Origin of the sequence: Delftia sp. WSY_12, assembly GCF_043104645.1 — a bacterium.
GTDB lineage: Bacteria > Pseudomonadota > Gammaproteobacteria > Burkholderiales > Burkholderiaceae_C > Comamonas > Comamonas tsuruhatensis.
This window is the reverse complement of record NZ_JBICKW010000005.1, coordinates 1-55825: the sequence shown is the minus strand read 5'-3', so window position 1 is coordinate 55825 and position 55825 is coordinate 1. Positions and strand designations below refer to the sequence as shown.

Annotated in this window: 51 protein-coding genes and 1 pseudogene (1 of these 52 cut by a window edge); 12 read left to right on the top strand and 40 right to left on the bottom strand. The window is 67.8% G+C overall.

Annotated elements, in window-relative coordinates; genetic code table 11:
* The 4 genes from ACF8LI_RS02850 to ACF8LI_RS02835 all read right to left on the bottom strand — a co-directional run.
* On the bottom strand, positions 1 to 1134 hold the 5' portion of the coding sequence (locus ACF8LI_RS02850; RefSeq protein WP_392414092.1) for an SPOR domain-containing protein. It extends 444 nt beyond the left edge of the window; 1134 of the gene's 1578 nt are visible here — the first part of the coding sequence; the start codon lies at positions 1132 to 1134; its stop codon lies beyond the left edge, outside the window.
* 98 nt (positions 1135 to 1232) lie between these two features.
* Positions 1233 to 2549, bottom strand: a complete 1317-nt coding sequence (fahA, locus tag ACF8LI_RS02845; RefSeq protein ID WP_392414091.1) for a fumarylacetoacetase — start codon at positions 2547 to 2549, stop codon at positions 1233 to 1235.
* A 75-nt stretch (positions 2550 to 2624) separates the two neighbouring features.
* On the bottom strand, positions 2625 to 3443 hold the full coding sequence (locus ACF8LI_RS02840) for a 3-hydroxybutyrate dehydrogenase (protein ID WP_392414090.1): 819 nt from the start codon (positions 3441 to 3443) through the stop codon (positions 2625 to 2627).
* A complete protein-coding gene (locus ACF8LI_RS02835; RefSeq protein ID WP_016450321.1) occupies positions 3440 to 4183 on the bottom strand; it encodes a GntR family transcriptional regulator in 744 nt (247 codons plus the stop codon). The genes ACF8LI_RS02840 and ACF8LI_RS02835 overlap by 4 nt, the downstream gene beginning before the upstream one ends.
* 176 nt (positions 4184 to 4359) lie before the next feature.
* Here ACF8LI_RS02835 and ACF8LI_RS02830 point away from each other — a divergent pair, with 176 nt between their 5' ends.
* From ACF8LI_RS02830 to ACF8LI_RS02820, 3 genes are all read left to right on the top strand, one after another.
* Positions 4360 to 6627: a hypothetical protein gene (locus ACF8LI_RS02830; RefSeq protein ID WP_392414089.1), complete on the top strand. Its 2268-nt coding sequence runs from the start codon at positions 4360 to 4362 to the stop codon at positions 6625 to 6627.
* 72 nt (positions 6628 to 6699) lie between these two features.
* A complete protein-coding gene (locus tag ACF8LI_RS02825) occupies positions 6700 to 7815 on the top strand; it encodes a 3-deoxy-7-phosphoheptulonate synthase (protein ID WP_016450323.1) in 1116 nt (371 codons plus the stop codon).
* A gap of 435 nt (positions 7816 to 8250) precedes the next feature.
* Complete coding sequence (locus tag ACF8LI_RS02820; protein WP_392414088.1) at positions 8251 to 9552, top strand: multidrug transporter MatE; 1302 nt, start codon at positions 8251 to 8253, stop codon at positions 9550 to 9552.
* Between the two features lie 99 nt (positions 9553 to 9651).
* On the opposite strand, the gene ACF8LI_RS02815 is transcribed toward ACF8LI_RS02820, so the two are convergent.
* The 3 genes from ACF8LI_RS02815 to ACF8LI_RS02805 form a co-directional block, all read right to left on the bottom strand.
* A complete protein-coding gene (locus tag ACF8LI_RS02815; protein WP_392414087.1) occupies positions 9652 to 10107 on the bottom strand; it encodes a PaaI family thioesterase in 456 nt (151 codons plus the stop codon).
* Complete coding sequence (locus tag ACF8LI_RS02810) at positions 10100 to 10567, bottom strand: MerR family DNA-binding transcriptional regulator (protein WP_016454514.1); 468 nt, start codon at positions 10565 to 10567, stop codon at positions 10100 to 10102. The genes ACF8LI_RS02815 and ACF8LI_RS02810 overlap by 8 nt, the downstream gene beginning before the upstream one ends.
* 84 nt (positions 10568 to 10651) lie before the next feature.
* Complete coding sequence (locus tag ACF8LI_RS02805; RefSeq protein ID WP_392414086.1) at positions 10652 to 11434, bottom strand: SDR family NAD(P)-dependent oxidoreductase; 783 nt, start codon at positions 11432 to 11434, stop codon at positions 10652 to 10654.
* 66 nt (positions 11435 to 11500) lie between these two features.
* Here ACF8LI_RS02805 and ACF8LI_RS02800 point away from each other — a divergent pair, with 66 nt between their 5' ends.
* The gene (locus tag ACF8LI_RS02800; RefSeq protein ID WP_392414085.1) at positions 11501 to 12448 is read left to right on the top strand and encodes a LysR family transcriptional regulator; all 948 of its coding nucleotides are present in this window, start codon (positions 11501 to 11503) and stop codon (positions 12446 to 12448) included.
* Positions 12449 to 12610: 162 nt separating this feature from the next.
* Here ACF8LI_RS02800 and dbpA read toward each other — a convergent pair whose 3' ends face one another.
* The 3 genes from dbpA to ACF8LI_RS02785 all read right to left on the bottom strand — a co-directional run bounded on the left by dbpA (position 12611) and on the right by ACF8LI_RS02785 (position 15299).
* Complete coding sequence (dbpA, locus tag ACF8LI_RS02795; protein WP_016454517.1) at positions 12611 to 14011, bottom strand: ATP-dependent RNA helicase DbpA; 1401 nt, start codon at positions 14009 to 14011, stop codon at positions 12611 to 12613.
* A complete protein-coding gene (locus tag ACF8LI_RS02790) occupies positions 14008 to 14394 on the bottom strand; it encodes a hypothetical protein (protein ID WP_392414084.1) in 387 nt (128 codons plus the stop codon). Before ACF8LI_RS02790 ends, dbpA begins: the two co-directional genes overlap by 4 nt.
* Before the next feature lie 263 nt (positions 14395 to 14657).
* Entirely contained in the window at positions 14658 to 15299 is a 642-nt protein-coding gene (locus ACF8LI_RS02785; RefSeq protein WP_392414083.1) for a TetR/AcrR family transcriptional regulator, read from the bottom strand.
* Between the two features lie 207 nt (positions 15300 to 15506).
* On the opposite strand from ACF8LI_RS02785, the gene ACF8LI_RS02780 reads away from it, so the two are divergent.
* From ACF8LI_RS02780 to ACF8LI_RS02770, 3 genes are all read left to right on the top strand, one after another.
* Positions 15507 to 16397, top strand: coding sequence for a class I SAM-dependent methyltransferase (locus ACF8LI_RS02780; RefSeq protein ID WP_392414082.1), 891 nt, complete (start codon positions 15507 to 15509; stop codon positions 16395 to 16397).
* On the top strand, positions 16390 to 17283 hold the full coding sequence (locus tag ACF8LI_RS02775; RefSeq protein WP_392414081.1) for an NAD(P)/FAD-dependent oxidoreductase: 894 nt from the start codon (positions 16390 to 16392) through the stop codon (positions 17281 to 17283). The genes ACF8LI_RS02780 and ACF8LI_RS02775 overlap by 8 nt, the downstream gene beginning before the upstream one ends.
* A gap of 483 nt (positions 17284 to 17766) precedes the next feature.
* The gene (locus tag ACF8LI_RS02770) at positions 17767 to 18153 is read left to right on the top strand and encodes a hypothetical protein (RefSeq protein ID WP_392414080.1); all 387 of its coding nucleotides are present in this window, start codon (positions 17767 to 17769) and stop codon (positions 18151 to 18153) included.
* A 205-nt stretch (positions 18154 to 18358) separates the two neighbouring features.
* Here ACF8LI_RS02770 and ACF8LI_RS02765 read toward each other — a convergent pair whose 3' ends face one another.
* Together ACF8LI_RS02765 and ACF8LI_RS02760 are read right to left on the bottom strand one after the other, a co-directional pair.
* Entirely contained in the window at positions 18359 to 18622 is a 264-nt protein-coding gene (locus ACF8LI_RS02765; protein ID WP_017407892.1) for a hypothetical protein, read from the bottom strand.
* 36 nt (positions 18623 to 18658) lie between these two features.
* Complete coding sequence (locus ACF8LI_RS02760; RefSeq protein WP_046240533.1) at positions 18659 to 19243, bottom strand: DUF4124 domain-containing protein; 585 nt, start codon at positions 19241 to 19243, stop codon at positions 18659 to 18661.
* A gap of 238 nt (positions 19244 to 19481) precedes the next feature.
* Between ACF8LI_RS02760 and ACF8LI_RS02755 the strand changes: the two genes are divergently transcribed.
* The 3 genes from ACF8LI_RS02755 to ACF8LI_RS02745 all read left to right on the top strand — a co-directional run bounded on the left by ACF8LI_RS02755 (position 19482) and on the right by ACF8LI_RS02745 (position 20844).
* Positions 19482 to 19796 carry a helix-turn-helix transcriptional regulator gene (locus ACF8LI_RS02755; RefSeq protein ID WP_012203973.1) on the top strand — a complete coding sequence of 105 codons (315 nt, stop codon included), beginning with the start codon at positions 19482 to 19484 and terminating at the stop codon, positions 19794 to 19796.
* Positions 19793 to 20149, top strand: a complete 357-nt coding sequence (locus ACF8LI_RS02750) for an SRPBCC domain-containing protein (protein ID WP_017407890.1) — start codon at positions 19793 to 19795, stop codon at positions 20147 to 20149. Before ACF8LI_RS02755 ends, ACF8LI_RS02750 begins: the two co-directional genes overlap by 4 nt.
* An 89-nt stretch (positions 20150 to 20238) precedes the next feature.
* On the top strand, positions 20239 to 20844 hold the full coding sequence (locus tag ACF8LI_RS02745; RefSeq protein WP_046240535.1) for an ATP-dependent Clp protease proteolytic subunit: 606 nt from the start codon (positions 20239 to 20241) through the stop codon (positions 20842 to 20844).
* Between the two features lie 370 nt (positions 20845 to 21214).
* Here the strand turns inward: ACF8LI_RS02745 and ACF8LI_RS02740 are convergent, their stop codons facing one another.
* The 6 genes from ACF8LI_RS02740 to ACF8LI_RS02715 form a co-directional block, all read right to left on the bottom strand.
* Positions 21215 to 22180, bottom strand: a complete 966-nt coding sequence (locus ACF8LI_RS02740; protein WP_013803770.1) for a DNA/RNA non-specific endonuclease — start codon at positions 22178 to 22180, stop codon at positions 21215 to 21217.
* A gap of 140 nt (positions 22181 to 22320) precedes the next feature.
* Entirely contained in the window at positions 22321 to 23532 is a 1212-nt protein-coding gene (locus tag ACF8LI_RS02735) for an MFS transporter (RefSeq protein ID WP_392414079.1), read from the bottom strand.
* 11 nt (positions 23533 to 23543) lie between these two features.
* Positions 23544 to 23891: a DMT family protein gene (locus ACF8LI_RS02730; RefSeq protein ID WP_012203978.1), complete on the bottom strand. Its 348-nt coding sequence runs from the start codon at positions 23889 to 23891 to the stop codon at positions 23544 to 23546.
* A 96-nt stretch (positions 23892 to 23987) separates the two neighbouring features.
* Positions 23988 to 24656: a hypothetical protein gene (locus ACF8LI_RS02725; protein WP_016450337.1), complete on the bottom strand. Its 669-nt coding sequence runs from the start codon at positions 24654 to 24656 to the stop codon at positions 23988 to 23990.
* A 173-nt stretch (positions 24657 to 24829) separates the two neighbouring features.
* Complete coding sequence (locus tag ACF8LI_RS02720) at positions 24830 to 26164, bottom strand: sigma-54-dependent transcriptional regulator (protein ID WP_392414078.1); 1335 nt, start codon at positions 26162 to 26164, stop codon at positions 24830 to 24832.
* Positions 26149 to 27501 (bottom strand): PAS domain-containing sensor histidine kinase, encoded by a 1353-nt coding sequence (locus ACF8LI_RS02715; protein ID WP_070080607.1) that lies wholly within the window; start codon positions 27499 to 27501, stop codon positions 26149 to 26151. The genes ACF8LI_RS02720 and ACF8LI_RS02715 overlap by 16 nt, the downstream gene beginning before the upstream one ends.
* Positions 27502 to 27869: 368 nt before the next feature.
* On the opposite strand from ACF8LI_RS02715, the gene ACF8LI_RS02710 reads away from it, so the two are divergent.
* Both ACF8LI_RS02710 and ACF8LI_RS02705 read left to right on the top strand, forming a co-directional pair.
* Entirely contained in the window at positions 27870 to 28433 is a 564-nt protein-coding gene (locus ACF8LI_RS02710; protein ID WP_392414077.1) for a hypothetical protein, read from the top strand.
* A gap of 15 nt (positions 28434 to 28448) precedes the next feature.
* Positions 28449 to 29900, top strand: a complete 1452-nt coding sequence (locus tag ACF8LI_RS02705; RefSeq protein WP_392414076.1) for an EAL domain-containing protein — start codon at positions 28449 to 28451, stop codon at positions 29898 to 29900.
* Positions 29901 to 29952: 52 nt separating this feature from the next.
* Here the strand turns inward: ACF8LI_RS02705 and ACF8LI_RS02700 are convergent, their stop codons facing one another.
* From ACF8LI_RS02700 to ACF8LI_RS02595, 22 genes and pseudogenes are all read right to left on the bottom strand, one after another.
* Positions 29953 to 31227: a glycosyltransferase gene (locus tag ACF8LI_RS02700; RefSeq protein ID WP_392414075.1), complete on the bottom strand. Its 1275-nt coding sequence runs from the start codon at positions 31225 to 31227 to the stop codon at positions 29953 to 29955.
* A 34-nt stretch (positions 31228 to 31261) separates the two neighbouring features.
* Complete coding sequence (locus tag ACF8LI_RS02695) at positions 31262 to 32656, bottom strand: sigma 54-interacting transcriptional regulator (protein ID WP_016450343.1); 1395 nt, start codon at positions 32654 to 32656, stop codon at positions 31262 to 31264.
* Positions 32657 to 32706: 50 nt separating this feature from the next.
* A complete protein-coding gene (locus ACF8LI_RS02690) occupies positions 32707 to 34971 on the bottom strand; it encodes a TadG family pilus assembly protein (protein WP_392414074.1) in 2265 nt (754 codons plus the stop codon).
* Positions 34972 to 34988: 17 nt separating this feature from the next.
* On the bottom strand, positions 34989 to 35507 hold the full coding sequence (locus ACF8LI_RS02685) for a TadE/TadG family type IV pilus assembly protein (protein WP_227472670.1): 519 nt from the start codon (positions 35505 to 35507) through the stop codon (positions 34989 to 34991).
* Between the two features lie 140 nt (positions 35508 to 35647).
* Positions 35648 to 36163, bottom strand: coding sequence for a TadE/TadG family type IV pilus assembly protein (locus ACF8LI_RS02680; RefSeq protein WP_016450346.1), 516 nt, complete (start codon positions 36161 to 36163; stop codon positions 35648 to 35650).
* A 32-nt stretch (positions 36164 to 36195) separates the two neighbouring features.
* The gene (locus ACF8LI_RS02675) at positions 36196 to 36645 is read right to left on the bottom strand and encodes a DUF3613 domain-containing protein (RefSeq protein ID WP_026062698.1); all 450 of its coding nucleotides are present in this window, start codon (positions 36643 to 36645) and stop codon (positions 36196 to 36198) included.
* A gap of 10 nt (positions 36646 to 36655) precedes the next feature.
* Positions 36656 to 37630 (bottom strand): tetratricopeptide repeat protein, encoded by a 975-nt coding sequence (locus tag ACF8LI_RS02670; RefSeq protein WP_312841431.1) that lies wholly within the window; start codon positions 37628 to 37630, stop codon positions 36656 to 36658.
* Positions 37631 to 37632: 2 nt separating this feature from the next.
* Entirely contained in the window at positions 37633 to 38637 is a 1005-nt protein-coding gene (locus tag ACF8LI_RS02665; RefSeq protein WP_016450672.1) for a type II secretion system F family protein, read from the bottom strand.
* A 60-nt stretch (positions 38638 to 38697) separates the two neighbouring features.
* Positions 38698 to 39660: a type II secretion system F family protein gene (locus tag ACF8LI_RS02660; RefSeq protein ID WP_016450673.1), complete on the bottom strand. Its 963-nt coding sequence runs from the start codon at positions 39658 to 39660 to the stop codon at positions 38698 to 38700.
* Positions 39657 to 40979, bottom strand: a complete 1323-nt coding sequence (locus tag ACF8LI_RS02655) for a CpaF family protein (protein WP_016450674.1) — start codon at positions 40977 to 40979, stop codon at positions 39657 to 39659. Before ACF8LI_RS02655 ends, ACF8LI_RS02660 begins: the two co-directional genes overlap by 4 nt.
* 7 nt (positions 40980 to 40986) lie before the next feature.
* Entirely contained in the window at positions 40987 to 42528 is a 1542-nt protein-coding gene (locus tag ACF8LI_RS02650; protein WP_046987651.1) for a pilus assembly protein CpaE, read from the bottom strand.
* Between the two features lie 4 nt (positions 42529 to 42532).
* Positions 42533 to 44032, bottom strand: coding sequence for a type II and III secretion system protein family protein (locus tag ACF8LI_RS02645; protein WP_126313054.1), 1500 nt, complete (start codon positions 44030 to 44032; stop codon positions 42533 to 42535).
* 25 nt (positions 44033 to 44057) lie between these two features.
* On the bottom strand, positions 44058 to 45104 hold the full coding sequence (cpaB, locus tag ACF8LI_RS02640; protein WP_016450677.1) for a Flp pilus assembly protein CpaB: 1047 nt from the start codon (positions 45102 to 45104) through the stop codon (positions 44058 to 44060).
* A 192-nt stretch (positions 45105 to 45296) separates the two neighbouring features.
* A complete protein-coding gene (locus ACF8LI_RS02635; RefSeq protein WP_080649882.1) occupies positions 45297 to 45881 on the bottom strand; it encodes a prepilin peptidase in 585 nt (194 codons plus the stop codon).
* 2 nt (positions 45882 to 45883) lie between these two features.
* Positions 45884 to 46060, bottom strand: a complete 177-nt coding sequence (locus ACF8LI_RS02630; protein WP_016454539.1) for a Flp family type IVb pilin — start codon at positions 46058 to 46060, stop codon at positions 45884 to 45886.
* A 109-nt stretch (positions 46061 to 46169) separates the two neighbouring features.
* Positions 46170 to 46346: a Flp family type IVb pilin gene (locus tag ACF8LI_RS02625; protein ID WP_016450680.1), complete on the bottom strand. Its 177-nt coding sequence runs from the start codon at positions 46344 to 46346 to the stop codon at positions 46170 to 46172.
* 98 nt (positions 46347 to 46444) lie between these two features.
* Positions 46445 to 48169, bottom strand: a complete 1725-nt coding sequence (locus ACF8LI_RS02620) for a TolC family protein (protein WP_392414073.1) — start codon at positions 48167 to 48169, stop codon at positions 46445 to 46447.
* A complete protein-coding gene (locus ACF8LI_RS02615; RefSeq protein WP_392414072.1) occupies positions 48169 to 49566 on the bottom strand; it encodes an HlyD family type I secretion periplasmic adaptor subunit in 1398 nt (465 codons plus the stop codon). The genes ACF8LI_RS02620 and ACF8LI_RS02615 overlap by 1 nt, the downstream gene beginning before the upstream one ends.
* Positions 49563 to 51407 (bottom strand): peptidase domain-containing ABC transporter, encoded by a 1845-nt coding sequence (locus ACF8LI_RS02610; RefSeq protein ID WP_016450683.1) that lies wholly within the window; start codon positions 51405 to 51407, stop codon positions 49563 to 49565. Before ACF8LI_RS02610 ends, ACF8LI_RS02615 begins: the two co-directional genes overlap by 4 nt.
* 99 nt (positions 51408 to 51506) lie before the next feature.
* The gene (locus ACF8LI_RS02605) at positions 51507 to 54686 is read right to left on the bottom strand and encodes a Mur ligase (RefSeq protein ID WP_392453848.1); all 3180 of its coding nucleotides are present in this window, start codon (positions 54684 to 54686) and stop codon (positions 51507 to 51509) included.
* 118 nt (positions 54687 to 54804) lie between these two features.
* Positions 54805 to 55329, bottom strand: a complete 525-nt coding sequence (locus ACF8LI_RS02600) for an OmpA family protein (RefSeq protein ID WP_016450685.1) — start codon at positions 55327 to 55329, stop codon at positions 54805 to 54807.
* An 82-nt stretch (positions 55330 to 55411) separates the two neighbouring features.
* Positions 55412 to 55825: pseudogene (locus ACF8LI_RS02595) on the bottom strand (hypothetical protein); the annotation flags it as partial.

Here is a 55825-nt window from a genome sequence, read left to right as displayed (position 1 = left end):
GGCCTTGACGGGAATGGCTGCCGCTGCAGTGGCAGCGACGGCACCCGCAGCACCGGCAGCTGCTACTACGGGCATGGGTTCGACCGTGCCGGAGACGGTGCTGCCGGCGGCGGGCAAGGGCGCTTGCGGATCAGGGCGCGCCTCGGCCTGGGCGACTGGCTCTTGCGGCCGGGGCGTGGGTGCGGGAGTGGGAGTGGGGGCGGGTGTGGGCGCCGGTTCCGTCCTTGGCGTTTCAACGGCAGCTAAGGCTGCGGCGGGCGTTGGCGCCACGGCTGGTGCAGCTGGCGAAACTGGTGCAGCGGCCGGCATGGCTTCGGACGAAATCACCTCGGTCTGTGCCGCCATGAAATGTGGCGTGCCCGACAGCGCCCAGATGCCTGCACCGGCAGCGGCGGCAAGCACCGCACCGGCCGCCACGGCCAGGCGCTTGCGCAAGGGCGTGGCCGCGCGGCGGGCCAGGCGTTCGTGCGCTGCGGCCATGTTGGGAGCCTCGCCAATGGCTTGCAGTGTGAGGCGGCGCACATGGTGCCAGTACAGGGCATTGGCGCCCAGGCCGGGAATGGCAATCGCCATCAGCACCAGCGTGGCATCGATGCCGTGGGCAATCGCCGGGGGCAGGCCCAGCGCGGGGCGCAGCAGCAGGCCCCAGACCAGGCCCGTGCCGCCGGCGGCCAGCGCGTAGAGGCCGCCCTCTTGCCACAGCCCGCGCAGCCCGCACCAGGGCAGGGTGAACAGGCCTGCGGCCAGGTTCCAGGTGGGCAGGGGCTTGCCCAGCGCATCGAAGCGCTCGAACAGCCGCAGGTAGTAGTCGCGCGAGGGCTCGCCAATCAGGCTGGCGTACAGGCCGGGCATCAGGCCTGCACCCTGGCCACCGGTGAAGCTGGTCGTGCCGGAATTCGTGCCGGAACTTGCGCCGGGGGCCGCCCGTTCGTCGGCGGCCGGGCCGTCATCGCCGTGCTGCAGCGCATAGGCTGCGGCGGCGAAGGCGCTGGCGATCGAGGGCGGCAGCTTGCTGGGGCTCTTGGCGGTGCCGGGCTCGGCAAAGGCGGGCTCCTGCCGTGCAGGGGCCGCCTGCCTTCCGAAGTCGATGGTGGCGGGAGGTGCTGAGAGGGCTTCTTCCGATGGGGCGGGCATGTCAGCAATTGTGTCATGCACTCGTGGCTGTCGGAATCACGACATTCGTGGCTATCGATCGGGCGAATCCATCGCGCCCGATCGATCGGCGGCTGCTGTCAGCCCTGGCGCGCGGGCAGCACCGTGGCGCGGCACTCGCCGAAGCCGATGCGCGCGGCGCCTGGCTTCTCGCACCAGCCGCGCAGGATCACGGCATCGCCATCCTGCAGGAAGGTGCGGCTCTCGCCATTGGCCAGGGCCACGGGCTTCTTGCCGCCTTCGGTCAGCTCCAGCAGCGCACCGGCCTCGCTGGAGGTGGGGCCGGACAGCGTGCCCGTGCCCAGCAGGTCGCCGGGCTGCAGGTCGCAGCCGTTGACGCTGTGGTGGGCCACCAGCTGGGCCATGGTCCAGTAGGCGTGGCGGTAGCTGGTGTGGGTGATTTGCTGGGCGGCCTGGCCTTCGGCGCGCATGCGGCCGGTCTCCAGCGCCACGCTCAACTGCACGTCGAACGCGCCGCGCTCGGAATTGGCGGGCGAGCTGAGGTAGGGCAGGGGCTGGGGATCTGTGGCGGGCCGCGTGAAGGCCGTGCGGTAGGGCTCCAGCGCCTCCAGCGTCACGATCCAGGGCGAGACCGTGGTGGCGAAGTTCTTCGACAGGAAGGGGCCCAGCGGCTGGTATTCCCAGGCCTGGATGTCGCGCGCCGACCAGTCGTTGAGCAGGCACAGGCCGAAGATGTGGTTCTCTGCCTCGTCCATGGAAATCGCCTCGCCCCAGGCGTTGCCGGCGCCGGTGTAGATGCCCATCTCCAGCTCATAGTCCAGGCGTGCGCAGGGCTTGAGTGCGGGCGCGGCGGCGTCGGGCGCCTTCAGCTGGCCCATGGGGCGGCGGAAGTCCACGCCCGACACGCGCAGGCTGGACGCACGGCCGTGGTAGCCGATCGGCACCCACTTGTAGTTTTCCATCAGCGGGTTGTCCGGGCGGAACAGCTTGCCGACGTTGGTGGCGTGGTGCACCGAGGTATAGAAGTCCGTGTAGTCGCCGACCTGGGCCGGCACGGCGTACTCCACCTCGGCCTGGGGTACCAGGCAATCCTTGAGGGCGTCCTGCGCGGCAGCGCCTTCGCGCAGCGCGCGCGACAGCGCCAGGCGCAGGGCCGACCAGGCGGCCGGTCCCATGGCCATGAAGCCGTTCAGGTGCTGTTGCGAAGCGGCTTCCAGCTGCGGCTGCACGGCATCGCCCAGCGCCTTGATCGCGCTTGCGCGCGCCAGGTCCAGCACCTGGTCGCCAATGGCCACGCCGCCGCGCCAGGCCTCCTGGCTGCCTGCGCGGCGGAACACCGCAAACGGCAGGTTCTGGATAGGGAAGTCGCTGGCGCCGGTATTGGCCGAGGCCACCCAGCTGCGCAAGCCTGCGTCATGGGTTTCGTTCAAGGACATCTGTCTCTCCTGGTTGGGTTTGTCTGTCGTTGGTATGAAAAGGGGTTTGGCGGGGCAGGGCGAGGCGTGGCCGGCTCAGGCAGCGGCAAAGCCGCCGTCCATGTTCCAGTGTGCGCCGCGCACCTGGGCGGCCTGCTCGCTGGCCAGGAAACCGGCCAGCGCCGCCACCTGCTCCACGGTCACGAAGGCCTGGGAGGGCTGCTTGGCGCCCAGCAGCTGGCGCGCCGCCGCGTCGGCATCCAGCCCCTCGCGCGCGGCCAGCGCATCGATCTGTCGTTGCACCAGTGGCGTCAGCACCCAGCCGGGGCAGATGGCGTTGCAGGTCACGGGCGTGGTGGCGAACTCCAGCGCCACCGACTTGGTCAGGCCGATCAGCCCGTGCTTGCTGGCCACATAGGCCGGCTTGCGCGCCACGCCCACCAGCCCGCTGACCGAGGCGATATTAATGATGCGGCCCCAGCCGCGCTCCAGCATCTGCGGTGCGCAGGCCTGGATGGCGTGGAAGGGCGCCGACAGGTTGACGGCCAGCAGCTCGTCCCACTTGCCGGCCGGGAATTCGAGCAGCGGGCTCACATGCTGCATGCCTGCGTTGTTGACCAGGATGTCGATGGCGCCCATCTCGGCCGCAATGCGCTGCGCCAGCGGTGCGATGGCGCAGCCGTCGCGCAGGTCCAGCCCGTAGTGGCGCACCGGCACGCCATGCGTTTGGGCGATTTCGCGCACCAGCGCATCGGTCTCGGCCGATGCGGCGGCCTGGCCATGCAGCGCGATGGCTGCGCCCTCGCTGGCCAGATGGCGCGCCACGGCCAGGCCGATGCCGCTGGTCGAGCCGGTGATCCAGGCCACGCGGCCCGCATGCGGGCGGCTAGCCGGGGAGGAGGGGGTGGGGTTCATTTCAGGAGATCCATTTCCATATGCACGTACTCGCTGAGAAAGCGGACCCGTGCCCAGTAGATCAGCAGCCCATCGGCGTTGCAGGCCCAGCGCAGCGCCTGCATCAGCGGCGTGCCCAGGGCCACGCCCAGGTGCTCGGCGGCCAGTTCGTCGGCCGGCGCCACGCTCAGGTGCTGGCGCGCCACGGCAATGCGCGAGGGGTCGCTGCTCAGGGCCACGGCCAGGGAGCTGCGCTGCAGCTGGGCCTCGATCTCGGGGAACAGTTCCTGCTCCAGGTACAGCTGCGACAGGCAAAACCGCGCCGCGTCATGGTCGTACACGCGCAGCAGGTGCACGTAGGCGGGGGCCATGCGGCCCACGTCGGGGAAGCCTTCGGGAATCGGCGGCAGGCAGTCCCGCCCGGTGTGCAGGGTGATCTGGCCGATGTGGGCGCCAAAGGCCACCAGCTCCTTCCAGCTGGTGGGCAACAGAAAGGACGGCGGCTTGTAGGGCGCCGCAATCACCCGCGTGCCGCCGCGCTTGCGCGTGAGCAGCAGGCCCTCTGCCACCAGGGCGCCCAGCGCCATGCGCACCGTGGTGCGCGACACGCCATGCAGCGCCTGCAGCTCCTGCACCGTGGGAATGGCGCTGCCTACGGGCCAGGCGCCCGTGGACACCTTGCTGCGGAACAGCCGCGCCAGCTGCAGGTGCAGCTTGTCCCGGCCTTGTTGAGGGGCCGACGCGGTGGAGTTGGAGGGCATGAAGGCAATAAAGTATCTATTCAGTGCTTTTATTTTTGCACAAAGCAATAGCCCTGACAGCCTGCACTGACGCCCGTCGTTGACAAATGTCTTCAATTGGACAGGCCGAATGACTTTTAAACTGCGGCCCTTTTTCCGTTTTTCGAACGTTGGCCAGAGCGGCCGTTGGGTATTTCATGCAGCAGCAACATGCTTGGGAGTTTTTTCGCGCCGGTGGAGTGGACCAGGTGGTCATCCGCACCGGGCAGGACATTGCGCACATCGGCGAGCTGGACCAGAAGCTGTGGGTGGCCCTGGCCTGCCCCACGCGCGGGATCGAGTTCGACAGCGACACGCTGGACCTGATCGACGAAGACAAGGACGGCCGCATCCGCCCGCCCGAGCTGATCGCCGCCTGCCAATGGGCCGTGGCGCGCGTGCGTGACCCCCAGGTGCTGGCCGATGGCGGCGACGTGCTGCAACTGTCCAGCCTGGAGCGCAACAGCGAGCAGGGCGCCCTGCTGCATGCCGAGGCCGAGCGCATGCTGGCCCTGTCCGGTCAGGCCGGCGGCTCCGCGTTGAGCCTGGCCCAGGTGCGCGAGCGCCTGGCCTCCCTGGCGGCCATGCGCTTCAATGGCGACGGCATCGTCAGCCCCGCCACCGCCGAGGGCGACAAGGCACTGGCCGAGCTGATCGAACGCATTGGCAAGGCCTACGGCACCACTGCCGGCGCCGACGGCGTGGCCGGCATCGCGCGCCAGCAGGCAGAGGCCTTCTATGCGGACCTGCGCGCACTGCGCGACTGGCATGCGGGCGCCGAGGCCCTGGGCTGCGGCATTGCCGAGCGCGACCAAGCCCTGGCGGCGGCCCGCGCCGTGGACGCGGTCCAGGCCAAGGTGGACGACTTCTTCGCACGCACACGCCTGGCCGCCTTCGACACGCGTGCGCAGGACCCGCTCAACCCCTCCGTGGAGGGCTATGCCGCCCTGGGCCGCGAAGTGCTGGACAGCGGCGCCCAGGCCATTGCCGCGCTGCCCCTGGCCGCCGTGGCGGCCGACCGCGCGCTGCCGCTGGCCCAGGGCGTCAACCCCGCATGGGCCGGCGCGCTGCAGGCGCTGCGCGAGCAGGCCGTGCAGCCCGTGCTGGGCGAAGACCTGCAGGAGATCACCGCCGCGCAGTGGGAGCAGGTCAAGGCCGCCCTGCAGCCCTGCCGCCAATGGCTGGCGGCCCGGCCCGCCACGCCGCTCGATGCCCTGTCTCAACAGGAGGTGCAGGCGCTGCTGGACGGCGGCCAGGAAGCCGCGCTGCTGGACCTCATCGCCCAGGACGAGTCCGAAAAGGAACACAGCCTGCAGGCCGTAGCGCTGGAAAAATTGATCCGCCTGCAGCGCGACCTGCTGGCGCTGCTCAACAACTTCGTCTCGTTCAGCCTCTTTTACCGGCGCGAGGGCGCGGCCTTCCAGGCCGGCACGCTCTACCTGGATGCCCGCAGCTGCGACCTGACCGTGGAAGTGAGCGACACGGCTGCCCATGCCGCGCTGGCCGGCCGTGCCAAGACCTGCCTGGCCTACTGCGAGCTCCGGCGCGAGGGCAAGAAGAAAGCCATCGTCGCGGCCTTCACGGCGGGCGATGTGGACTTTCTCTTCGTGGGCCGCAACGGCGTGTTCTATGACCGCGCAGGCAACGACTGGGACGCCACCATCGTCAAGCTCATCGAGAACCCCACCAGCATCGGCCAGGCCTTCTTCCTGCCCTACAAGAAATTCCTGCGCATGGTGGAGGAACAGGTGGCCAAGCGCGCCTCGGCCAAGGAAGAAGGCGTGACCGCCAGCCTGGGCACACAGGCCGGCCAGCTGGTCACGGCGCCCGGCACCGCAGCGGCCAGCGCCGCCACGGCCACGGCGGCCGCCGCCCCGCGCAAGACCGATGTGGGCACCGTGGCCGCCCTGGGCGTGGCCCTGGGCTCCATCAGCGCCGTGCTGGTGGGCATCTTCGGCAAGTTCATCGACCTGGGGCCCTGGATTCCCGTGGCCCTGGTCGGCCTCATCGCGGCCATCTCAGGGCCCAGCATGATGATTGCCTGGCTCAAGCTGCGCCAGCGCAGCCTGGGGCCCATCCTGGACGCCAGCGGCTGGGCCATCAACGGCCGCATGCGCATCAACCTGCCGCTGGGCCGCAGCCTGTCGCAGACCGCCAAGGTGCCGGTGGGCGCGCGGCGCACGGCGGGCGATCCCTATGCGGAAGGCAATGGCCTGCGCAACACCCTGGTGGCGCTGGCCGTGGTGGCCTTGCTGGCGCTGATGGCCTGGCGCCTGCACTGGATCGATGGCCTGCTGCCCGCCGGCTGGCAGTACGGCGCGGCACCGGCCGCTGTGCCGGCTGCGCCAGAGTCCGCACCTGCGCCTGCGCCAGCAGCGGCACCGGCACCGGCAGCGGCACCGGCACCTGCAGCGACGGCTCAATAAGTCGATGCCAAGGGGCGGGCAAGCCACTTGCCCCGCCCCGGTCGGGAAACCTCAAGGCGCGACAATAGCGCCATGACCACCCCCACCCACGTACAACGCAGTGCCGTGCCCCTGAGCACGCACGACACCACCCGCATCGACGACCTGCGCATCAAGGCCGTGCGCCCCCTGATCACCCCGGCCCTGCTGCAGGAATGGCTGCCCGCGCCCGAAGCCGCGCAGCAACTGGTGGAAACCAGCCGCGCCGCCATCTCGGACGTACTGCAGGGCCGGGACGACCGGCTCATCGTCGTCGTCGGACCCTGCTCCATCCACGACCACGACCAGGCCATGGACTATGCGCGCCAGCTCAAGGCCCAGGCCGACGCCCTGGCCGGCGAGCTGCTCGTGGTCATGCGCGTCTACTTCGAGAAGCCCCGCACCACCGTAGGCTGGAAGGGCTACATCAACGACCCGCACCTGGACGGCAGCTTCGCCATCAACGAAGGCCTGGAAATGGCCCGCGCCCTGCTGCTGGACGTGCTGGCCCTGGGCCTGCCCGTGGGCACGGAATTCCTGGACCTGCTGTCGCCGCAATTCATCAGCGACCTGGTCAGCTGGGGCGCCATCGGCGCGCGCACCACGGAAAGCCAGAGCCACCGCCAGCTGGCCAGCGGCCTGTCCTGCCCTGTGGGCTTCAAGAACGGCACGGACGGCGGCGTCAAGGTGGCCAGCGACGCCATCCAGGCGGCCAGCGCGCCCCACGCCTTCATGGGCATGACCAAGATGGGCCAGTCTGCCATCTTCGAGACCCGCGGCAATGGCGACTGCCACGTCATCCTGCGCGGCGGCAAGCAGCCCAACTACGGCGCCGAGCATGTGCAGGCCGCCTGCGCCCTGCTGGAAGGTGCGGGCCTGCGCCCGCAGGTCATGATCGATGTCTCCCACGCCAACAGCAGCAAGCAGCACCGCCGCCAAATCGACGTGGCGGCCGACGTGGCCCAGCAGATCGCCGGTGGCGATGCCCGCATCACGGGGCTGATGATCGAAAGCCACCTGCAGGAAGGGCGGCAGGACATCGTGGACGGCCAGCCGCTGGCGCATGGCGTGTCCGTGACCGATGCCTGCATCAGCCTGGAGCAGACCGTGCCTGTGCTGCAGCAGCTGGCTGCGGCGGTGAAGGCGCGGCGGGCGAAGCTGCGGGGGTGAGTTGACTGGCCGGGTCTGTTTGGGACCCGCGTCAGACAAGGGAGCAGTCCTGTCCTTCGGCAGGACTGCAATGCTGCAACCGCTACAGCGCAGTGGCGTGCATACAGGTCGCCGATGTAAAGGCAGGGTCGGCAGACTGCGAGATCTCATTCAGATGCTTGGGCAGCGTATGCTCGCATCACGCTTTTCAGACCAGTCCGATTGCGTCATGCATTTTCGCATTGAATGATTGATTTTTATATCGGCTCAAGAGATTTTCTATTGTTGCATCCAGTGTATCTCAAGGATTGCGCCGATATGTTTGTCCATATTCCGCAGTGACAGGGATGGCGGGCAATGAATAATGAATGGCAGCTTCAACGTAACCCAGGATCTTCATTTCAAAGAATTCGGGTCATATATCATGGGTTTTGATTCTGCGGAGGAGGGATAGGTATGAGGCCTGGTGATGCAAAGCGGGTATTTGACCTCGCAGTTGGGCGCTCCGCACCACCGCTTGCCTCCATGGTCACCATTTTTGCCATTAGTTTCCATAGCCCTACTCTTGTTGCCCAATTCAGCATCGCCCTTTCCTTTGCTTCACTTTTCTTTGTGTTGCCGGCGAGTATTGGCGCCATCTTCTTTTCGGAAATAGCTGCCAGCAAAGATAAGGGGCAATCCGATTCACTCATCAGTTTGCTATTCTGGTTGGTCCTCTTGTACACCGGGGTTTGTTTTATTCTGGTGTATTGGCTTCCTGTTATCTCGAAAACCCTGATATCCGGTTTGCCAGAGGAACTGTTGGATGGGGTCGTATCGCAGGCAAGATTGATAATTCTGTGTATTCCATTCTTCGGAATCATCAATGTATGTAGCTGCGTTCTTGAGTCAAGATCACATACTGCCATCGTTGCGAAATTCAGAATGTGGCAGGTTTTTTTCCATGCAGCCTGTGTGATTGTTGTGCTGGTGCTGCTTGGGAGGAATGAGTGGATGAGTGATGACTCGGTCGCTCTTGCCTATCTGTTCAGTGACATCATTTTTTCCATTGCCGCATATGCTTTGATGCGGAAATACTGTCAATTCAGTTTTTCATTCAATTTTCGTGGATTGCCTGGCAGAAGAATATTTTCCGTTTTGATTCCTGGTTATGCCAATTCTTTCTTTGGAAAATATCTGCTTTATATATTGTCAATGTCTGTTGCAGGGCTGGGTGCAATGTATTCTGCAATTCAATCCCAAGCTTTTGCCATATTGCTGTTGGCAGAGCTGCCTGCCATGGGAGTCTGTGCTCTTCTGGCGATGGAGATATCAAAAAATCGTGGAAGATGGGCAGTGCAATTTCAGTTCATAAAAGATTCTTCTTCATTGATGATTTATTGTGCCATTATTCCGGCTGTTGCATTGCTTGTATTCATGCTGTTCTATGAAATATCGATGGCCAATGGTTATCAAATTGTCGGTGAGGGGTTCCTTTCCTTGGTGTGCAAAGGAGTTACGGATGTGGGGTTTTTCTATGCGGCAGCAATTTCTGGCGGGCTAGGTCTTTATTGGTCGTCAAGAATCATTTTTTGGGTTGTTTACGCATTGGTGTTTTTTGCCCCGATGTCATTGGGATTTCATGGCTCCAGTTATTCCATGATCAGTTATGTTTTCTCATTTTCTTCTCTCCTGTCCTGTGCGCTGTTGGTCCTGCTTATCCGCAACAGGCGAGATTCCCTATCCGAAGAGAAAATTGGCTTGAAGCAGAGCCTGTAGCAGTGGTGGCCCTTGGCGAGGTGATCTGTCCTTCGGCAACCCCGCAACCGCCACGACGCAGGCGCTGACATACGGGGTGGGGAGGCGGCGGGGGCGCCCTCAGGCCCGCACGGGCCTGGGCTCCAGATTGCGCGCCGTGCCCAGCCAGGTCGCGCAATGCGTTTCATGACCATCCTCGGCCACCGCGAACAGGTCGGCTGCGCAGATGCTGAGCACGCGGCCGGCATCCACCACGCGGCCGCGCGCCCGCAGGTGGGTGCCGCGTGCGGGGGCGAAGAGCTTCACGCTGCCGTCCACCGTGGCATTGGCCCAGCCGGCAGACAGCAGTGAACCTGCGGCCGACACCGCCGCAAAGTCGCCCAGTGCAAAGACCGCCGTGGCCTGCAACTGGCCCGGCTGAAAGCACAGGGCATCGGCAATGGGCATCTCCAGCTCGGTGGCTCCGGGCTCGGCACGCACGAAGCGCAGGCCCAGGGTGCGCGCCATGGGCATGGCCAGCACGGTGTTCTGCAGCGCCTGGGTGGATGGGGTGGGGTGCGTGGTCGGCTCAGTCATGGCCTGTCTCCTTCGTGGTGGGTGAAGCGGCACGGCGCACGCGCGGCCAGGGCGCGGCGGGTTTGTCGGGTGCGTTGGATGGGGCCGGTGCCGTCTGCGCCAGATCCCGCTCGGCCTGGCGGGCGCGCAGCCACTGCACATGGTCCAGGGCCTGGGCGCGCTGGGCCTGCAGCGCAGCGATCTGTTCGTCTATCTCCTGTACGCGCTGCTGCACGGCATCGGCCAGGTCACCGGGGCCTATGCGCCCCGCACGCCAGGCGCGCAGGTTCTCGGCAATGCGCGGCAGCCCGAACCCCAGCGCGCGGGACATGGCGATGAACACCACCTCGCGCCGGGCCGAGCGCGGATAGTCGCGGTAGCCATTGGGCAGGCGCCGGGGCTTGAGCAGGCCCGCGCGCTCGTAGTGCCGCAGCGCGTGGATGGAGACGCCCGTGAGCCGGGCGAGTTCGGAGATCAGCATGTGCCAAGGCTAGCAAGGCTCGTGCTGGGCTAGGGTTGGGAAGGGGACAGGTTTTTTTCTATCGCTGTCTCTTGCCAGTCGTCTTCAAGCCGGCTGCGCGGCAGGCCTCATCACGCGCGCCGTGAACCGGGCCATGAACTCGCGCGTGACAATGCGCCCGCCCAGGGCCGTCAGGTAGTTGGCGCAGCCGTGCACCACCGATGCGCGGTTGTCGCCGAAGGCTTTCAGCCCCAGGCGAACCACGTCTTCGCTGGATGCTTTTTTCCCGAAGGATGCGGCCTCGCCGGCGCGGGCGAAGAACGCCGTGTCGGTAGCGCCCGGGCACAACGCCAGCACGCGCACGCCGCGCGGCCGGTACTCGGCCCAGAGCGCTTCGCTGAACGAAAGGACAAAGGCCTTGGTCGCGGCGTAGACCGCCATGTACGGGACCGGCTGAAACGCTGCCGTGGAGGCGATGTTGATGACGCCGCCCTGGCGCTGCTCCAGTGCGGGGAGACACAGGTGCGTCAATTCCACCAGGGCGCCCACATTCAGGTCGATGGCCTCCCGCTGTATGTCCAGCGCCAGTTCATCAAACCTGCCGTGGGTGCCGAAGCCGGCGTTGTTCACCAGCAGGTCCGGCAGCAGGCCCCTGGCGCTGACGGCCTCGAAGACCCGCCGGGCCGCCCCGGGTGCGGCCAGGTCCTCCACCAGGAATTCGGCGCCGGGCAATTCGCGGGCGAGCTTCTCGAGCCTGTCGCGGCTGCGCGCGATCAGCACGACTTTGGCGCCACGGCGGGCAAGCTCCCTGGCGAATACTTCACCGATGCCCATGGAGGCGCCGGTCACCAGGACGGTTTTCTGGGAGAAATCAAAAGGGGTTTTCATGCACTCGAGTATTGCGACGGGGGGCCCGCCTGGGAATGGGCAGCGCTGGTAAGCTGATTTGCATTCATGAAAAACCAACCGCCCACCACCTGGGATGACCTGCGCGTGCTCCTGGCGCTTCACCGCCACCAAAGCCTGCTGGCCGCAGGCGCGGCCCTGGGCCTGTCCACCTCCACCGTCGCGCGGCGCATCGAGGCGCTGGAGCAATCCCTGGGCCGCGCCCTGGTACACCGCAGCAGCGCAGGGACGACGGTCGAGCCCGATGCGATGGAACTGGTGGAGCTGGCCGAGCAATTCGAGCTGGGACTGGGCGGCATCAAGCGCGACGACCGGCCCGCTGAGAAGGCCCATGCGCTGACCGGCACCATCCGCGTCAGCATGGGCGAAGGCTTCGTGAAGCCGGTGACCGCCGTGCTCTCGCAGTTGAGAAGCGCGCACCCCGGGCTGCATATCGAAGTGGCCGTGGAGTCGCGCTTCACGGATGTCGGGCGGCGCGAAGTGGACGTCGCGCTCCGGGTCGGGCGCTCCAGCTCGGCCGTGGTGGTGGAGAAATGGGCGGGGCAACTGACGTTTGGCCTGTACGCCTCGCACGGCTATGTCGAGCAGCGCCTGCCGGGTCGCCGCCTGCGCGTGCAGGACTTCGCCAGCCACGATTTCGTGGGACAGGACCTGGCCACCGGCCGGCAGGACACCTCCAACCTGTGGCTGGCCAGCCGGGGCGCCACCCGGTTCGTCTTTCGATCCGCCTCCGACCTGGCCCGCCAGGAGGCCACGGAGCAAGGCCAGGGCATCTGCCTGCTGCCCGACGCCATGGCCCATGCCGTGCCCGGCCTGGCACGGCTGGAGGTGGATGCGCCGCTGCCGTCCTGCCCGGTGTACCTGGCCTATCACCGCGACCGCCGCAACGTGCCGGGCGTGCGGGCAGTGATCGACGCGCTGGGCGCGGCGCTGGCTGAAGGGCTGCAGCCGCCCGCAGAAAAAGCCGAAGCGGCCAACCCTGCCGCGCAGTCATGACAGGCCCGGTCTTTCCAGACCGTTCAAGGCGAGGGCGCGGACGACGGACCCGGTGAGCAGCCAGGACCATCGTTGGCCGTCGATCCCAACGAAACAAGAATGGGCAGTGGCTGGCGCGAAACGACCCGTTGTGGTCGTTCGTGCCTCGGCGCCTGCAACCGCTCAATCCTTGAGCAAGCGCGCCTTCACCGTTCGCCCCTTGATCTTCCCGCTATTGAGCCGGGCAACCACGTCATGCGCAATCTTGCGGTCCACGGCCACATAGGTTGCGAACTCGTTGATGTCGATCTTGCCCACTTGCTCGCGGGTGTAGCCCAGGTCTGCGGTGAGCGCGCCCAGCACATCGCCCGGGCGGATCTTGTCCTTGCGGCTGGCATTGATGTGGATGGTGGCCTTGGATGGCAGGAGCCGGCCGCCGGGAGTCGGCGTCAGCTCGTCCAGCGGGTACCAGACGGATGGGCTGCCCTGCATCTGCTCGATGTTTCCGACCGCGCCCATTTCGTCCATCGTCGCAAGACTCAGGGCCAGGCCTTTCTGGCCGGCGCGGCCTGTGCGGCCGATGCGGTGCACGTGCACTTCAGGGTCGGGCGTGATGTCCACGTTGATGACGGCGCCCAGATTGGTCACATCCAGCCCGCGAGCCGCCACATCGGTGGCGACCAGCACGGAGCAACTGCCGTTCACGAAGCGCACCAGCACCTGGTCACGGTCACGCTGCTCCAGATCGCCGTGCAGCTCCAGCGCGCTGTAGCCCTGGGCCTGCAGCAGCTCGGCAAGGGCCCGGCAGCGCGCCTTGGTATTGCAGAAGGCCAGCGTGCTCTCGGGCCGGAAATGCTCCAGCAGGCGAGCCACCGCAGGCAGCCGCTCTTCCTTGTCCACCTCGTACCAGCGCTGCTCGATCTGCTCGCCGCTGTGCTGCGCGGCGACCTTGACCGTGACCGGGTCACGCATGAATCGCGCGGCCAGCTTGGCGATGCCTTCAGGGTAGGTTGCGGAGAACAGCAAGGTCTGGCGCTGCGGGGGGCACTGCTTGGCGACCTTGGCGATGTCATCGACGAAACCCATGTCGAGCATGCGATCCGCTTCGTCGAGCACCAAGGTGTTCAGCGAATCAAGGTTCAGATTGCCCCGGTCCAGGTGATCGATCACACGGCCGGGCGTGCCCACGATCACGTGCGCGCCGTTCTCAAGGCTCGCGTTCTGGCCGCGCAGCGGAACGCCGCCGGACAGGGTCACCACCTTGACGTTGTCTTCCGCACGCGCCAGGCGGCGAATCTCGGTCGTCACCTGATCGGCCAGCTCGCGGGTGGGGCAGAGCACCAGGCCTTGCACCGAGAAATTGCGCGTATCCAGCTTGGCCAGCAGCGCCAGGGCAAAGGCTGCGGTCTTGCCGCTGCCGGTCTTCGCCTGGGCGATCACATCCTTGCCTTCAAGCGCAGGGGGCAGGCTGGCGAGCTGAATCGCCGTCATTTCAAGGTAGCCGAGCCGCTCAAGATTGGCGAGCGTGGCAGGCGAAAGCGCAAGTTTGTCGAAGGAATGGGGGGAAGCCGAGGGTGCAGTCATGGCGGCATTTTAGTTTTGGCGCTCTCAGGACCGGGGCGCGGCACGCTGGTCACTGAGAAAGAACAGGGGCTTGCTGGGCCATTGACGTGCATGGTGGAAGTCCTCAGGTGATTGGCTATTTTGGCTAACCCAACCACCGCGTGGGAAGGGCCTCGCAGGTCGGACGCGGCGTTTGAAGCGTCAGCAACAGGGTGCACAAGACGTACCCCGCGGTCTTTAGCGACGAAGACCTGGCCAAGCGCGTCGAGCGCGCGGTCTTCAAGGCCTTTGAGCTGCTGCCGCGCCTGGATGTAGTGGCCCGATGAATTCCTGAGGGCACATGTCAATTCGGCTTTCGGATCTCTGGATGCAACTTGCGCCTTAGCCGGTTGTTGTTGCTGCATGAATGGCGCTTGGGGCTATGGCAGGTTCAGGCTCGCTGGTGCTCGTTGCGCATTTGCCAACAGATAGCAACCAGCCTGAAGCTGCCGGCCAGCAGTCGGCTGGCGACCCATATCAGAAATTCAGATCGCACTGACGCGGAAGTTGGAACCTTTGGAATTGAGCTGCTGAGCAGCGGCGGAACACGGCTCTTGCCTCCTGAATATTGCTTAGAGATCTCTTCGCTTCCCGCCCGTGTTCGTGACCTCAGTCTTCTTTGTGTGGCCTACGTGCCGAACGCCGCCATGAAGACCCGTACGGCCTCGTGCAGAAGAGCCTTGTTTTCTCGGGAATCCGGCATCTTGAGCTTCAGCAATCCGCGGATGTGCCCGGAGCCCATGAACATCGACAGGAACAAGTCAGCTGCCTGCAGGGGATTGCGCACCTTCAGCGTACCTGCCGCATGGGCGAGTTGAAGGTAGGCCGCCAGCTCGCCGTTCACACGCTCCGGGCCTTCCTTGTAGAGCCCCTGGCACACTTCTGGCTGCGCCCCCGCGACGCCGTAGACGGAACGCAAGGCCCCCAGAGCGTCCTCCCCGCGCGATAGCTCCAGAAACCGGGCGCCGATCGCCAAAAGCGCCTGTTCCGGCTGGTTCGGGTCCAGCTCCCCTGCGCCCGCGACTCCTGCCATTACTGCCACCGTCTTGTCGCGCACGACGGCATGGAAGAGCCCTTCCTTCGAGCCGAAGTTGCTGTACACGGTCATCTTGGACACCCCGGCGTCCGCAGCGATGGCGTCCACGCTGGCACGTTCCAGGCCATGCTCGTTGAAGTGCTTTTGCGCCGCTTCCAGGATGCGCCTGCCGCGCTCGGGATCGCGCGGTCGCCCGCGTTGAGGCTTGGAGTCAGAAACAGGAGGGCGGGCCATGGTCTATTTAATGTACTTGACGGTTCAATATATCCCATGCACATTAATGTACATGCTAGTACAGAAATTGGTGCCGATCCGAGGAGGCCATATGGCGCAACCAACACAGGACTGGACTTCGCAGCAGCGGGCTGCATCGGTCTGTTCCTCCGCTTGCCGGTCCAACGCAAGGCCCCGGTAAAACCTTATCAAGACGAGGAAACTGCAATGGCAAAGCAAAACGCCCACCAGATCGCCGACTGGAACGGCCCAAGCGGGGAGCGATGGGTCGTCAACCAGGCCCGGCTCGACGCCATGCTGGCGGTTTTTGGACAGGCCGCTATTGAGGCAGCCGCACCCGTGAAGGGCGAGCGCGTGCTGGATATCGGCTGCGGCTCAGGCGCGTCGAGTTTTGCGCTTGCCAGCCTCGTTGGTGCGCAGGGCTGGGTGCTGGGCGTGGACGTCTCCGAGTCGCTTATCGAACGAGCGCGAGCGCTGGCACCGCCGGACACGACGGCCCGATTTCAGGTGGCCGACGCCAGCAGCGCCAAGCTGCCCGAGGGCGAATTCGACATTCTGTTTTCGCGTTTCGGCGTGATGTTTTTCGACGATCCAGCGGGGACATTCGCGCATATGCGCCGCGCACTCAGGCCGGGAGGCCGGGTCGCTTTTGTGTGCTGGCGCGGCGTGGCCGAGAACGGGTGGGTGCGTCTCCCAATGGATGCGATCAAGGCAATAGTCCCGTCGACCGCCTCGCCTCACTCCGAAGCGCCCGGCCCATTTTCTTTCGGCGATCAGGGGCGGGTGGCCCGCATTCTGACGACAGCCGGATTCACCGAGATTGCTATCGCACCCTTGGACGCCTCTGTGCCCTTCGGCGAAGGCGAGACACGGGACGCAGCGATTGACGACGCGGTGCAGTTGGCGGTCGAAGCGGATCCTCTTTCGCGCGTGCTCGCTGACCAGCCCAGCGAACTCCGTATCCGTGCTTTGGCCTTGATTCGTGCTGCCTTTGAGGGCCTCAGCATTGAACGGTCAGTGATGACCGACGGCGCGGCGTGGATCGTCACGGCGCGCAATCCTTTCCATCCACCACAAGGAGTACATCACCGTGAATGACGTCATCATCATCGGCGGCAGCTTTGCCGGCCTCGCCGCCGCCCTGCAACTCGGTCGTGCCCGCCGAAAGGTCACAGTTCTGGATACTGGCCTACCGCGTAATCGATTCGCTGACCACTCGCATGGCCTGCTCGGCCACGATCACAAGCCACCGCTGGACATCCTGGCCGAGGCTCGGCAGCAACTGGCGCGGTATCCCACGGTCCGTCTGGTCAATGCCCGCGCCGAGAGTGTGTCTGGAGCCATTGACGATTTCTCCGTCCTCACTGGCGATGGCGTATCCCTCAAGGCACGGCGCCTCATCCTGAGCTATGGCGTCACCGACCAGATGCCTGAAGTTCCCGGCTTTGCCGAAGGCTGGGGCACTTCAATCGTGCCTTGTCCTTATTGCGACGGCTTTGAAGTCGCCGGTCGGCATTGGGGCCTAATCTGGTCTGGTCCTCCTTCGCACAACTACGTCAGGCTATACCACGATTGGACTGACACGCTGACGGTCTTCGCCCATGGTCACGACATTCCACCCGATATCCGTGCCGATCTGGCGCGCCGCAGCATCCCTGTCATCGATGGCCGAGTCACCGAAATCGATCATGACGAGAGCCATAACGCCACTATCAAGCTCGACGCCGGACCCCCAGTCGCGGTCGATATCCTGTTTGCGCATCCACGCAACAAGCCGTCCGCACGTCTGCATGAATTGCTGGGCCTCGCCATGGTCGATACCCCCCTGGGCACCGCCCTCAAAGTCGATGAGCGCCGGGAAACCAGCATGCCTGGCGTCTACGCCGCTGGCGACCTTGCCAACCCGCTCATGCACTCGGTCACCTTGGCCTCATCGCAAGGTGCGATGGCAGGAATCTTTGCCCAGCAGTCGATGCTGGTTTGAGAAGACGCATATGGGGTTCGAACACTTGACCTGTTTTGGCCGTTTGCGGCCGGGCCCTCTGAGAAGAGCTGCCTCCATCAGCGACATCAACACGCAGTCAGCCATTTCTTACCGCTCAGTCCTGCCAACAGATCTTCCTACGGCTGCGCAAGGCCCCGGCAGCCCGTTCGACCCCATCGCCCAACCACCAAACCCAGCAGAGCTTTATTTCGATTGCGCCCTACTGCCGCGAGCCAGCTTGCTCCACGCTAGGACCACCTCGGCAAGGTCATCGTCCTGGCAGTAAAGGGTGAGAAGAAGGCACGCCGAGAACTTGCTCAATCCGATGCGACGCCTCCACGGTCGGCCGTGTAGTCCGTTCCATATTTGCTCCTCCGAATGGCCGCAGTCTTTGCATCCAGGCTGGAGACAACCATCACCGCTTGCCTTCCGTTCTACGAATTCCGTAGAGACGCCCCTCGCCGATTCAACGAGCATCGCAGGATGCCTCATCATCCCGATCCTTCAACGGCTGCTTCTGGCGCGCCTCGGCTCGACGACCTCGCCATCGACGCCGTCCTGCACATGGGCGCCGCGCTGGATGTGCTGGACCTGCACGCTCGCCAAAAGGTCACGGCCATCAATTGCGTGTGCCGGGATCTGCTGCGCATCTACTACGTGAAGGCCGATCAGGCGCAGTCGCTGGAGCCGCAGGACAAGGAGTTGGTGGGCCTGCTGCACGACACGGCGGTGAACCTGGGCTATGCCATCGAGGTGGTGGACCATCTGAATGGGGATGAGGCCGACGACCCCATCCTCTATGCCGTGAGCTATCTGCTCAAGGCGGCCAAGCGGTTTGCGGATGAGGGCTTGTCTACTGCGGTGTCGTGATGGGTGAGTGCGCGAACATGTTGCCTGCGCTTCACATGCAGGGAATCTGCGTGCGTTGGGAGGCTGCAGTTCGCCGGAGCCATGAATTCGTGCACTGTGGCGACGGAGTTTTGAACAGAGCCATGCTCGTCGCTGCAGGCTCGTACTGATTGGGCTTTTTTTGGCGACGCTAGAGGCTTGGCGTTGGCAACCGTTCCCTATGCAGCTACGCCTTATGTCGGCGCAGAACGGCGAAGCTGCGATGCCGAATCCGTTGGGAAATGTGCTTGTTTTCAGATACCCGGGCCAGCGCTTGAAGCACATCAGCGTTCACTGGTGCACCTTGCTCCAGCCATTCGATGGCCAGGCCCGGCCAGTAGTCGGAGGCTTCGTAGCCCAGGCCGGCCAGGACGATTTCAACGGGCGATGCACTGCCTGAATAGGCTTGCAGCGGGTGCTCCAGATGCAAAAGCAGGATGCGCGTGTCCATTGGGTTGAATTTCAAAGTTTTGCTGCGGGGCTGCATTCATTGAATCCAGTTGCCACGCCTGGCATGAGTGCGCGTCCATCCGTCATCGATCTTGCCGCCGTTGATCTCGCAGGAAGCTGGCGTCTGCGTCGTGCCCTGCACTCTGGCTCCCGTGTGGTTTGTCATGGAAACGGGGGCGGCAATCACGAGGGTCACCACCCGGCGATCCTTGGTGGCGCTCAGGTACGTGGCGCCCGGGGGCAGGCCGGCCTTTTTCTGGTACCAGTCAAGACACATGCGCGCTTCTTCCTCCAGCATGGAGGAGGGCGATACAGCCTGTGGTGCGGGGGCTGACGCGGGCTTGGTGGCGGGCTCGGTCGGCATCGCATCCCGCAAAGGCCTGGAGGATGCAGGGGGCGGGTCCAGTTGCATGGGCTTGGCGGTGGTGCCTTGCGGGCAAGGGGCATCCTGGTACCAGGTTTTTCCATCGCTAAGGCATTTCATGACGGCTTGGGCATCGGGGGCCAGGCCGGCTGCTGCCCCCATCCACAGCAGGCTTTTCAGCAGGGCGGTCTTGTTTCGGGTTGGCTTGAGGGCAGTGCGGATTGCAGGATTGCCGCCGCCAATGGATGCATGGGCCATTGAGTCTCCAATGAAGTGAACTGGCTGCTGCGAGCCTTTGCCCTCGGTATTGCCGATGCGCTGCGGGGCTGGAAATGACGGGTTTCCTGACTCTTTTTCGGCCCCGTGCAGCGGTTATACGTCAGCCACTTCAACCCACCAATTCACCTGCCGAGCCAGACTTCCTTGAGCAGGCCTTGTCGGTGACGTTTGCCATGGGCCGCTTGCATTTGAAATAAGTGGTTGCTAAAGTGTCGCCATGCCCGAGAACGACATTTTCAAGGCCCTGGCCGACCCTACGCGCCGCTCCATCTTCGAGAAGCTGGCCGCTGGCAGCATGCATGCCAGCGCGCTGCGCGAGGGAATGGAGATCAGCCAGTCGGCCATGTCCCAGCATCTGGCCGTGCTGCGCAATGCGGGGCTGGTGAGCGAGCAGCGCCAGGGGCGCTTCATGCATTACGAGGTTGATCCCGAAGGGCTGGCGCAGATTGCGGGCTGGCTGGCGAAGTACCGCGCCTACTGGCCGCAGCGCGTGGATGCACTCAAGGGCCTGCTCAAGGACATGGACCAATGAACAAGATGAGCAATATGGACACCGACGATGCGGACCGCGAGCTGGTGCAGGAGTACGCGCTGGACGCCCCGCCCGAGAAGGTCTGGCGCGCGCTGAGCATTCCCGAGCTGCGCGCGCAGTGGCTGCCGGGCACCGAGCATGCCGAGCCGCTGCTGCAGGTGCCGCAGCAGGAACTGCGCCTGCGGCTGCGCGAGGCGGAGCCGCCCTTTCTGGAAAGCACGGTGGACCTGCAGATCAGCCCCGGCGCCGATGGCGGCACGCTGCTGCGCATCGTCCATGTGCTGACCGACGCGCGGGTGCAGCCCGCCAGGGAAGCGGCCAATGACGGCGGCTTCCTGATGTACGCGACCTGATACACGCGACCTGAGGGCCCCGGCAACGGGGCATGCGGCGCAGGGCCGCAGCCCTTTCTTTTTTCACCACCACACACAGGAGTTCGCCCATGCGCGAATCGATGATGCTCGTCCCCATGGTTGTCGAACAGTCGGCGCGCGGAGAGCGGTCCTTCGACATCTACTCGCGCCTGCTGCGCGACCGCGTGATATTTCTCAACGGCGAGGTCAACGATGCGGTCTCTGCCCTGGTCTGCGCGCAACTGCTGTTCCTGGAGGCGGAGAACCCGGACAAGCCCATTCACCTCTACATCAACTCGCCGGGCGGGGTGATCACCAGCGGGCTGGCCATGTACGACACCATGCAGTTCATCCAATCCCCCGTGCACACGCTGTGCATGGGCACGGCACGCTCCATGGGCTCCTTCCTGCTCATGGCCGGCGAGCCCGGCCACCGCATGGCCCTGCCCAATGCCAGCCTGCACGTGCACCAGCCGCTGGGCGGCGTGCAGGGCCAGGCCTCCGACATCCGCATCCATGCCGAGGAAATGCTGCGCACCAAGGACCGCGTGACACGCCTGTACGCACAGCACTGCGGCCGCAGCTACGAAGAGGTGGAACGCGACCTGGACCGCGACCGCTTCATGACCGCAGAAGAGGCTCGCGAATGGGGCCTGATAGACAAGGTTCTGGACCGGCGCACAGTAACCCCCTGAGCCGCAGCGCCAGCAGCGCGCAGCGCACCGCGCGCGCCCCTTCTCCCCACCCCCGTATGTCCGCGCCTGCGGCGTGGCGGTTGCGGGGTTGCAGTCCTGCCGAAGGACAGGACTGCTTCGTCATCTGACTCGCCGCAGTTGTTTGAGCGGCGCGCGAAGCGCAAAGCGAGTTCTGCGGCAAACCCCGCAACCGCCACGACGCAGGTTGCCCGCAGCGAAGCGGAGGGTCGCGGACATTCGGGTCGCCTTCTTTGATCTGACCTTTCTTGGCGAATCAAGAAAGGGCAGTCGGCCGCCGGGCCGAGACCCGGCCTCGAAAAACAACCCCCCGGCAGGGGCAGGAAACAGCCCCCTGGCCCACGCCAGAAGACTAGCTGCGCCCCCTCATCACCCCCGCCAACAACGGCATCCCCGTCCTCCGAGTGAACTCCTCATAACTGATCGGCGCACTCATCCGCGTATCCGGGCTGTTGGCCTGCCAGTGCGCCCAGGCACGCCCCGTGCTGGCGTCATAGACCAGCTTGAAGATATGGCTGGGCACATGGACCTTGCCCGGCCCGATGGTGAGCGGCTGGCCGTCGAACACCGGCCCGGTGAACACATAGACATCGCCCTGGGCGCGCTGGGCGTAGCGGCGCGTGTCCTGCTCCACCTTGCTCCAGACGCCGCCGTTGTGGGTCTGGTCCTGCGGAACCATGTTGGCCAGGCTGAAGCTCTGGGCCATGGCTTCGGGCGAGTACATGTCGCCGGCCGGCGCCATGTGGCCGCGCGAGTAGCCGGAGCGGCGGTAGTCGTCCAGTTCGGCGCGCTCGGCGCGGGGCAGGCGGGCATCGGCATAGAACTTGTCGCTGCGCTTGAGGCCCTGGCCCTGGTCCAGCAGTTTGCGGTTCAGGCGCTCCACCACGAAGACGGGCGTCTTGGTCTGGCCGCTGTGCAGCACGGCGAAGGCGCTGAAGCACAGCTCGCGCTGCTGGGGCTGGATCTGCAGGGCAGGGGGCTCGCCACCGGGGAAGAAATCGCGGCAGTGCGAAAAGCCCGTGGCCATGCTGCCGGCAGGCGGGCTGCCGCCACCGGAGGCCGTGCCCGAACCTGTCTCCGGCTGCTTGCGCAGGTGCTCCAGCCCCGGGATGGGCAGGGTGGACAGGAAGGGCGGCTCGGGAAGCTTGGGGTGCCAGTTCGGGTCCAGGCTGCAACTGGCGATCTGGAAGGTGCCCGCTGCCGCCACAAGGGCGGCGAGCATGGAGCGCCACAGTCCGCTGCGGCTGGAGGCTTTCTTCTTGGAGGCGGGGGAGGAACTGCGCTTGCGCGCGGAAGGCTTCTTGTTCTTGACAGTCATTCGGGGGCGGCAGGCGCTGGCCGCTGGGAGGCAAGTCCGCGATGGCGCGGGTTCTGATTCGGGTCCTAGGAATTCTCCTATGTTTCCAGGCCCCCAAATGTTTCCAGATGCCCTGAAAGCGGGCCGCGCATGGCCTGATGTCAGGTCTTGGGCTGGAGACGGGCTGCCCGGTGTTCGGCAGGCGCGCCGAACCAGCACAGCGCCAGGGCCAGCACCGCGATGCCGCCCAGCGAAAGAAAGGCCGCATCAAAGCCGAAGCGCTGTGCAATCCAGCCCGCCAGTGCCGGGCTGGCGGCCGCGCCCAGGCCCTGCAGCGTCATCACGGCGCCCAGGCCTGCGTTGACGTGGCCGGTGCCGCGCAGCGTCTGCGCGACCAGGCCTGGCAGGGCAACGCCCAGCAGCCCCGCGCCCACGCCGTCGAGCACCTGCACGGGAATCAGCGCCCAGTCCGAATCCCAGGTGGCGGCAACCAGGCCGCGCAGCGGCAGCGACAGCAGGGCCGCCTTGACCAGCAGCCAGTAGCCGCTGCGCTGGGCGTGGCGCCCGGCGAGCAAGGCCATGGGGATCATGACCAGTTGCGCCACGATGATGGTCAGCGCCGTGAAGCCGCTGGGATTGGCATGGCCGCGCGCCACGGCAGCCTGGCCCAGCAGCGGCAGCATGGCGGCATTGCCCAGGTGGAACAGCAGCATGGCCACGGCCAGCACCCGCAGCGCCGGCGTGCCCGTGAGCACGTGCATCAGGCTGGGTGCGCAAGGCCCGGCCTGCTCTGGGGGCGGCGTGCCTTGCGGGGTTTCATCCAGCCGCATCAGCGCCAGGCAGGCCAGCGATGCGCAGCCCATCAGGGCCATGAGCACGAAGACGGAAGGCAGTCCCCAGCGCAGGCCCATGGCCCCCGCCAGTGCGGCCGTGGCCACGTTGCCGGCGTGGTTCCAGGCTTCGTTGATGCCCAGTTGCCGGGGCAGGTCCGCATGGCCGGTGATCTGCAGCGTGATGCCCAGCAGGCAGGGGGCGATCAAGGCCGCGACCACGCCGGTGATGACCTGCGATGCCGCCGTCACGGCCAGCGACGGTGCGATCCAGATGGCCAGGTTGCCCGCCAGCAGCAGGGCGATGGCCGCTGCCAGCAGCCTGCGCTTGCGGCGCGAGGCATCAACGAGCGCGCCCAGCGGCGTGGTGGCCAGCATGCCCGTGATGCCGCCCAGGGCCATGACGTAGCCGATGTCGTCCAGCCGCCAGCCCTGGGCGAGCAGGAAGACGCCCAGGAAGGGGCCCAGGCCGTCGCGCACATCGGCCAGGAAGAAGTGGAGCCCCGGCAGCCAGCGCCGCGCATGGTGGTGTGTGCGGTGCATGGCGGCTTCCTTCAGCGCAAGGGGCCCTTGAACACGAAGAAGGCGCCCAGGCAGATGAAGCCGAAGCCCACCAGGTGGTTGAGGGTGAGCTTCTCGCCCAGGTAGAGCACGGAGAAGACGGCGAACACCACCAGCGTGATCACCTCCTGGATGGTCTTGAGCTCGGCCGCGCTGTAGACCTCATGGCCGAGCCGGTTGGCAGGCACGGCGAAGCAGTACTCGGCCAGCGCGATCAGCCAGCTCACCAGGATGACGAGGTACAGCGGCCGGTTCTCGAACTTCAGGTGCCCGTACCAGGCGAAGGTCATGAAGACGTTGGAGATCAGCAGCAGCAGGACGGGGGCGATCTTGGGGGACATGGCGGGCTCGGTGAAAGCGGGAGAGCAGGGCAGCAGGGAAGCAGGAAACCAGGAATGGGCAGGAACCCGCCCGGCCCCGGTGGCCGGGCGGTGGCGTCAGCGCGCGCGGTCGTACAGCGGCTGCAGGTCCGACAGGCTCGCACCCATGCTGATGGCCTCCAGCGAGGTGCCGTGCGCGTTGCGCGTGCCCAGGCCCGAGGCGGCAAGAAGCTGGCCCTGCTGCAACGGCTGCTGCAGCGCATGGGGGGCAAAGCGCACGATGGCGCCGTCGGACAGGATGACGCCGTTGGCATCGCCGCGCGGGCCGGTGAGAACGGCCTCGATGCGGCCCTGGGCCTGCTGCGTCTGCAGTCCGGCCATGCGCAGGTGCGGGGGCATGGGGCGGGCGCGGCCGGGCTCCGGTGGCTGGTCATACACGGTCTGGCCGGTGGCGGTGTTCACGATGGCGTCGGCCTTGACCGCACCACCGGCTTCGCTGCGGCCGATGATGCGCACCGTGTCGCCCACCTTCACGGCGGTCGTCAGCGCATCGGCCATGTGGGGCGGGAACCGGACCACCGTGCCGTCGGTCAGGCGCAGGCCGTCCACTTCCCCGTAAGGGTTGGTGAGCAGCCGGGCGACTGGGCTCTCGAGCACGGCCTGCGCGTGCGGCATGGCCGCGTGGGGCGCGCCAGGGCCGTGGGCAGGCAGGGGCGGGGCGGCATGCGCGTTCAGTGCGCTGGCACCCAGCCACAGGGCGGCGGAAGAAAGGGTGAGACGGGTCATGATGGCTCCTGGGTTGGCGATGGACATGCACAGTCCAATGCAAGCGCCATGCCATCCGGAAACCTCATGAAATCAAGGGCTTGCGGTCGCTGATGCGGGCCATGTGTCCGAGATGGCGACAGGGGGTGTCACCCATCCGGACACCGCAGGCGGCGCCTGTGCCCGCTGCTGCCTCAACCCAGGCCGAACTCCGCGAGCTTGCGGTACAGCTGCTGGCGCGACAGGCCCAGGCGGCGTGCGGCCTCGGCACGGTTGCCCATGGTTGCGGCCAGGGCGCGCGTGACCATTTCACGTTCCAGCTGGGCGACGGCGGGGGCCAGCGGCCCGTTCCAGTCGATGGCGGGGCCGTTCGCCGCCGCAGGCTGCAGGCCGATGTGCTCGGGCCCGATGACCGGCCCGGGGCACAGCAGGGCCGCGCGCTCCATGGCGTTGCGCAGCTCGCGCACGTTGCCGGGCCAGTCGTGGGCCAGCAGCAGGCGCGCGGCGTCGGCCCCCAGGCGCTTGGGCGAGGCGCCGCCGCCTTGGCGCAGAAAATGCTCGGCCAGCAGCAGCACGTCGCCCAGGCGCTCGCGCAGCGGCGGCAGGTGCACGGGCACGACCTGGAGCCGGTACCAGAGATCCTCGCGAAAGCGCCCCTGCCTGACGGCGTCCGGCAGGTCGCGGTGCGTGGCCGCGATGATGCGCACGTTGACGGGCAGCGCCCGGCTGGCGCCCACGGGCGTGATCTCGCGCTCCTGCAGCGCCCGGAGGATCTTGGCCTGCGTGGGCAGCGGCATGTCGCCCACTTCATCGAGGAACAGCGTGCCGCCCTGCGCCTCGCGAAAGCGCCCGGCGCGGTCGCTGGCGGCGCCCGTGAAGGCGCCCTTCACATGGCCGAAGAGTTCGCTTTCCATCAGGTCTGCCGGAATGGCGGCGCAGTTGACGGCCACGAAGGGGCGTTCCGCCCGGACGCTGTTGCGGTGCAGGGCGCGTGCCACCAGTTCCTTGCCCGTGCCGGTCTCGCCCAGCACCAGCACGGTGGCGTCGCTGTCCGCCGCCAGGCCGATGCGCTTGAAGACCTGCCGCATGGCCTCGCTGCCGCTGACCAGTTCACCATCGTCATGCATCTGCGGCTGGCCGGCTTGGCCGTCCCCGGAGTCCTGGGCCGGCCCTGCGCCTTGCAGCGCGCGGTCCAGGGCCTCAACCAGGGCGGTGCGGGCGATGGGTTTGGTCAGGTGGTCGAAGGCGCCCAGGCGCATGGCCTCGATGGTGTTGCCGCCGCTGGCGTAGGCCGTGAGCATGATGCAGGGCGCCCGCGAGAGGCCGCGGGCCTTGCGCAGGAAGGCCAGGCCGTCCTCGCCCGGCATGCGCAGGTCCACGATGGCCGCATCCACGGACCCGGCCTGCAGGATCTGCAGCCCCGCCGCCACGGTCGGGGCCTGGCTGACCCCATGGCCCAGGTCTCCGAGCATCTCGGCCAGGCTTTCACGGAAGGCCGTGTCGTCGTCCACGATCAGGATGCGGGCCATGGAAATTCCATTTCTATGCGGGTGCCTTGTGCAGTCTTGCCTTGTGCAGTCTTGGCCAGGGCGATCCGGCCGCCGTGGGCCTGGACGATTTCGCGCACCAGCGCCAATCCCAGCCCGGTGCCGCCGGGGCGTGCGGTGGTGAAGGGCTCGAACAGCGTGTCGCGCAGTTCGGCCGCGATGCCGGTGCCGTCATCGGCAATCCACAGCCGCAGGCAGCCTTTGGCGTCCCGGTCCGCGCCCAGTTCCACCCGGCCGCCGTCCGCCGTGTGCGCCAGGGCGTTGAGCAGCAGATTGTCCAGCGCGCGGGCCATCTGTGCGGGGTCCAGCAGCGGGCGGCGCCCTTCCCGCAGGTCCCGGGCAAGGCCGGCGGACACCGCCGTTGCCAGCTGCACGCCGCTGGCCTGGGCCATTTCTGCATGGGCCTGGAGCCTTTCGTCCAGCAGCTGCTGCAGGTCCACGGGCTCCGGGTGCACGCGGAAGGGCTGGGTCAAGGCCAGCAGGCTCGATACCAGGTCTTCCAGGCGCGCGGTCTGTGCCAGCACGGCCTCCAGGGCGCCCTGGCTGCGGGCCTGCCGCAGTGGCTCGGGCGCGGCCAGGGCGTTCTCGGCCTTCATGCGCATGGTGCCCAGCGGGTTGCGGATCTCGTGCGCCAGGCCGGCCGACAGCCGGCCCAGGGTGGCCAGCCGTTCGGCGCCGAGCAGTTGCTGCTCCATCTGTGCCGACTGCCGCTGCCAGCGCCGCAGCATTCTGCCCAGCCACAGGCCCGAGACCAGGACCATGCCCAGCAGCAGGCTGACGGCAAGGATGAGGGGGTTGACCACGTCGGCGCTGATCAGGGGGACGCGCATCAGCGTCCAGGCCACCAGGGCGGGCGCATCGGCCTGGGCCGGGCAGGCGGCAAAGACCACCGCCTCGCGCAGGCCGGGGCGCAGGTCGGTCACCAGCCCGGCGCTGTCCCTTGCGCGCTGGGCGGTGGAGGCGATGCGCTCCATCTCCGCACTGGGCGCATCGCGCTTGATGCCCGAGCCGTCATAGGTGGGAAACGCATAGGCCACCACGCCGGGGCCCTCGCGCCAGAAGCCGCCCTCCATGCCGGGGCGGTCGCGCAGCGCCAGGTCCAGCACGGCCTGCGCGGCGGACCGGGCCTGGGCAGATGGCGTGTCTGCCGTCAGCCCCGCCAGCCCCATGCGCGCGGCCCCGGCCTGCAGCGCGCTGCAGCTGACGCCTGCGGCGTCGCGGGCGCGGGCAATCTGCGGTTCGGTGCCCTGCCGGGTCAACAGCAACAGCAGCCACGCCAGCACCAGGGCGACGGCCGAGATGGTGAGCCAGAGGATCACCAGATCCCGTTGGATGGACTTTTGCGGGGACAGGGCCGGCTCCTGAAGTGATGCGCTGGAACATACACCGAAAGGGGGGCCGCGCCTGGCAGCCAGGGCAGCGTCGTCCTGCGCGGCCGCCGTGAAAGTAACGCCGTGGCGTGCCGGCGTTACGTGACATCGCCCGTAACGCTGCGGGGTGACACGGTGGTGGCTGTGCTTGGGTGCCCAAATAAATCAATAGGTTACAGATGGCTTTGCGTTGGATGAAGACGTCCAGGCCCATGGCACGCTTGTTGCAACAGGATGCAAAAAGCTTGTCGCAGTGTCTGGAAAACCGTGTGCTGCGCCGGCCGCCCCATTGATCGCTGTCTTTCGGAGGAGAAACCATGGCCGCTGTCTCGTTGTCGTTTGCAGGCATGCCCCTGCCGCGACTGCGCGCCTACCCGGAAAGGGCGCGCAGCAAGCCGTTGAACGTACCCGCGTCGTTTGCGTCTGCCGCCGTGCCGCGCACCGCTGCGCGCGAGGCGGGCGACGGAAGCCCCCATGCGCAGGTGGCGCAGGCGGCGCAGGCGGCGCCGGTGGCGCTGCTCACGCGGGTGAGCGAGGGCGTGCGCATCGTGCGGCGCAGCGATGTGATCGTGGCGCAGGCCGGCGCCTTGCTGCAGCAGGGCGACCGGGTCATCGTGCCGCAGCAGGGCAGCGCGCAGGCGGTGTTCCAGGAGCAGGACGGGCAGGCGCTGCTGGGCAGCTTTGCCGGCGGAACGGATGCCACGCTGGCGTATTTCAGCCGCAAGGCGGATGCCTGCTCGGTGGTCTTTGACCTGGTGGCCGGCCATGTGGACCTGGCGCTGTCGGCCGTGGATGCCGGCATGCTCGGCGGCGGGCCGGCCGGCCGGGGGCGCAGGGCGATCGGATTTCACTGCTATTCACAACCCATTGCAGGCCGTTGAACGAAGGCGCTCACCATGCACGACATCATCGAACCCTCGCACAGCGACATGCCCCTGGATCTGGCCATCTGGCTGCCGCCCCTGCAGGCCTGGCGCAGCGTCTATGGCAACGGTTTCTGCGACGAGGCCATGCAGGCCTGCATGGACCGGCTCAAGGGCCTGGGCATCGATGCCCAATCGCTGGAGCGCGCGGGCGATACGCTGCTGGTTCGCGGGTTCGACCCCCGCACGCTGGCCGACACGGTGCTGCCCGGCCATCATGCCCGGCATGGCTGGATGCATGCGCTGGAGTCCGCCCTGGTGAGCGAGCCCGTGGTGCACGGCTCGCGCCAGGCCTATCTGCGGGCCGAGGTGCAGGCGCTGGGCTGCGTCTCCTTCGCGGGGCTGCACGAGATACGCGGCAAGGGCCACGCCACGGCGGGCGGCCAGGACATGGCGGTGCGCAGAATGCCCGCCAGGCTCATCAAGGGCTACCAGGCCGACATGCAGCTGGCGGGCCGCCTGCTGGACGATCTGCGGCTGGGCCATTTGGCGCTGGCATTCCAGCCCGTGACGCTGCTGGAGCCCGGGGGCATGGCAGGGGGAGGCAGTGGGACCGGCACGGGCCGCACGCTTTACCACGAGTGCCTGCTGCGCCGCAGCGTGTTCTCTGCCTACGACAACTATGCCGTGCCCCATGCCATCGAGGCGCTGGAGCGGCTGGGCCTGGCCGCGCGGCTGGACCGCAGCGTGCTGTGGTCGGTGATAGGGGCGCTGGAGATGAAGACCGGCCACAGCCTGGGCTGCAATCTGTCGGCCGCCTCGTTCTGCGACGAGGCCTGGTGGGAAGGCGTGTTCGACTATCTGGAGGAGCGGCCCGAGATCGCCCAGCGCCTGGTGCTGGAGATCACCGAGACCGGTGTCTTCCCCTGCGAGAAGGCCGCGCTGGGCCTGGTGCGGCACCTGCAGATCCTGGGCGTGCGCGTGGCGCTGGACGATATCGTTCCCCGGCGCGGTGGCCTGGACATCCTGGGCAAGCTGCGCGCCAACATCGTCAAGATCGACAAGTCCGTGCTGGACCAGAGCCTGCAGGCCCGGCCTTCGGCCCGGATGCTGCAGGGCCTGATCAGCCTGTGCGCCGACCGCGGCGCCTGCGTGATCGTGGAAGGCGTGGAGTCCGCCCAGGGCATGGAGGCCGTGGCGCTCGCGGGGGCGCATGGCGTGCAGGGGTTTTTCATAGCCCGGCCATCGCTGCATGGGCTGCTCGACCAGGTGGTGTGCGTGGCCGATGTGCTGGAGGTGCTGCAGGCGTCCGAGGCGCAGGAGGGCGACGCGCTGGACATGGCACTGAGCATGGCCCTGAGCTGGAGTGGCATGGACCGCGTGACGGCTCTTTCGGCTGCCGACGGCGGGACTGGCGGGGCCGTCGGCACTGTCGGGGCTGTCGGGGCTGTCGGGGCCCCTGCATCGGCGCTGTCCGCCGCCTAGGCGCGCAAGGGCCCGCACCTGAACGCAGGCCGAGCCCGGCCCGCGCTGCACCTTACTCCAGCATCAGCGGGCTCGCCCTGCGCCGCGCCATGGCCAGGCGGAACAGGTCCATGAAGCGCGGTGCCACGTTGGAGATGTGAAAGCGCTTGCCCGTCTCGCGCGCGGCCCGGCCGTAGCGCTGGCGCCGGGCCGGGTCGTCGCGCAGCTGGCGGATGGCGCCGATCCAGGCGTCGTCGCTGTCGGGCAGCAGCAGGCCGTTGACGTCGTTTTGCACCAGCTCCGGCACAAAGCCCCAGTTCGATCCGATCACGCAGCCGCCGCGCGCCAGGATCTCCATCAATCCCCAGTTGGCCACGCCGTAGCGCAGCGGGTAGAGGAACAGGTCCACCGAGGCCAGGGTGCGCGCGAACTCGTCGTACGGCAGCTTGCCCGGGAACTCCACCACCTGTGCGGCCGGGTGGATCTGCAGCAGATGGTCGCGGAAACTGGCCACCTTGCCCTGGTAGCGGCGCTCCACCCATTGCTGTTCGTAACCATAGGTCACGGCCGTGGGGTCGCCCAGGGCGATGAAGCGCATCTGCTGGCCATCGCCCTCGCGCACCAGGCGGTCGACCAGGCGCATGAAGGTCTCGAAGCCCTTGGAGCTGGACAGGTCGCGCGATGAGAAGGCCACGGTGAAGCGCGCGTCCTGGCGCGGCACCGGCTCGGCCTGCTCGTCAGGGGCCTGGATGTCGAAGCCCTCGAACTGCACGGCCACGCGCTCCTGCAGCAGCGGCGGGAACAGCGAGCGCGCATGGGCGCTGGGCGCGATGGTCAGGTCGCTGCACAGCACCTGGTGGTAGTGCAGCATTTCCATGTTGCGGTCGGCCAGGCGCTGGGACAGGTCGGGCGGGTAGTCGGGCTCGTTGCCGTGCACGCGGTAGCTGGGGAATTCGATGTAGCTGACGATGGCGGCATCGATCTCGCCGTACAGCAGGTTGGGCGCGGCCCACAGCGAGTGGGCGACCACCACGTCGATGCGCTTGCCCTTTTCCTTCTCGAAGGCCTGCAGGCCCTGCAGCAGGCCGCGGCCTATGCGCGCCGAGCGCTCCACCTTGCTGGAGTAGTAGTAGCTTTGCGGGCCGACGATGTCGCCATCGGGCCGGAACGACAGCAGGTGGTCGCACTGGCTGGCGTAGTTCTCGGCATGGCCGGGCATGGTCATGAACCAGCTGTCGGCCGCGCCGCTGGCGCGAAGGTGGCTGCACAGCAGGCTGTACTGGCTGGGGTAGACGGCGCTGACGAAGATGATGACCGGCTTGTCCTGCATGTTCGTGGAGGTCTCCATGGCGTGGGGGGATGGGATGTGTCGGAGGGCGTGCTCAGCCCGGCACGGGCACTTCGGGCTCGCCGTCGCTGATCTGGTACTTGCGCATCTTTTCCCAGAGCACCTTGCGGCTGATGCCCAGGTGCTGGGCCGTGTTCTGGCGCTTCCAGTCATTGGTGTTGAGCGCCGCGATGATGCGGTTGCGCTCGTCCATGTCCCAGTTGCTGCGGTCGGCCAGCAGGGGCTCGGCGGCGCCGGCGTCCGGCGGGAAGGTGGTGGCCGACAGGGCCTGGGCGTGCTGCAGGATGCGCTGCGTGGCACCGTCGGCGTTCCAGTCGCGCGTCTGGCGGGCGGCCACGCCGATGCGCTCGGCCAGGTTGCGCAGCTCGCGCACATTGCCGGGGAAGTACATCTGGGCCACGGCGTCGAGGATGAAGAAGGGCGGCTCGCCCAGCTCCTTCATCGTGGCCTCGCCCACCACCTTGTGCAGGATGGCGTGGAAGATGGCCAGCTTGTCGGCCTCGCCGCGCTCCTCCAGGCTGGGGATCTGCAGCTCGATCACGGCCAGGCGGAAGAACAGGTCGGCCCGGAAGCGTCCCTCGCGCACCAGCCCGCGCAGCGGCTTGTTGGTGGCCGCCACCAGCCGGAAATCCAGCCGCACGGCGGCGGCCGACCCCAGCCGCGTGATGGCGCGCTCTTCCAGCACGCGCAGCAGCTTGACCTGCTGGTACAGCGGCAGGTCCGCGATCTCGTCCAGGAACAGCGTGCCGCCGTTGGCCTGCTCCAGATAGCCCTTGTGGGCATTGACCGCGCCCGTGAACGAGCCCTTGGCGTGGCCGAAGAACAGGGACTCGAACAGCCCGTCCGGGATGGCGCCGCAGTTGACCACCACGAAGGGGCCCTGGCCGTAGCGGTTGTTGCGCTCGTGCAGCCGCTCGGCAATGCGCTCCTTGCCCACGCCGGTCTCGCCGATGATGAGCACGCTGTGCTCGCAGTCGGCAAAGGTGTCCACGTCGCGCAGCAGGCGCTGCATGCAGTCGGCCACGGCGATGATGTCCTCCGAGCGCTGCACCTGGCGCTGGTTGCTCTGCATGCGCCGCAGTATGCGCACCAGCATGGCCCGCAGCTCGGCCCCCGTGAAGTCGAAGGGCAGCACATGCGAGTACTCCATGGCATAGGTGCCGGCGTTGGCGTCGCGCTGCTTGGCGCTGACCCACAGCACGGGCATGCCGAAGGTGCCCTCCACGCCCTGGCGCGTGAAGCGCGCGCCCTCCAGCACCGAGACGCTGACCACGGCGATCGCATTGCCCAGCTCGCTGGTGTCGGCGGGCAGGGTCAGCCCGTCGGCGCGCACCACGTCCACGCCCAGGTTGAGCACGCAGCGCTCCACCCGCTCGGCGATGTCGGCCTGGCCTTCCCAGACATAGATGACGAGCTCGTCCAGATTCACGTTGCATTCCCTCGTTGTCGATTCATGGATTGGATGGCCTTGCCTGCCGTTCAGAAAACCAGTTGCGCCGTGTCGCAGCCGATGGACAGGGCCTTGATGTCGGTGCGGCCCACCTCCAGCCCCAGCGTGTCCTTGAACACGCTGGTCAGCAGCGTGCCCACGCCGTTGAGGATGGGCTTGAGCACGCCGGTGATCACCGGCTTGAGCAGGGTGCACAGGGCGCCGGTGCAGGTGAGGTTGTTGTCGCGGTTGAGCAGGGACTGGATCTCAGGGCTGTTGGCGTTGATCGCGTACAGGTACTGCGGGTGCGAGGTCAGCAGCTTGGTCACGTTGTGCTTGACGCAGCCGTTCCAGTTGAGCAGCGAGCTGAGCAGGCCCGCGCAGCTCTGGTAGCCGTTGTCGTAGGTGGAGATGCCCAGCACATCCAGCAGTCCGCCGGGCACGCTGGTGTAGGAGTTGAGGGCGGCCGAGAACGTGCCGCTGGGCCAGCTGGAGGAGGGACAGGCGAACAGGAAGCAGGATGTGGCGATGGCGTTGTTGAATGTGAAGTTGGAGGTGAGCAGCTTTGGCATGTAGTCCGGGTCGCCGGGCACACCGCGCCCGTTGAGCAGCAGGTTGGTCACGCTGGTCACGTTGTACAGGCCGTTGACCTTGGCGGCATCCAGGTAGGACTCCAGCAGCCGCGTGGTGATGTCGGTGGGCGTGGTGCCCGGCGGCTGCAGCAGGCCGCTGAGCAGGTTGAGCAGGCCCGTGACGATGTTGTCGACCGTGTCGCCCAGCGCCAGCTGGTTCACCTGCGTGGAGCGGTTGGTCTTGGACCAGTTGGGGTCGGCCGGATCTTCGTAGCCCGGCTCCATGCCCAGGCCCGTGGTGGAGTCGGTGTACTCCAGGGCCGGCACCCACAGCTTGCCGGTCAGCACGGGCAGGTGCAGCAGGGTGATGAGTTGCTCGTCCTGCAGGCCCTTCTCGCAGCTTTGCTTGTTGGCCGGGTCCATCTTGCCCACGCAGGCGTTGAGGATGGAGGACTTGACCGACAGGTCCATGGTCTGCGGGCTGGCGCTGCACTGCAGCGCCGTCAGCGTGCCCGTGGCGTTGGTGATGTCCACGGCAATGGGCAGCTTGACCTGGGTGCCCAGGATGTCCTTGACCAGCCATTTGAGCGCGCCGCCCAGCAACTGGTCCGTGTCCACGTTCAGGTTCAGCCGGATCTGAGCGCTGTAGCCCTGCGTGCCGACGGGGCCCACGGCAATGGTGGGCGGCTGCACGATGGTCAGCTGGGCCTTGATGAGGCCGGCCACATCGAGCTGGTTGGCCTGCAGCGCATGGCCGTTGGCACCGATGGCGATGGCGGTCTTGAGCACGTCGCCGATGCCCAGCTGCACGTCCATGGCCGCGTTCAGCGGATCGGTGCGGCCGGCGCCCAGGAAGGCGAACAGGCCCTTCTGGTCATCCAGGCTGCCCAGCGGGATCTTGATGGTGCTCAGCCCCGCGTTGATGATCTGGGTCTTGAGCGCGTTGAGCTGCACGGCCAGCGCGTTGTCGGTGATGGCGCTGATGGAGGCATCGATCACGTTCAGCAGGGTGACGCTGGCGATGTTGGCCAGGCCCTCGGGCGACAGCGCGCGCAGCTGCTCTATGCCCAGGTTCACGCCCAGGGCCTTGAGCAGGCCGGCCGGGCTGATCTTGGCGTCGGCCAGGCCCTTGGAGTCCAGCAGGGTCAGCATGCCCACGTCCAGCCCCACCAGGCCCAGCAGCCCGCCCAGCGGCGTGTCCTTGTTGAAGCGCAGCAGCTGCGAGCCCACCTGGAAGGACGCCACCGAGTCGTTGCGCATGGCAATGGCCTCGGCCACCACCAGGCGGCTCCAGGTGCCGGGAAAGATGGTGGGCGAGGTGCCGCCCACCGTGACGCGCGCCGCGTTGAGCGGGCCGGAGGCGGCGTCGAAGAAGCGGCCGCCGCTGGACTGCCTGGCCGGGTCCGCCGGGTTCCAGTTGCCGCAGCTGACCAGGGTCTGGGCGCTGCTGCGGGTCAGGGGAACCGGCCAGTTGGCCGTGATGCTGTCCTCGCCCGCCGTCACGCAGGCGGCGCGGTTGCTGCGCTCGGCATTGATGGTCTGGGCGGCCTGGGTGGCTGCCAGATCGGCAATGCGCTGCAGGTCGCGCTTGGCGTAGTACATGTAGCCCAGGTCCACGATGCCGAGCAGCAGGAACAGCACCGAGCCCAGCAGGGCGAACTGCACCAGCAGGCTGCCGCCTTGCCGGCGCCCTTGCCGGCGCGTTCTGGGGCGTCGTACGGATGCGGGGAGGTGGGTGAGCATGCTCTGGTCCTCCTGTCTTAGCTGCCGGGGGCGAGCCTGATCAGGCTGCGGGCCTCCAGGCGCGTGGGTTCGCCCAGGGTCTGGCTGCCCACCTGCAGGCCCTGGCCCAGCACGGGGGGAAGCATGTACACCACGCTCAGCGTGGCCTGGGAACTGGTCCAGTCGATCTGCACCTGGGTGGGCGCCGTGCCGGGCGGAATGCCGCTGGCCGTCAGGCTCTGGTTCACCACGTCGGTGGTGGCCTGCAGGATGTTGGCGCGCTCGGCCGGCTTGGCCGGATTGAAGCCAGCCATCCCGCCGAAGGCCAGATGCTGGACCATGCGCGCGCCGTCGCCCGTGGCGCGCGCCACCGACTGCTGGGCCTGCAGCACGCGCCAGTACACGAACATGCCCATCAGCAGCATCACCATCACCCCGGCGATCAACGCGAACTCCACCGCCGCCACGCCGCGCTGCCGCCTGTGCAGCCCTGCCGCGAAGGTATCGCCGGTGTCCTGCATGAACTCGGCCGATGCAGCAGGGCGTGCCCCACGCACGGCATGCCCCAACCCAGGGACACCGAGGAAGGGCCTAAGCCGGCCGCGCCGCCCCGCCCCGAGGGTGTCGCCGGTGGCCCGGATGCCCCCCTCCCGCGAAGCGAGAGAGGGGGAAGGCGCGAAGCGACTCAGGGGGAGCTTCATAGCCCCCCCCTGTCCACCATGATGCTGGCGCTGGCGGTCAGCGTCGTCGGCATGACCAGGCCGAAGCCCGGCAGGGCGGGTGCTATCGGGCTGGTTCCATAAGGGATGGTGAAGCCCACGCGCACCATGCAGCGTTCGGCCACCAGCACGCCGCAGGTCAGCGTGGCCGAGCACAGCTCGCTGTTTTGCAGCCTGCAGATGCGCACGTCGATGCTGCCTGCCGTGGGCCTCAGGTCGGCAGGCAGCCAGTCCAGCCGCTGCTGCACCAGGCTGCGGGCTGCGTCCAGGCGGGCGCTGCGGCTGGTCTGGTAGCGCAGCGTGGCCCGCGCGGCGTCCTCGGCGGCGGCCTGCATGGATTCGCGCACCAGGAACGCCAGCCCGTAGCTGATGCAGGCGTACAGCAGGGCGAAGAACACCGGGAAGATGATGGCCCACTCCAGCGCGTACACCCCCCGCTGCCGCAGGCTGGCAGGCCGGTGGGGGCGGTGAGCGCGGAGTGGGCGCCGGATCATGGTCGTTCCTCAAGCTGCTGGCCGGGGCGGGCTCAGTTCTTGCCGCCGGCTTCGACGCCGGTCTTGTACAGGGCGGGGATTTCCGTCTCGAAGCTCTTGAGGTAGCGCGCATAGCTGCGCCGCGCCTGCTCGCCGTCGATGGGGCGGGCACGCTGGCCCGGCTGGCTGTGCTGCATTCCCAGCAGCCGCAGGGTGCCGCCGCCGATGTCGATCTCGCGCCGGGGCACGTACATCACGGTTCCATCGGGGTTGGTGTAGAGCGTGTAGCCGGCCAGGATGGAGTCGGTGGAGGGCTCGGCGAACACATGGGGCCGTGCATCCACCTGCTCGGGCGGGCTCTGCACTTCGCCAAAGGCCTGGGCGTGCGCCGGGGCCGTATGGGTCAGGGCCAGTGTCAGGGCCAGGCCGGCAGCCGGCAGCCAGGGCGCCAGCGCTGCGGCGGCTGCGCGGCGGGGCAAATGCATGCGGTGTGTGTCTGGCATGTCGTGGTCCTCAAAGTGGCGAGGCCGGTGCTGCGCCAGCGGCGCCGGACGGCTCGGACAGAAGAATGCGCCGGGTGATGCCGGCCGGCAGGGCGCTCGCGTCGGTGGCGGGCCTGGGCACGGGCTCCACGCCCCGTGCCTGCCGGGTCCCGGGCGCGGGCGCTGCGGACAGTTGGCCGCCGCGCAGGCGCACCGCCTCGTTCACGCTGGCCAGCTGGGACTGCAGGGTCTGCAGCGAGGTCTGGTCGATCATGGGCAGGGCGCCCTTGGCCTGGGGCTGCGCCAGCTGGCGCAGCAGCTGGGAGGCCTGGGCCTCGTTGCCGCTGGCCAGCCAGAACAGCGCCATGTTCAGCTGCACCCGCGCGTTGGCCGGGGCCAGCTGCGAGGCCTGCATGATGGGCATCTGCGCGGCGGCCAGCTGGCCGTCGAGCATGTGGGCGTAGGCCAGGTCGCTGAGCACGTTGGCGTCTATGGGATTGAGCTGGCGCGCCTTCTCCAGCTGTTCCACGGCCTGGCCATACTCGCCCTGGCTTGCGTGCAGCAGGCCCAGGCCGCGCCGCGCGCGTGCCGTGGTGGCGCCCTGCAGCAGCGCCTGGTAGGCCTGCCGGGCCTGCTCGGCCTGGCCGGTGTTGCGCAGCGCGTCGGCCCGCATCAGGCGCGATTCCGGTTGCGTGCCGTATTGCTGCTCGAAGGCCTCGGTATGCGCCAGCGATGCATACCACTGGCCGGCCTGCTGCATCTGCGTGATCAGGTCCAGATAGGTCTGGGCGTTGTCGACCTGGGTGGCCTGCTGGGCGTTTTGCAGCTGCTGCTGTGCCTGGGCTGCGGTCTCCTGCTGCGAAGAGGTGGCGCCGTAGCCTTGCGGCCCTTTGCCGGCGCAGCCGGCCAGGGCCAGGGCCATGGCCAGGGGGGCCAGGGCTGTCCGCGCTGTCAGTGCTGTCAGCGCTGGCGTCCGCCCGGCGGGGGTGCCTTTGTGGTGTCGCATGCCTAGCGTCCTCCCATGGTGGTCAATGCCCTGATCACGGCCAGGAAACCGGGGCCCGCCGTGATGACCAGCAGGGCGGGCAAAAGCGTGAGGACCATGACGCCCGTCATCTTGACGGTGATGGAACCTATCTTTTCCTTGAAGCTGGCCTGGCGCTTTTCGCGCAGCCGGATGCTGAATTCCTTGAGTGGCTCCTGCACGGCGCCGCCATGCTTGTCCACCTGCACCAGCAGGTTGACGATGGCGCTCATGTCGTCGTCCGCGCTCATGTTGACCATGCGCTGGAAGGACTGCTCGCGCGTGCGGCCGGTGTTGTAGAGCTGGTTGGCCAGGGCCAGCTCGCCGCTGATGACGCGCAGCACGCCCTTGAACTCCGAGGCCAGGATCTGCAGGCTCTGGTCCACGCTCAGGCCCACGCCCTGCAGCAGTCTCAGCAGGTCCACGAACAGCGGCAGTTCCTCGACCACCTGCTCGCGCCGGCCCTTGGCCCGCGAGCGCAGAAACCACTTGGGAAGCATGAGCCCCAGGCTCACTCCGACAAAGCCGTAGACCAGCGCAGCGTTCTCGCCGGGGCGCAGCACACCCAGCGCCAGCAGGGGCAGGACCACGCACAGCACCATGCGGCTGGCCACATAGGCCATGCTGCCGTTGCGCGTGCCCACGCCGGCCTGGTCCAGCAGCTTGCGGTCCTCATCGGCCAGCAGGGCCTTGGCCACGCCCCATTGCAGCCAGGCCGGTGGCGGCAGGTTGGCCGCCACCGCCTGCGGGGAATCGGACGAACGCACGTTGATGGACAGCGGGTTGAGCAGTTGCGCGTCGTTGGCCTGCATGGCGCTCTTCGTGGCCGCCTTCGTGGTCGATGCCGAGTCGCGCGCCTGCAGGATCCTGGCGACCTGGCTGGAGGCGCGTGCCGAGCGCCACAGCCTCCACACCAGGGTGGACGCCCACAGCACCAATCCCAGGGCGCCCAGGCCGATGCTGGCGATCCACAGTTGCTGCGTGTTCATGCGTGGCTCCTTGCGCAGACGGGGGGGCGGGCGTGTGCTTGTGCCTGTGCTGTCATGGGTTCACCTCAGCTTGGCCAGCCGGTACAGGAGAAAGGCGCCCAGGGCTTCCAGGGCGGCGGCGACCAGGACCATGGTCTGGCCGCTGTCGTCGTTCCACATGCGCATGAAATAGCCCCGGTTGATCACCATGATCAGCGTCCCCACCACCAGGGGCAGCAGGGCCAGCACCCAGGCCGACATGCGGATCTCGGAGGACAGCGCATGCAGTTCGCGCTCGGCGGACTGGCGGTCGCGGATGTAGGCCGAGACACGCTCCAGCACCAGGTCGGCGCGGCCGCCATAGCGCACGCTCATGCGGAACACGGCGGCCAGCAGGCCGAATTCGGGCAGGCGCCAGTTGCGCTCGAGCTGGCCCATGGCCTGCCCCAGATCGGGCGAGGCACTGAGCATGGCCGCCGCCTGCTGCAGGGCATCGCCCAGCGGATCGGGGACGTTGTTCAGCGCCATCTGGAAGGCTGCATGGGGCGAGTTGCCGATGGAGATCAGCCGGACCATGTTGTCCAGGAAGCCGGGCAGCTGCTGCAGCAGCCTTTCGCGGCGCTTGGCCTGCCGCCGCCAGATGCCCAGGCCCAGAAGCACGGCATAGAGCACGGCCACCACCAGCCCTGCCGCCGCTCCTGCCTGGCTGGCAGCCAGCAGGGCCAGGACCAGGCCGGTGATGGCGAACAGGGCCAGGGTGTTGGATGAGATGCCCCAGGACTGGATGCCCAGGCGCTGGTTCAGCCATTGCACCGCGGCAGGCGCCGGCGCAGGCTGCGGCGCGGCGGGCTTGTAGACAGGCTCGGCCATGGCAAGCGCGGGCGCAATCGCCTCCCTGTGGCCTTCGACGCTGCGCTGCAGGTGCAGCTTGATCGACTGCTCATGCTCCTTGCGGCGCCCGCGCATGATCACCCACAGCGCCAGTGCCAGCAGCAGGCAGGCCAGCGCGCCGAGGATGAGGATGACGGGTGCCAGGCCTGTCATCGCACGCCTCCGCTGCCGGCCTGCTGCTGCGAGCGCCACCAGCTCAGCAGCTTGGGCGAGTGGGGCGAGATGCCCAGCGAGACCCAGTGGTCGATTTCCTGCCCGTCGCCGCCGACCTGGGGCTCGTAGCGGTACAGCTCCTGCATGGAGATCATGTTGTCGGTCATGCCCGTGACCTCGGTCAGCGACAGCAGGCGCCGGCGGCCGTTGGACAGGCGTCCGATCTGCACGATGAAGTCCACGGCATTGGCGATCTGGCGGCGCAGGCTGACCTCGCTGCCCTGGAAGCCCGCAAAGCCTGCCAGCATCTCGGCCCGGTACAGGCACTCGCGCGGCGAGCTGGCGTGGATGGTGCCCATGGAGCCGTCATGGCCGGTGTTCATGGCCTGCAGCAGCTCCAGCACTTCGCCGCCGCGCACTTCGCCGACGATGATGCGGTCGGGCCGCATGCGCAGGCTGTTGCGCAGCAGGTCGCGGATGCTGACGTGGCCCGAGCCGTCGAAGCCGCCGGGGCGGCTTTCCAGCCGCACCACATGGTTGTGGTTGAGGGCCAGCTCGGCCGTGTCCTCGATGGAGACGATGCGCTCGCTGGAGGGGATGAAGCTGGCCAGCGCGTTGAGCAGCGAGGTCTTGCCCGAGCTGGTGCCGCCGCTGACCAGGATGTTGCAGCGCGCCTGCACGGCCATCTCCAGGATGCGGCAGATGTCGTGGTTGAAGGTGCCCAGCTGCACCAGCTCGGAAGGCGTCAGCGGGTCCTTGCGGAACTTGCGGATGGAGACCGAGGGGCCGTCGATGGACAGCGGCTCGATGATGACGTTGATGCGCCCTCCATCGGGCAGGCGGGCATCGACCATGGGGCTGGATTCATCGAGACGCCGGCCCAGCGGCGCCAGGATGCGGCGCACGATGCGCAGCACATGCTCGTCGTCCTTGAAGTGCAGGGTCTCGCGCTGCAGCACGCCGCCGCGCGAGACGTAGATGTTGCCATGGCCGTTGATGAGGATGTCCTCGACCCGGGGGTCCTCCAGCAGCGGCTGCAGCGGTCCCAGACCCGTGAGTTCGCGCGTGAGGGCGCGCGCCACCTGCAGCGCCTCCTGCTCGTTGACGGGCACGGAGTGCAGGCGGATGAAGCTGTCCAGCTCCATCAGCACGAACTGCGCGATGGCAGCCTGCGACCAGCGGCCGAACTCGGCGCCCAGCTCCTCGATGCGGCTGAGCAAATGCTCGTGCGTGCGGTTCTTCAGGTCGAGGAACAGCGCGCTTTGCTCGAACTCGCTGGCCTGTGCGTCCGCCAGATGGGAATAAGCCGTGGTCGTCATGGTGCGTTCAGCTTCTTGTTCGGTGGAAGAAACGGTTCAGTCCGCGGGCGGGCGCGGCCTGATCGCCCGCATGGGCCTGGTGGTGGGTGGTGATCAGCAAGGTGGCGAGCTTGTCCACGGCCTGCACATAGGGCTCCCGCTGCAGGCGGCTGGGCAGCAGCTGGCCCTGGTTGACGGCCTGGGCCAGCTCCCGGCGGCGCTCGGGGATGGTGGCCAGCAGCGGCAGCTGCAGCTGCTTGGCGATCTGCTGGGCCTCCAGTTCGAGCTGGCTGTCGTGCCGGCTGACGATGAGGTGCATGCGTTCGCGCTCGATCTTTTGCTCGTCCAGCTGCCGCAGCAGTTCGGTGGTGGAGACCACGCTGGCCACGCTCTGGTCGCAGACCACCCAGACCTGGCTGGCGCGCAGCGCCACGCGCATGGCCAGGTGGGTGGGGACGACGGCGCCCAGGTCGGCAATCACGTGGCGGAAGTACTGGCGCAGGCGCAGCAGCAGGGCATCGACGTCGGCATACGAGACATCGCGCAGGCGGCTGGACTGGCGCGGCAGCGTGAGCATGCGCAGGCCGCTTTCGTGGCGTGACAGGCCGGTGGAGGCCAGGCGCCGGTCGAAGCGGCGCAGGTTGTTGACGGCCTCGATGAAGTCGAAGTCGCTTTGCGTTCCCATGTACAGGGAGCAGTCGCCGCTGGGATTGCCCAGGTCGATGAGCAGGCCGTCCAGCGTTTCGTTGCTGATTTCGCTGGCGCTGATTTCCTTGCCCTCGATCCGGCCGTGCAGGCGCTTTTGCAGATACCAGGCCAGGTGCGAGACCAGCAGGCTGCTGCCCAGGCCCGCGCGTGCGGACAGGATGGCCGTCAGCGGCGCGCTGGGCGCGCTGGACTGCGGTGCCGGCATGCGCTTGATCAGCTCGCGCACGGTCTGCAGCGCGGTCTGCACGGGCGCGTCCACGTCCAGGAAATCCTGCACGCCGGCACGCAGGGCGGCCAGCATGCACTGCGGGTACTTGGTGCGGCCCACGGCCACGCAGGGCAGGTGGGGGTGGGAGATGTGCAGTTGGGAGGCCAGATGGGCGGCCTCGTCGGTGGACAGCGGGTCGAAATGCACAAAGATGGCATGCGGCATGAAGCGCTGTACCTGCTCCGTGATGTTGTCCTGGAAGCGCGCCACGTGCAGCCGTGTGCCGTCCAGCATGCGCTGCATCCAGGACTGGGCCAGCGCGCTTTCGGGCGTGCCGGCATGGATGAACAGCAGCTCCATCTCCAGCACATCGTCGAGCGGCTGTGGCGGCTGGCGCAGCGCGGCAGTCGATGCAGCGGCGGACGCCGCTGCGGCATGGGGCGGCGCCATCCTGTCCGGTGGCGCCTTGTCCAGCAGCGCCTTGTCCAGCAGCGCTTTTTCCTGGGCCATCGCGTCGGTGGCGGGCTGCAGCTTGCCGGCCAGCGAGGTCGAGGAACGCAGACCCAGCAATGTCTCCAGCGAGGTGGGTGAGCCGATGGCCGGCGAGCCTGTGGCGTCCACAGGCGAATCGGTTGCGGTGGGCTTGCTTGTCATGTCGTCAGTACGAGAAACCGGGTACGGCGGTGTCTTGGTTCATTCCGCCGGCGAGGTAGGGCAGCCAGACCTTGCCGGCGTTGCGCTGCTCGGAGCGCGCGCCCGGCAGCAGGGCTTCGAGGTTGGTGCTGGCGGGCAGCGGGTGGACCAGGCGCGGGGTGACGATGATCACCAGCTCGGTCTCTTCCTGCGTGTAGTTGAGGTTCTTGAAGAAGGTGCCCAGGATGGGCAGGTCGCCCAGCACGGGCACCTTGCTGACGTTGGAGGTGGTGGCGCGGCTGACCAGCCCGCCGATGACGAAGCTCTCGCCATCGGCCAGCTCCACCGAGGTGTCGGCGCGGCGCGTGCGGATGGCGGGCACGGTGACGCCGCTGATGGTCACGCCGCTGTTGAAGTCCAGGTCGCTGGCCTCGGGCGAGACCTTCAGGGCGATGCGCTCGTCCGACAGGATGGTGGGCGTCAGCTGCAGCTTGATGCCGAACTCCTTGTACTGGATGGCAATGTTGCCGTCGCGCGCAGGCACGGGAATCGGCAGCTCGCCGCCGGCCAGGAAGCTGGCGTTCTGGCCGGTCTGTGCCAGCAGGGTCGGCCGGGCCAGCACGCGGGCCATGCCGTTGCCCTCGAGGATGCTCAGCTGCGTGACGATGCCGGCGCCACTGAAGGCCTTGCCGAAGGTCATCACCAGGCTCATGGCGCTGGCAATGGCCGAGGAGGTGTTGTTGGACACGCTGCCCGATCCCGTGTTGCCCGAGCCCGTGCCGCCCGACCCGGTATTGCCCGTTCCCGTGCCCGTGCCGTTGGTATTGGTGCTGATGCTGCCGACCACGCCGGGGCTGAAGCTGCCGAAGCTGAAGCCCTGGTTGTTGCGCCCGCCGCTGTAGATATTGACGCCTACGCGCTTCATGGCGGATTTCTTGAACTCCACCACCTGCACGTCCACCTGCACGGTGTTGCTCCTGACATCGATCTGCGCGTTGTCCACCAGCGGCGTCTGGGCGGGCGCGCCCAGGCGCAGTTCGGCCACGGCCTGGGCATGCTCGGGGACCGAGGCCAGCCGCTTTTCCAGCAGCAGGTGCTGGCCTCTGACCTGAACCTCCCAGCGCTGGGGAACGCCGCCCTTGCGGGGCCACACCACCAAGCTGGTGCTGCCCTGGGCCTTGGGCGTGAGCAGCAGCTCGGTTCCGCCGGAGCCGGAGCCGGCACTGGCGCCGGAGCCCGGCGTGGCGCGCAGCAGTTTCACATCCAGCACATTGGGGTCGCCCACGGCGATGCGGACCGGGGCGTCGGCCAGCGCCATCAGGTGCTGGCGCCCGGCCACCAGCTGCAGGGATTCGCCAGGAAGCATGTCGCCGGCACCAGGGTTGGCCATGCCCTGGCCGGCAGCGGTGTCCGCTGGGGCAGACACCGCTGGCGTCAAGGCCAGCAAGGCCATGCTGCCGCACAGCGTCCAGACCGCCCTCTGCAGCGGCGTGGCCCCGGCCGTCGAGATGTTCTTGCACTTCATGGCATCTCCCTCTTGTTGTGTGTTGTCAGTAGTTCACCATCTGCACGGCCGCTCCGTTGTGCAGCTCCACCGTGCGTTCGCGCGGGGCCCGCTGCGGCTGCGGCCGCACGGCGGGCGCGAGGGCCGTCATGGGCTGCGCGGCCGGCTTGCGGATGTTCCTGGCGTCGGCGCCGGTGGCCAGGTCCTGCATGCGCAGGCCGGCGAAGGCGCGGTCTGCACCCTCCAGCGTCTGGTCCTTCCTGAGGCGGCCGGCCACCGGCTGCAGCGCGCCGGGCAGGGCGGCGAAGAGCTTGGGATCGGGTACGGACAGGTCGTCGGGGTTGCGCAGGGCCAGGGTGAGCTGGCCGAATTTCTCGGCCAGCGTGAGGCGCTCCACATCGTCCAGCGGCACGGCCAGCACGGCCGATTGCACGTTCTCCGGGCGCTGGCCTGCCTGATCGCCGGCGCTGGCGCGGCGCAGCGGCGAGCCTGACGACTCCTTGTCCTGCTGTGCCTGGCGCTGGGCCGCCGACAGGGGCGGGCGCTCGACGCTGCCGGCGCCATAGGCCAGCACGCGGCTGCGCGCCAGCAGCAGCCGGGTCTGCGCGTCCACGGGCGCCTGGTCGGACTTGCCGTCCAGCGTGAAGTAGACATCCACAAAATCACCGGGGCGCACATGGTGGCCTGCGGCCATCTGCTCCCGGATGGCAATCGCAACGGCCCGCTGGCCCGGCTCCAGTTGCAGCGCCAGGCCGCTGAGCAGTTGCTGCTCGAACAGCGGGGTGCCCGGTGTGAGCGGCATCAGCGTGGTGCGGCCCAGCACGTCGTCGGTTGCGGCAAAGCTGCCCGGCACGGGGGCAGGCAGCTGGGCCAGCTTCACATCGTCGCTGCCGATGCGCTGGCCTGCGGCAATGGCCTGGGCCACGACCACGACGGCGTGCAGCTGGGCCGGTTCGGGGGCCGGCTGCGACGAGGCCGCGGGGGAGGGGGCAGCCACGGGGCGTGCGGGCTGGCTGCCCAGCATCCAGGCAAGGCCCGCAAGCACGATGGCAAGCCCCACCAGCAGTCCGGCAAGAATCTTGGTGAGGTTCATGGCTGGGACTCCTGGTGCAAGTGCGTTGCGACGGTGTTCAGGGCCGGGGGCTGCCCTGGCGCTTTCCTGCCATGGCGGAGAAGCTCCTCCAGGGCAGGAAAGCGTCCAGGCAGCGCACGGCCATGGCGTGTGGCGGAGCCGGTCCATGGACGGCGTGGAGGCAGGCAGGTGACAGGCATGGGCATCTCCGGTTCAGACAAGTGGCTGGCTGTGGCGCCAGGCCAGGGCGATGGCCGCAATGGCCATGTAGCCGGCATAGGGGATGGAGCGCTGGGGCTGGCGCGGTCCATCGGTGGCGCCTGCGGGCCGGGGCGTCGCGCCCAGGGGCGCCAGGCGGGCAGTCCAGGACAGGGCCGCGCTGGACAGTGGCAGCCGTGCCTGCAGCCACAGCCCGGTGGGGCTGTCCCGAAGGTGGCGCAGCGACAGAACCAGTACACCGTGCAGGCCGGCCAGCAGGCTGCCGCCGGTCCAGATCAGCAGCAGGTCGAAGCCCCACCCGAACCACAGCCCCGCGACCGCGCCGAACTTGACGTCGCCCGCACCCATCCAGCGCAGTGCATAGAAAGGAAGCAGTACGGCAAACCCCGCCAGCATGCCGGCCAGCGCGTTCCAGGCCGAGACCTGGAACGGCTGGGCCCCACTGGCCAGTGCGCCAGCGCCTGTGGCCAGGCCGAGCAGCACCATCCAGTTGCGCACGCGGCGGATGCGCAGATCCATGGCCGCAATCGTTGCGAGCCATGTGATGCAGACGCATAGCCATAGCGAGGTCGGCTCCATCTTCAGGGCGCAAGACCTGTGAGCTTGGTGGCCAACCGGTTGAACAGTCCGTTCAGATCGGTGCCCAGCGCGGTGGCGCCCACGACGATCCCCACGGCAATCAGCCCGGCAATCAGTCCGTACTCGATGGCGGTGGCGCCTTCCTCGTCTTTCCAGAAGTTCTTGATCGTTTCGGTCATGTCATGGTCCTTTCGGTTTGCAAGTTGCCTCGGGGCCGGTGGCCGGCATGGCGATCGCGCATCGGGCCGACCCCTTGCGGGCCCACTCGGATCGCGCCGGAGCCGGCGCTCAGGGCGTGAAGCCGGTGAGCTTGGTGGCGATCCGTGTGAACAGGCCGTTCAGATTGGTGCCCAGCGCAGTGGCGCCCACCACGATCCCCACGGCGATGAGGCCGGCGATCAAGCCGTACTCGATGGCGGTGGCGCCTTCCTCGTCTTTCCAGAAGTTCTTGATGATGTCGGTCATGGCATCGTCCTTTCGGTTGCAAAAGCCCATCGTTGTCGATGGCAGCGGCTGGCGATGGGCCCAAGCCGGCCGCTGCACGGGAACCCCTGCTTCCCACTTCACCACTGCTGTCGCGCGGCGGTGGTTTGAAAAGCGTCTGAAATGGGGCGCAACTGCTGCTCAAGGCGCAGCTGGATTCGTTGGGGCATGGCGCTGGCGGACAGGGTGGCCACGGCAGCGTCCATGGGGTCGGGGCGGGTGCGCGAGGGGGCCTGGCCGGGAGTCATGCCGGGCACCGTGCCGGGCGAGGGGTCCGGCGTGCCGCCACCTGCTGGAATGGGTTTTTGCGTGCTGAACAGCGCGCTCAGCCATTGGTCGGGCGGGTCCTGCGGCAGCAGGCGGCCGGTGGTGCGCGCCAGGCGCAGTTCGTTGATGCGCTGGTCGTAGATGGCGTCGGCCTCGTCCAGCAGCAGGCGCTGCATGTCCAGCTGGGCGTCCAGCACCTGGGCCAGGCTGCCGCGGCCGACTTCGAGCAGGCGCCGACGGCCCTCGAAGGCGGCGCGCGCCTCGCGCACGGCGTCGGCCAGCTGGCTTTCGCGCTGGCGGCCGGACTGGGTGCGGCCCCAGGCGGCGGAGGCGGTCTCGCGCACCTGGCGGCGCACGGTTTCCTGTTGCGCTTCCTGGGCCTGCAGTTCGTTGATGGCCTTGAGGATGCGGTCGCGCAGCTCGAAGCCGTTGCCGAAGTTCCAGCTCAGCTCCACGCCGTAGCGCGTGCCCTCGGCATAGAGCACGCCGCTGGGGTCGCGCGTGTGGGCCACCACGGCGGCCAGGGTGGGAAAGCGCTGGGATTTGCTGCGGTCGACTTCGGCGCGGGCCTTCTCGATCTGCTGCTGCATTTCCTGCAGCTCGGGGCTGACGGCTTCGGACGCCTGCAGGGCCGAGTCTTCGCTGGCCGGCATCCATTGCTCGGGCACATTGAGCTGGGGCAGCCAGCCGGCCTGGGGCGTGAAGCCGAAGTAGCGCGTGAAGCGGGCCAGCGCATCCATGCGCTGCGACTCCAGCGCATGCTGCTGGGCCAGGGCGCCGGCCTGGCGCGAGGCGGCCTGGCGCAGGTCGTTGCGGCCCACGGCGCCCAGTTCGGCGCGGCGCTCCTCGATGCGCGCGAGCTGGCCGATGATGCGTGCCGACTCGGCCGCCACGCGCGCCTTGTCCTCGAAGCGGTGCAGCTCCAGCAGGGCGGTCAGTGCCTCCAGCAGCACGTTCTGGCGCGTGCCGTAGAGCACGCTGCCCTGGGCCGCCTCCTGCGATTCGGCCGAGCGGATGCCCGCGCCGATGGCTCCGCCATCGAGCAGGGCCATGCGCACTTCGGCATTGACGGCGGTGTACGACTCGCGGCCCCGGCGGAGCTTGGCATCGCCCGTGTTGGTGCCCACCTTGAAGGTGGGCCAGCGCGCGCCGCGCGCGGTGTTCACGTCATGCCCGGCCGATTCCAGCGCGGCGCGCGCCTTGCGCACGTCGGGGTATTCGTCGAGCAGGGCGTAGAGGGCATCGAGCAGGCGGCGCTGCCCGCTGTCGCTGGCCAGGGTGCCGGGCGTGAGCTGCTGGGCCAGGCGCAGGACCACGGCGTCGGGTACCGGGACGGATGCGGGTTCGGGTGAAGGTGCGGGTGCGTGAGCGTGAGCGGAGTCCGCCGCAGCCGTGGTGGCCAGGTCCGGTTCCTCGGCCGCCATGGGCGCGGCCTCAGCCTGCAGCGCCTGCAGGGCCGATACGCAGCAGGCAGCGGCCAGCAGCTGGCGCAGCCGGGCGTGCCAGCCTGTGGTGGGAGTGGACGGGCGGCCTTGCATCAGGGCTCCCGGAAGGCTTCGCTCTGGATGCGCAGCACGGGCCGCAGCAAGTACCAGATAAAGGGTTCGTGGCCCAGCAGCAGGTCGAGCTCGGCCTGCATGCCGGTGGTGATGCGGTTGTCGGTGCGGCCCACCCAGGGCTGCTCCAGGCTGGCCTGGATGCGGAAGTACGAGGGCGAGTCGGCCAGGTTGGGGTCGCGGTCGGCATCGGCGGCCACCAGGGTGACCTGGCCGGGCACCGAGCCGTAGCGCAGGAAATCGTAGGCCGAGATCTTCACCCGGGTGGGCTGGCCGGTGCGCACGTAGCCACGGTCGGCGGGGCTCAGGCGTGCTTCGACGATGACCTCGTCCTTGTCGGGCACGACTTCGAGGATGGGCTCGCCTGGCTTGACCACCCAGCCTGCACCCGAGCTGCGCAGTCCCTTGACGAAGCCGCTGGTGGGCGCCAGCACGGCGGTGCGCGTGCGCTGGGTCCGGGCGCGCACCAGGTCTTCGTTGAGGCTGGCCAGCTCGCGTTCGGTCTGGGCCAGTTCGTCGGAGGCGCGGCGGCGGAAGGCGCCCTGGGTCTCCTGCAGCTTGGCCTGGGCCTGCTCGATCTTGGCGCGGTTGCTGAACAGCGTCTGGCGCGATGCCGCCAGCTCGGCGCGGACCTGCTCCAGCGCCCGCTGCTTGTCCAGCACTTCCAGCTGGCCGATCAGCTGCTCGGCGGCGAGCTGCCCGGCAATGGAGGCTTCCTGCTGGTGCAGGCGCAGATTGGTCTCCAGCCCCTCGATGCGGGCCTGGACCTGGGCCACGTCGCCGCGCGCCTGCTGCAGCTGGGCCTGGGCCGCGGCAATGCTGCCCTGGTGTTCCAGCGCGCGGGCCGAGAAGGCGCCCAGCTCGGCCTGGACCACCTGCGGGTCCAGGTCGGCCGGGAAACTGGTGCGCTGCAGCGGCCTGCCCTGGCTTTCCGCGCCCAGCCGTACCTTGACCGCCTGGGCCGTGGCCATGCGCGCCGTGAGCTGTTCGAGGTTGAGGCTGTTGCCGCCCAGGTCGATCTCCAGCAGGGGCTGGCCCTGGGTCACGGCCTGGCCTTCGCGCACATGGACGGCGGTGACGATGCCGCCTTCCAGATGCTGCACGGTCTGCACGCGGTCGGAGGGGATGACCTGGCCGCTGGCCACCACCACGTTCTCCACGGGATAGAACAGGCCGGTGATCACCAGCGCGGTGACCGGGATGGCGAGCAGCCACTTGCCGCGCGCCAGGCCTGCCCAGCGCGATACGGGGGGCGTTGCGGGTGGCGTTGCGCCGGATGCATCCGCGCCGGCCCCGGCCGACCCGGCCTCGAGCGGGCGGGATGGCTGGTGCGACTGGCGCAGCACCAGGGGCAGATCGTCGTAGCGGCCGGCTCTCATGAGGCAAGCTCCGGCGCCACGGCGGGCTGGTCGGGGTGCGGGGCCTTGTCGGCGGGTGCGGGGGCCGCTGCGGGCACGGCGGCCTCGCGTGCCGTGCCGAACAGCTGGGGCAGCAGTTGCTGGGGCGAGCCATGCTCGATGCCGCCATCGCCGCGCACATGGTAGAGGTGCTGGGCCATGGAGGCCACGCGCAGCGAGTGCGTGACGACGATGACCGTGTGCTTGAGCGCAATCTGCCGCAGTGTCTGCAGCAGGGCGGTTTCGCTCTCGAAATCCAGGTCGTTGCTGGGCTCGTCCAGGATCAGCACGGAGGGGTTGCGCAGGAACAGCTGGGCCAGGGCCAGCTTGCGCAGCTCGCCCGCCGACAGGCCCGCGCCGCCTTCGCCCAGCACCGTCTGGTAGCCCTGGGGCAGGCGGCTGATGAAGCCATGCGCGCCCGAGATCTGGCAGGCGGTGACGATCTTGTGGTCGTCGGCATCGGGGTTGACCATGCGCAGCCCGTCCACGATGGGGCCGCTGAACCAGTACACCTGCTGGGCCAGGCAGCCTATCCAGCGGCCCAGCTCGGCGCGCGGGAACTGGGCCATGTCGTATTCATCGATGAAGATGCGGCCCTGCGTGGGCTGGTAGAGCCCTGCCAGCAGCTTGGCCAGGGTGGACTTGCCGGCGCCGTTGCGCCCCACGATGGCGTGCAGCCCGCCGGGGCCGATCTCCAGCGAGGCCTGCTCCAGCGCCACATGGCCGCCCGGGTAATGGAAGCTGGCCTGGTCCAGGCGCAGCCGGCCCTGGGGACGCGGCAGGTCCACGGTCTCGGCCGTGATTTCGACGGGCTCCTCCAGCACGGACTGCAGGCGGCGTGCGGCCTCGTTGGCCTGGGCCAGCGAGCGCCAGTTGCTGGCCAGCTGCGAGATGGGGCCCAGCGCCTTGCCCGACAGCAGGTTCACGGCCATCAGGCTGCCGATGCTCATCCACTGCGCATTGATGGCAATGGCACCCACGGTGATCACCGCGATGGAGAACAGCGTCAGCAGCACGGTGCTGGCTTCGCGCGCGTTTTCCATCTCGCCGTTCTTGCCGAAGCTCTCGGCCAGCCAGCGGTCATAGCCGTTTTGCCAGTTCTGGCGCGCGGCGGCGTCGTAGCCCAGCACCTTCAGCGTGGCGCGGGCGTTGCAGACTTCGGCCGTGCCCCGGTCCAGCATGCGGGCCTGGGCGATTTCCTCCACGCGGCCGCTGCGCACCTCGTCGGCCCACCACCAGGCCAGCACGCCCATGATGAGCATGGCCACCAGGATCACCGGCAGCACGGGCCAGGCAATGATGCCGATGACCACCAGGGCCAGCAGGGCCATGGGCAGGTCCAGCAGCGAGGTCGCCAGGCCCCCGGACATGCCCGAGCGCATGGCGCTCACGTCGCGGAACAGCTGCAGCCACTGGCTGGAAGAGCGCTGCTCCAGCGCGGCCAGCGGGTGGCGCAGCATGGAATGCATCAGCGCCTGGGAGACATCGCGGTCGATCATGGCGCCGGCTTCGCGCAGGGCGCGGGCGCGCCGGCGGCGCAGCCACCATTCCAGGCCCAGGAAGCACAGCACGCCGGCCACCATGGCCGTGAGCGTGGCCGTGCCGCCGCGTGCAATGACGCGGTTGTAGACCTGCAGCAGGAAGATGGATGGCAACAGGCCCAGCACACTGATGGGCAGGGACAGCCACGCGGCACGGCGCAGCTGGTGAGCGGCCCGGTCGAAGGACTCGGCGATGGCAGTTGCAAAAGCCCCCACCGTCTCCGTTCCCGACGGCATCGCCGTGGCCTTGGCCAACTGGCGGGGAAGAAGGTATCGGATCATGTTCTGATGGGCTTAGTAAACGTCTTTACAAAATGTAAAGGCGCTCGTTTCCCAAATACTGTAGCGAGTTATATACAGTCCTCTATAAGTTTTATTCAATCAATAATGCATGTTCATTTGATTTTGATGTGGATCAAAGCGGATGGCGGGGCTGGATGCTATTAGGTGGGCCCCGTGTCCACTGAAACTGTCTCGTATGGCATCTGCGGCCAGGGCCAGATTGGTAGTGGCGCGGCCTGCCAACAAAACCGTGTCGCCTTTATGGGTTGTGCGAAGAAGTGAACAGATCAATTGATTGAGATCGTCATACCAATTGACGTGCAGAAGATCTGCCAGCGCCGCCGCCAGCTGCCGCAGCGGCTCGCCGTACAGCAGCACGCGCCGGGCCTGGGCCGCGCGCACCAGCGGCTCCAGCGCCAGCTGTGCAGTGTCCATGCTGACCTGGCCCGGCTGTATGCCGGCCAGCACGATCAGCCTGCGGCTGACATGGGGGGCGTGCTCCTGCAGCTGGGAAAAAGCAGCATGCATGGACAGTAAGTGGTTGCTCAGGCTATGGTCCAGCAGGCAGATCCCACTGGGCAGCAGCTGCGGCTGGCCGGCGCCGATCAGCGGCCGCCAGTGCGCGAGCGAGGCCTGGACCTGTGCAGGCGCATAGCCCAGCGCATGCATGGCGGCCAGCGCGGCCTGAGCATTGCGGGCCATGTGGTGGCCATCCGATTGCAGGGAAATCCCGAGGCGCCGGTTGTCTATGCTTATTTGCAGATTTCCATTGTGAAACCCCATTTCACGGACCTGCGCATTGGAATGCGGACCGAAGGTGATGAGACGCATTCCCATGCGTTGGGCATTCTCAATAATGCACGGGTTTTCACCTATGTCTTGTTCGATCACCAATGCACTGCCTTTGTGCATGTGCTGCATGGCTTCCACGACTTCCTGCAGCGCCTCGTATTTGCGGCAGGCGGACAGACCGGCCGGTCCGCACTGCTCGGAATCACCAGTACTGGGGATGTCATTAATTGAAAGATTAGTAATAACCAGAATGTCTGGATCAATCAGCGGCAGATCTCCACGCAGTGCCTGCAATGGCAGCTCCAGCAGGGCGCAGGGCGCTGCCTCGCTCCAGTTGATCATCTGCAGCGCCGTGCCCTGGGACAGCAGGGCGTCGCCCCGTGCATCGCCGCCGTCCTGCAGGCATTGGCGCAGCATGCCCAGGGTGGATGTCTTGCCCACGCAGCCGCTGACCGCGATCACGGGCGCCTGGATGCGGCGCCGGGCGGCCTGCGCCAGGCTGCGCAATCCTTCCTGTATGTCGGGCACATGCAGCACGGGCACGCCATGGTGCAGCAGGCCCTGCGGGCTGCTGCTGATCAGGGCCGAGGCCCGCAGCGTGGGAAGCGCGGCGGCCTGCACGCCCAGGGCCATGCCGGCACGCCGCACCAGCACGGCGGCGCCGGGCTGATGGTGCAGGCGGCTGGCGTCCAGCCCCGCGCAGCAGGTGCCGGTACCTCTGCCTTGCGCTGACGGGGCATCCAGCCAGCGTCCGTTCATCAGCTCGGCCAGTGCAGGGCCTTCCCAGGACATGGACGGGTACAGGGTCCCGGCCGCGGGCGAGAAAGCCGGCCGGCCCGCGGCCTCGCCGTCGCGCGCCCCCGGCAAGCAGGCCCTGGCAGGGCTGCCGTCCGCATCCGGGCCATTGCCGGCCTGCGCAGGCACGGCCTCGCCTTCGCCTTCGCCTTCGGTTTCGTGCTCCGGTTCGGTTTCGGCCACGGCGTGGCTGGCAGCCGAACGCAGTGCCTGGGCCAGCGCGTCCAGCAGCTCCAGGCCGGCCAGGCTGGATGCCAGCAGCCAGGCGATTTCGCGCGGGGACTGCAGCACCTGGCGCAGGCTGGCGTCGGCAAAGGCGGCATGGCGGCGCCGGGCGGGCGGCAGGTACAGCGCCTGTTCCGGCCAGATGGCGCGCTGGGCCAGGGCCTGCAGATGGCGCTGCAGGCCGATCTGCCACTGGCGCAGCAGGTCCGTGGGCTGTGGCTCCAGGCCAGCGTCGAGCTGCAGGCTTTCGACCAGTGCAATGCCTATCCAGCGAGCGCAGGGGTCGTCGGCCTGCCCGCCAGGGCGGTCATCGGGGCCGCCGGGCATGTGCAGCAGCGGCGGCAGCGCGGCCTGCAGGAAGGCGGCGGGCAGGACGGCCGTCTCGGGCAGGGCGCTGCGCGCCGCACGCAGCGTGGGGCTGTCGCTGGTGGGCGGGCGGGAGCTGGCATAGGCATGCATGGCCAGTTCGGCCCAGCTCAGCAGGGGCTGGCCGCTGCGGGATGCATCGGCGTGGGCCGCAGCCTCGGCCTTGGTGGCGCTGGCCGACGCGGCCGCGGTGGACAGCAGGCTTTCCGCCAGCGGGTCCATCAGCGCCGGAATGCGGGCGCGGGCCTGGCTGTCGGCCCCCGGCCCCAGCACAAAACTGTTGCGCAGGTGGCGGGCCAGCACCAGCATGGCCAGCGCGCCGGACAGGCAGTCGCCGGGCAGCGGCTGCAGCCGCTGCTCCACGTGGCCCATGGCCAGCGCAATGGCCTGCGCCAGTGCGGCGCTGCCCGCATGGCGCTGGGCCTGCAGCAGGGCGTAGGTCACGCCCAGGTGGTCGCACACGTCTTCGCAACCGGGCCAGCTCCCTTCCTTGCCCTGTTGCGCCAGCAGCTGCTGGACCGCGGCGTGCACGGGCACGAGGTGTGGCCACAGGCGCTGCTGCGGCGGGTCGGTTCGCGGCACGGCCAAGGCGGGATGCTCACCGCTGATGTACATGCCGCGCAGGTGCAGCAGCAGGCAGGGGGGATGCAGGGGGCGTGGGAGGGGGGGCTCATCATCGGGTGCGTCGGCAGCCCCACCCTGGGGCGGATCGGGCAGCAAGGGGTGCAGCAACTGCGCGCGCTCCAGGCTGGCATCGGCCAGGGCAAGGGAGCGCAGGGGCATCTCGGTCCAGGCACGGCAATCGGGCAGGGGACTGTCCGCCTCCAGGGGTGTGATGTCCTGGACCCAGTCGATGCGCAGATCGACCTCATCGCGCTTGCGGGCCCAGGCCCACTGGCGCACGCGGGTCGCCCCCTCGCGCCAGGCGGCCTCCAGCGTGGTGGCGCGTACATGGAAGACGGAGGCGGCCTTGTTCTCGGCCGCCACCGTGAAGAAAAGAATGCAGCCGGGGTAGGGCTCGGGCAGCAACACCATGTGCCGTGCCAGGTACTCCAGGCCATTTGCCAATTGCTGCGACAACATGCTCTCGGCCTCGGTCAAGGTCAGTGGGAGGCTGCGCTTCCCGTGGGGACGGGACGCCGGGCTGCGGTGCGCTGACCGCGTACGGATCTGTTCTTTCATGGCGGCCCGGCGGCAGGCGAGTGCGGAGCGCGGCGGCTCAGCGGTAGTCGAATTCCACGCGCCGGTTGCGCTGGTGGGCGTCTTCGCTCGTGCCTTCGTCGGCCAGCCGCTCCTTGCCGTAGCTGACGGACTCCACGCGGGCCGGATTCACGCCCAGCAGCTGCAGGCTGTTGCGCACCGCGTCGGCACGTTTTTGGCCGAGCGCCAGGTTGTATTCGATGCCGCCGCGCCTGTCCGTATGGCCGCGCAGCATCACCGAGCGGCCGGGATTGCTGCGCAGCCACTGCGCATGGCTTTCCACGATGGCCCGGTCGCTGCTGCGGATGGTGTAGGCGTCAAAGTCGAAGTAGACGATGTGGGCGACATTGGCGGGACCGCGCTGGTCGGCCTGGCTCGTGGCCACCACGGGTGCGACGCCGGAGCTGGCCGGCGCAGGCGCCGGGGCCTTGCCGAAGGCGTAGTGGTGTTCGGAACGCTGCGTGCTGGTGGTGGCGGTGGAACCGCAGGCGGCCAGGCCTGCGGCCAGCAGCACGATGGTGCACAGCCTGAGAGTGTGTGACATGGAAAATCTCCTGGGACGTGCGCCGCCACCGCGAGGCGGCGGCGCAGGGAAGGAATGCGGCGCCCGCAGGCGCCGCTGCAGCTCACAGCAGGGCGTTGTGGTGCAACTGCTGCGTCAACACGCTGGCTGCTGCATCGGCCGTGCTGCTGGCATGGCTGCTGATGGAGGTGGCAATCGGATCCAGCTCGGCCGCAGAGGCCGTTGCCGCTTGCGAAGTGCCGCCCAGAAGGCCTCCGAGCAGTCCGCCACCGGACGATCCCCCCAGCAGCCCGCCCAGCAGGCCACCGCCACTGCTGCCGCCACCCAGCAGTCCGCTGACGATGCCGTTGTCGCCGACGACCGTGTTGACCACACCGCTGACGATGCCGTTGTCGCCGGCCACTGTGTCGAGCACGCCGCTGACGATGCCGTTGTCGCCGGCCACCGTGTCCAGCACGCCGCTGACGACGCCGTTGTCACCGGCCACGGTCTCCAGCAGGCCGCCGACCAGGCCGGT

Coding starts and splice junctions, on each gene's coding strand:
- fahA (WP_392414091.1), bottom strand. CDS start 2,549: ATGTCCTTGAACGAAACCCATGACGCAGGCTTGCGCAGCTGGGTGGCC.
- ACF8LI_RS02840 (WP_392414090.1), bottom strand. CDS start 3,443: ATGAACCCCACCCCCTCCTCCCCGGCTAGCCGCCCGCATGCGGGCCGC.
- ACF8LI_RS02835 (WP_016450321.1), bottom strand. CDS start 4,183: ATGCCCTCCAACTCCACCGCGTCGGCCCCTCAACAAGGCCGGGACAAG.
- ACF8LI_RS02830 (WP_392414089.1), top strand. CDS start 4,360: ATGCAGCAGCAACATGCTTGGGAGTTTTTTCGCGCCGGTGGAGTGGAC.
- ACF8LI_RS02825 (WP_016450323.1), top strand. CDS start 6,700: ATGACCACCCCCACCCACGTACAACGCAGTGCCGTGCCCCTGAGCACG.
- ACF8LI_RS02820 (WP_392414088.1), top strand. CDS start 8,251: ATGAGGCCTGGTGATGCAAAGCGGGTATTTGACCTCGCAGTTGGGCGC.
- ACF8LI_RS02815 (WP_392414087.1), bottom strand. CDS start 10,107: ATGACTGAGCCGACCACGCACCCCACCCCATCCACCCAGGCGCTGCAG.
- ACF8LI_RS02810 (WP_016454514.1), bottom strand. CDS start 10,567: ATGCTGATCTCCGAACTCGCCCGGCTCACGGGCGTCTCCATCCACGCG.
- ACF8LI_RS02805 (WP_392414086.1), bottom strand. CDS start 11,434: ATGAAAACCCCTTTTGATTTCTCCCAGAAAACCGTCCTGGTGACCGGC.
- ACF8LI_RS02800 (WP_392414085.1), top strand. CDS start 11,501: ATGAAAAACCAACCGCCCACCACCTGGGATGACCTGCGCGTGCTCCTG.
- dbpA (WP_016454517.1), bottom strand. CDS start 14,011: ATGACTGCACCCTCGGCTTCCCCCCATTCCTTCGACAAACTTGCGCTT.
- ACF8LI_RS02790 (WP_392414084.1), bottom strand. CDS start 14,394: ATGCAGCAACAACAACCGGCTAAGGCGCAAGTTGCATCCAGAGATCCG.
- ACF8LI_RS02785 (WP_392414083.1), bottom strand. CDS start 15,299: ATGGCCCGCCCTCCTGTTTCTGACTCCAAGCCTCAACGCGGGCGACCG.
- ACF8LI_RS02780 (WP_392414082.1), top strand. CDS start 15,507: ATGGCAAAGCAAAACGCCCACCAGATCGCCGACTGGAACGGCCCAAGC.
- ACF8LI_RS02770 (WP_392414080.1), top strand. CDS start 17,767: ATGCCTCATCATCCCGATCCTTCAACGGCTGCTTCTGGCGCGCCTCGG.
- ACF8LI_RS02765 (WP_017407892.1), bottom strand. CDS start 18,622: ATGGACACGCGCATCCTGCTTTTGCATCTGGAGCACCCGCTGCAAGCC.
- ACF8LI_RS02760 (WP_046240533.1), bottom strand. CDS start 19,243: ATGGCCCATGCATCCATTGGCGGCGGCAATCCTGCAATCCGCACTGCC.
- ACF8LI_RS02755 (WP_012203973.1), top strand. CDS start 19,482: ATGCCCGAGAACGACATTTTCAAGGCCCTGGCCGACCCTACGCGCCGC.
- ACF8LI_RS02750 (WP_017407890.1), top strand. CDS start 19,793: ATGAACAAGATGAGCAATATGGACACCGACGATGCGGACCGCGAGCTG.
- ACF8LI_RS02745 (WP_046240535.1), top strand. CDS start 20,239: ATGCGCGAATCGATGATGCTCGTCCCCATGGTTGTCGAACAGTCGGCG.
- ACF8LI_RS02740 (WP_013803770.1), bottom strand. CDS start 22,180: ATGACTGTCAAGAACAAGAAGCCTTCCGCGCGCAAGCGCAGTTCCTCC.
- ACF8LI_RS02735 (WP_392414079.1), bottom strand. CDS start 23,532: ATGCACCGCACACACCACCATGCGCGGCGCTGGCTGCCGGGGCTCCAC.
- ACF8LI_RS02730 (WP_012203978.1), bottom strand. CDS start 23,891: ATGTCCCCCAAGATCGCCCCCGTCCTGCTGCTGCTGATCTCCAACGTC.
- ACF8LI_RS02725 (WP_016450337.1), bottom strand. CDS start 24,656: ATGACCCGTCTCACCCTTTCTTCCGCCGCCCTGTGGCTGGGTGCCAGC.
- ACF8LI_RS02720 (WP_392414078.1), bottom strand. CDS start 26,164: ATGGCCCGCATCCTGATCGTGGACGACGACACGGCCTTCCGTGAAAGC.
- ACF8LI_RS02710 (WP_392414077.1), top strand. CDS start 27,870: ATGGCCGCTGTCTCGTTGTCGTTTGCAGGCATGCCCCTGCCGCGACTG.
- ACF8LI_RS02705 (WP_392414076.1), top strand. CDS start 28,449: ATGCACGACATCATCGAACCCTCGCACAGCGACATGCCCCTGGATCTG.
- ACF8LI_RS02700 (WP_392414075.1), bottom strand. CDS start 31,227: ATGGAGACCTCCACGAACATGCAGGACAAGCCGGTCATCATCTTCGTC.
- ACF8LI_RS02690 (WP_392414074.1), bottom strand. CDS start 34,971: ATGCTCACCCACCTCCCCGCATCCGTACGACGCCCCAGAACGCGCCGG.
- ACF8LI_RS02680 (WP_016450346.1), bottom strand. CDS start 36,163: ATGATCCGGCGCCCACTCCGCGCTCACCGCCCCCACCGGCCTGCCAGC.
- ACF8LI_RS02675 (WP_026062698.1), bottom strand. CDS start 36,645: ATGCCAGACACACACCGCATGCATTTGCCCCGCCGCGCAGCCGCCGCA.
- ACF8LI_RS02670 (WP_312841431.1), bottom strand. CDS start 37,630: ATGCGACACCACAAAGGCACCCCCGCCGGGCGGACGCCAGCGCTGACA.
- ACF8LI_RS02665 (WP_016450672.1), bottom strand. CDS start 38,637: ATGAACACGCAGCAACTGTGGATCGCCAGCATCGGCCTGGGCGCCCTG.
- ACF8LI_RS02660 (WP_016450673.1), bottom strand. CDS start 39,660: ATGACAGGCCTGGCACCCGTCATCCTCATCCTCGGCGCGCTGGCCTGC.
- ACF8LI_RS02655 (WP_016450674.1), bottom strand. CDS start 40,979: ATGACGACCACGGCTTATTCCCATCTGGCGGACGCACAGGCCAGCGAG.
- ACF8LI_RS02650 (WP_046987651.1), bottom strand. CDS start 42,528: ATGACAAGCAAGCCCACCGCAACCGATTCGCCTGTGGACGCCACAGGC.
- ACF8LI_RS02645 (WP_126313054.1), bottom strand. CDS start 44,032: ATGAAGTGCAAGAACATCTCGACGGCCGGGGCCACGCCGCTGCAGAGG.
- cpaB (WP_016450677.1), bottom strand. CDS start 45,104: ATGAACCTCACCAAGATTCTTGCCGGACTGCTGGTGGGGCTTGCCATC.
- ACF8LI_RS02635 (WP_080649882.1), bottom strand. CDS start 45,881: ATGGAGCCGACCTCGCTATGGCTATGCGTCTGCATCACATGGCTCGCA.
- ACF8LI_RS02630 (WP_016454539.1), bottom strand. CDS start 46,060: ATGACCGAAACGATCAAGAACTTCTGGAAAGACGAGGAAGGCGCCACC.
- ACF8LI_RS02625 (WP_016450680.1), bottom strand. CDS start 46,346: ATGACCGACATCATCAAGAACTTCTGGAAAGACGAGGAAGGCGCCACC.
- ACF8LI_RS02620 (WP_392414073.1), bottom strand. CDS start 48,169: ATGCAAGGCCGCCCGTCCACTCCCACCACAGGCTGGCACGCCCGGCTG.
- ACF8LI_RS02615 (WP_392414072.1), bottom strand. CDS start 49,566: ATGAGAGCCGGCCGCTACGACGATCTGCCCCTGGTGCTGCGCCAGTCG.
- ACF8LI_RS02610 (WP_016450683.1), bottom strand. CDS start 51,407: ATGATCCGATACCTTCTTCCCCGCCAGTTGGCCAAGGCCACGGCGATG.
- ACF8LI_RS02600 (WP_016450685.1), bottom strand. CDS start 55,329: ATGTCACACACTCTCAGGCTGTGCACCATCGTGCTGCTGGCCGCAGGC.